The organism is Mycobacterium sp. E3247, assembly GCF_001667785.1.
Taxonomy (GTDB): Bacteria; Actinomycetota; Actinomycetes; order Mycobacteriales; family Mycobacteriaceae; genus Mycobacterium.
Genome location: NZ_LZJG01000002.1, coordinates 1 through 47,870, shown reverse-complemented (window position 1 = coordinate 47,870; position 47,870 = coordinate 1). Strand labels below are relative to the sequence as shown.

Here is a 47,870-nt window from a genome sequence, read left to right as displayed (position 1 = left end):
CGCCGACCACACCGGTGTCACGGCCACCTTCTCCGAGCCGCTGGCGCCCGGCCTCACCACCGTGCCCGACGCGCTCGACGCGGAAATCGACCTCGTCACCGGGACGCACCATGCCCAGGAAACGCGCGGTCCAGCCGACCAGCCGGGCCGGGGGCCGGGCCTGGCCGTCGGTCGCCGTCACCGCGTGCTGCGCGGCGGCCGACAGCCACATGCCGTGAACGATGGGCGATTCCAGGCCGGCGAGCAGGGCGGCCGCCCGGTCGGTGTGAATCGGGTTGTGGTCACCGGACACCACGGCGAACGGCCGCATGTCGACCGGGGCGGTCAGCCGGACGTCACGTCGACGACGACGCGGGGTGTCCGTCGCGTTCTCCGACACCGCGCCGCCGGCCCGCACCGGCTCGGTGAGTTCGGCGGAGCCGGTGCGCCCCAGGATCGCGAACCGCTCGTCGAGATTGGCGATCGTCGCGCCGTCGCCGTCGGCGATCGTGACCGCGACGCGCACGACACGGCCCATGTCGGTGTCGATCGCCGCCGAAGCCGTTGCGGTGACTGCCAATTCGGCCGGGACCTTGGGCAGCGCGCCGACCACGTGGGCGGCGTGGTCGAGGTGCACCAGACTGAGCAGGCCCTCGACGACGGGGACGCCGGTGTCGGTAACCGCCGAGCCGATCGCCGCGAAGACCGCGGGCCAGCACAGACCAACGAGCGCGTCGGGCACGGTGGTGAGGCCGGGCGCCAGCGGCTCGGAGAAGGTGGCCGTGACACCGGTGTGGTCGGCGACGCGCTCGGGATCCCAGTCCACCGTCACGGTGGCCGTCCCGTCGACGACCGCCGGCAGGAATTCCGGCCCGTCGACGCCGGCGGCGATCGCCAGCACCGCCCGCATGGCCGTGGCGGCGTCCTCGGTGGACACCACCGGGGTGCCGCCGTCAATGGTGTTGGCGGGCAGGGCGAACGGGATGTCGATCCAGGTCCCCGATACCGGAACGCTCAGCACCACCCGGTTACCGTCGACCCCGAGCCGCGCTCCGGTGGACGAGTGTGTGGCGCGGCGACTTTCGGGCCCTTCAGAGCCCTCGTGCACGAGCCAATCGGCGGGGTCGGCGATCCGGTGGACCGGGTTGATCGCGGTGCGGCCGGCCCACTGCACATCCGGGGCGTCGAGTACGACAGCCAGCGGTCCGGTCACGTCGGGGCGACCCATCCGGCGCGACGCGACGGCGCGGGGCTGCCCGCTGGACGACAGCACCTCGTCGATGGCGGCCTGCTCGAAGCGGTCCAGCAGTTCACCGACGGGTTCGTCCATCCGGGTGATGCCGGCGACCGCAGCGGTACCCGGGATGATGCACACCTGGTCGGCGTCATAGCGGGCGTCGTGGGCCTGCCACAGCGAGTCGCTTCGCCACCAGCGCCGCACGTCCTTGTCGATGACCGGTACGAAGTTGACCGGCTTGCCTGGCGTCTTGCACAGCGTGACGAAGAAGGGGACGTCGGCCGGGTGCAGTTGCACCGCTTGCGCGTCCGGGTATTCGGCGAGCAGCGTGGCGATGGCCTGCTGCGGACTCTCCAGCAGCGCCGCGTCGTCGAACAGCGTCGCGATCGGGCCGGAATCGCTTGCGTGCAAACGGGCTTCGGCGCGCTGCAGCATCTGCTGGAAGCGGTCACGCCAGGTGTCGGCGAGCCACGGGCTGCCGGGCGCGGCGGTGTCGGCGGTGGAGTTGCCCTCCCCGATGGCCAGCTCCACGTAGCGCTGCAACCACTGCAGGTAGGTCATGTCGGCGACGTCGCCGAAGTATGGCTTGGCGGTGTTCGCCATCGCCGCGATGATCTCGTCGCGACGCTCGGCGACGGCGTCCGCGTCGCCGGCGACCTCGTCGAGGAGGCGGCCGCAGCGCGACGCGCTGTTGTCGATCTCGTGGATGTCGGCGCCGAGCTGGCTGCGGCTGGAAGCCATGCCGTTCAAGGCTTTTCCGGCGCCGACCCACTGGTCGGTGCCTTGGGTCTCGACCAGCATCCGCTTGACCGACGGCGAGGTGGTGGCCTCCTTGGTCGCCATCGCAGCGGTGCCGACCAGGATGCCGTCGATCGGCATCAGCGGGAAGCCGTATGCCTGCGCCCACCGCCCGGACAGATACTCTGTCGCGCGCTCGGGGGTGCCGATACCACCGCCGACGCAGACCGTGACATTCGGGCGCGACCGCAGCTCCGAATACGTTGCCAGCAACAGGTCGTCGAGGTCTTCCCACGAATGGTGGCCACCGGCGCGCCCACCCTCGATGTGCATGATCACCGGCTTGGTGGGCGCCTCGGTGGCGATGCGGATGACCGAGCGGATCTGCTCGACCGTGCCGGGCTTGAACACGACGTGACTGATGCCGACGTCGTTCAGCTCCTCGATCAGGTCGACGGCCTCCTCGAGATCGGGGATGCCGGCACTGATCACCAGGCCGTCGATCGCCGCACCCGACTGACGCGCCTTCTGCACCAACCGCTTTCCGCCGACCTGCAGCTTCCACAGGTACGGGTCGAGGAACAGCGCGTTGAACTGATAGGTGCGGCCCGGCTCGAGCAGCGTCGCGAGCTCCTCGACGCGGCCGGCGAAGATCTCCTCGGTGACCTGCCCGCCGCCGGCCAGCTCGGCCCAGTGCCCGGCGTTGGCCGCGGCGGCGACGATCTTGGCGTCGACAGTGGTCGGGGTCATGCCGGCGAGCAGGATCGGCGAGCGGCCCGTCAACCGGGTGAACTTCGTCGAAAGCTTGACCCTGCCGTCGGGCAGGCGAACGACGGTCGGGGCGTAGGTCGACCACGCCCGCGCCACCTCGGGGACGGCCCCTACGGTGAAGAGGTTGCGCTGCCCGCCGCGGGTCGCGGCGGGAACGATGCCGACACCCAGTCCGCGGATGACCGGCGCGGTCAGCCGGGTCAGGATGTCACCGGGACCGAGGTCGAGAATCCAGCGCGCGCCGGCCTCGTGCACACGGCTGATCTCCTCGACCCAGTCGACCCGTCGCACCAGGATCGCTTCGGTCAGCTCGCGGGCCAGGGCGACATCCAGGCCCACCTTCTCGGCCCAGCCGGCGACGATGTCGATGCCGTCGGCCAGCCGCGGCGTGTGGAAGCCGACCTCCACCTGGACCGGATCGAAGACCGGCGAGAAGACGTCCCCACCGCGCAGCTTGTTCTTGCGATCGGCCTCTTCCTTCTCCGAGATCTGCTGGCAGTAGAGCTCGAACCGGGATAGCTGTTCGGGCGTGCCAGTGATGACGACCGAGCGCCGGCCGTTGCGGATGGACAGCACCGGCGGCAGCACGGTGCGGACGTCCTGCGCGAACTCGTCGAGCAGCCGGCTGATGCGCTCGGGGTCGGCGTTGGTCACCGACACCATGGGCGGGCGGTCGCCGAGCACGGAGATGCCGCGCCGGCGGGCGACCAGCGTCCCGGCCGCGCCGATCAGCTGGGCCATCGCCAGCAGCTCGGCGTCGCGGGCGCCCGCCGCCTTGAGGGCCTCGACGGCGAGCACCCCTTGGGAGTGCCCGGCGATCGCGACAGGCGGGGTGGCCTTGAGGTCCATGCCCTGGCGCGCCAAAGCGCGGACCGCCGCGATCTGAGTGAGCAGCACGCCGGGGATCGACACCGCGGCCGACGTCAGGTGCTTGTCCGACGGGACCGGGTCCTCGGCCGCCAGCGCGCGCACCCATGCGAGCGGCTCGAAACCGATCGGGCGCACCACGACCAGTTCCTTGGCCACCGGCTCGAGCAGCAGCTCGACCTCACCCACGAGCGTTGCCAGGTCCGATTCGATCCCGGCCGACGAGACCAGATCCTCGAGGGTTTCCAGCCAGGCGCTGCCCTGGCCGCCGAACGCAACGGCGTACGGCTCGCCGGCCGTCAGACGGTCGACCAGAGCGTGGGTCTCCCCGGCTGACGCATGAGGGCCATTTCCATCGCGATCAGCAGACACCCGGTCGTGCTCATGGATCGTCACCTTCTATGTCTCCCTGTATGCGTCTTTACGTGTCGGTTCGTTCGGCCGGTCATCACCGGCGGGCGGGTTCGGCGATTCCGCGTCGAATCAATGCCGGGAAACGGCTGACCGGTGTGTTGTCGGCGGACCGCCCGTGTGGGTTGAGCGGCGCGGGGACTGCATCGGCTGTACTAAGAGTGTCATAAGGATCGACCCCCGTTTTTCGTGGTGATTGGTTACTGATGAGTTCTACGCACGGGTAACCGTGTCGTGGGTAACACGGGGTTTAATCGGCGGCGCGGGCGCGGCGAACAAACCTGCTGCATGCAGGTGGTTACGGTCGAGTAGCTATAACTGCGCTGATCAAAGCAGTTTTGTTATGTAATCGTTATGTAAAAATTTCGAGCCGCGAAGCCACGTCGGGCTCTCCTGCGTCGCGTCGTCCGGTCCGCGATCGCGGCCGCCGGGCCGAAAAATGAGCGAACGAGTGTTTGCTGGGATCATTAAGAGACGCGGGCCACCGAGACGCGGCGAGGCACCCGGAGCGCTAGACCCACTGCCCGAATTGCGGTTTGAGGATCTCGTTGATGTCCACCCCGACCCCGCCGACACTGCGTTTGTCGATCTCGACCTGATGCAGATGGGCGGCCGGGTGGGTGAACCCCTTGGGCGAGCCCCAGTTGTGCTGCCAGAAGTAAGAGCCCAGACCGTCGTGCAGCGCCCAGTCGATGGTCTTCGAATTGGCGTACACACCTGTGCGCTGATGCCCGATCACCGACTCCCACGATCGCAGGTAGGGCGCGATCAGCTGTTTGTACTGGTCATAGGACGGGTCGTCGTCGATCGAGGCGTAGATCGGCGCGCTGGCCGGGCCACCCGCGGCGGCGTGCAGTTGCATCCCCCGCTGCGCGTGCTGGAGCCCGGCATTGGCCCCGCCCAGCCAGTCGGCGGTGTCGCCCTTGCCGAACTGGTAGCAGGAGACGATCTTCAGCCCGTTGCTGTTGAGGTCACGTGCCTCGGCGACCTGGATCGGCTTGCCCAGCATCCAGTTGCCCCCCGGACGCCGGTCGGACACATACCTGATCGAGCCCACGGCGCCGGCGGCCCTGATCTGGCTGGCCGGGATGACCCCGGCGGCGTAGTCCAGCAGGGTGCCGAGCGAGGCCGACGCGGGCGCCGGGCGCAGCGACGCAACCGCGACACCCAGGCCCGCCAAGGCCGGGCCCGCGGCCGCCCATTTCAGTAGGTCGCGTCGCGAAACCGATGACACAAGCGACAGAGTACGACAGGAACACCACCAGACACATTGACCACACTGGTCACATCTGCATCACGATGTCACATCTCGGGTTTGAGCCCGCGTCGCCGCGGGCAGCACGATCACGCTCACGGCCACCAGGCCCCGGTGAGCGGTCTGACGGGCGATCTCGTCGAGGAAGTCGGCGGCCGCCGGGTTGATGGATCCGGCCCAGGCCCGGAATCCCTGCACGATCACCGGGTCATGTTCCAATGACGGCTGCACCGCGCGAAGCACACCGACCACGTCGTCGGGCAGTGGGTCGGCCAGCTGCCGGTCGACCCAGCTGCGGGCCAGCTCCGTCGCCGCCACCCGATCGTCACCCAACCGGATCACGTCGCCGGCGAGGTTGCGCAACCGGTCGAACAGCACCTGACGTCCCGACAGCTCGGCCAGTTGTGCCAGCAGAGTGGTGGCCGCCGGCGGCAGGACCATCTGCCCGAACAGCGCCGGAACCGGCAGATCCCACTCGTCGAACAGGTCGGCGTACATCGTCGCGACGGGCGCGGACAGCGGCGCGCTGAGCCTCCCCATGACGCCGATGCTGTCGCGGTGCGTCGTCGCCAGGGTGCGCAGAATGTCGTCGTTGACGTCGGCGTCCGGGCAGTCGGCGGCGGCGCGGGACGCGACCCGGGATCGGTCGATGGCCGCGATCAACTCATCCAGCCGGTCGCGCTGACGCAGCAACAGCGCCCGGTGCTCGTCGAGCACGTCCGCCAGCGAGGTGCGCCCGTCGGCGACCAGACGCTGGATGTCGTTGATGCTGATGCCGAGACTTCTCATCAGATCGATGCGCAGCAGGTCGAGCACCTGCTCCACACCGAACACCCGGTAGCCGTTGGACAGGTGCTCGGCGCGCAGCAAGCCGACCTTTTCATAGTGGCGGATGCGGCCGGAAGCGATCCCGGTCAGGGCCGTGACGTCGCCGATCAGCAACTGGTCAGGCACGCCTTGACCTTACAACTGTCGCAAGGTCTGTACTGGGCAGGTGGAACGCGACCAACTCATCGACCTCACCCGCCGCGCCTTGAAGCTGGCGCGCGACAGGACCACCGATCTCGCCCCGGCCGAGCACCGGGTCGAGGCGCACGCCTACACGTCGGCCGAGCGCCACGACCGGGAGCGGGCCATGGTGATGGCCAGTCCGCACTTGGTCGGGTACGTCTCGGAGCTGCCCGGCCCGGGAACCTACTGCACGAAGACGGTGATGGGGCGGTCGATCCTGTTGACCCGGACGGCCGATGGATCGGTCAAAGCGTTCGACAACGTCTGCCTGCACCGGCAGTCGCAGGTGGCCACGGGTTGCGGCAGCGCGACGCGGTTCACTTGCCCGTATCACGCGTGGACGTACGACAACGACGGACGGTTGGTCGGCCTGCCCGGCCGCGAGGGATTCAGCGGCGTGACCGTCAAGGTGGACGGTCTGACCGAACTTCCGGCCGCCGAGTTCGCCGGGTTCCTCTGGGTCGCATTGCATCCCGGCGCACCCCTGGACGTTGCCGCGCACCTCGGGCCCCTGGCCGACGAGCTCGATTCGTGGGGCATCGGGCGGTGGTCGCCGCTGGGCGAGAAGGTGCTCGACTGTCCGATCAATTGGAAGCTCGCGGTCGACACCTTCTCGGAGAACTACCATTTCGCCACCGTGCACCAGCAGACCTTCGCCACCATCGCCCGCAGCAACTGCACGGTGTTCGACGCGTTCGGACCGCACCACCGGTTGATCTTCCCGCTCAACACGATCCTGGAGCTGGACGGTGTCCCCGAAGAGCAGTGGAATCCGTTCCAGAACTTGGTCGTGATCTATGCGCTGTTCCCCAACATTGTGCTGTCGGTGACCACCGCCAACGGCGAACTGTTCCGGATCTACCCCGGGGACCGGCCGGGAAGATCGATCACCGTGCACCAGAACTCCACCCCGCTGGACCTTTCCGACGAATCCGTTTCCGCTGGCGCGCACGCCGTCTTCGACTACGCGCACGCCACGGTGCGCGACGAGGATTACCGGCTGGTCGAGAACCTGCAGACCAACCTCGAGTCGGGCGCCAGGGACCACCTGCTGTTCGGCCGCAACGAACCCGGGCTGCAGCATCGCCACAACGCCTGGGCGGAGGCGCTTGCCGGATCAGCTGCCCTGGGTTGACCCCTCGGCGGACAACACCGCCACGAGGTCATCCAACAGCGTTGCCAGCGCGTCGGTTTGAGCCGGGCGCACCGTGCTCAACAGCCTGACCGCTTCGCTACGGCGGCCACGGGCCAGCAGCTGCACCAGCAGGGTCGCGGCCATCTGCAGGTCCCGGTCGGCCGGCTCCATGTTCGCGACGCTGGTGGCGAGCACCTCGACCAGCTCCCAGTCGCGGTACAGGGCCAGCGAGCGTTCGTTGAAGGCGAAGCCGGTCACGGGTTCACCCCATAGTGTTCCGTGGTAGCGGTACGGGCCCTCCATGTATTCGATGGGCAGGCCGTGCGCGGGAGCGGGCACCAGCGGCTCCCCGACGATGTCGAGCTGCATGGTGCGGCAGGTGATCCTGTGGCGGTCCGGCATGTAGCGGGCGGCGGCGTTCGGCCGCACCAGCGGTTGCACCGCGTCCGGCCATCGCACGTAGCTGCTGACCTCCACCTCTACGTCCTCGGCGCATTCCGGCGGCACGGCCGGATCGGGATGACTCATCGTCACTCCCGTAAACGGTTGCAGCGCATTGCGGTTGGTCCGGTCGAACTGCCGCCAGATGCTCAGGTCCACGCCGTTGTCGAAGTTGATGGTGCGCCATTCGTGGGACCGGGCCCGCGGGTCTCCCCCGGTCCCACCACCGCCGGCGTACTTCGGGAACCACTGCCGGTCGATATGCCCGCTGCTCCCGGAAACCTGGTGGACCAGGCCGCCCCAGCGCAGGGTGCCCGTCATCGCCATGCCGGTCTGGAAATACGAATAGGTGTCGGTCTGGCCGAAGCAGCAGATCTTCCCCTTGTACGTGGACGCACCCACCGGTGTCGGTGCGCGCGTTGGGGTTACCGCCAGGTCGAGGCGCATGGGCCGCCCCGCCTGGTCCTCGCCGACCAGGCTGACGCGGTAGGTGTAGGGCAGCAGTTCACCTTCGTTGTCGCGGCAGGTGATCCAGGACGCGGTGCCTGCGCCGCTGGCGTAATGGATGTCCAGAAAACCCGGCGCCAACGTCAGCTTGCGCTGCGCCCCAGGTTCCATGTTGGCCGGCGGCATGTCGTAATCCGTGTAGGTGCCGTAATCACCGGAATCCAGATCGAAGAGCGCCATCGTGTAGAAGTCGGCGACCACGGTGCCACCGGGCCGGTTCTTGTTGAAGATGGTCAGGAAGGCAAAAGACCGGTCGGTCTCGGCGGCCTCCAGCTGCCCGGCGATGAACCAGGTGTCCGACTCCTGATCCGGATGCTCGCCCTCGGCGGCCGGGAAGTCCAGCTGGCTGTCGCCAGGTACCAACTGGAAGGGGTAACTGCGCCAATCGCTGGTCATATGAGCCTCGCTGCTTTTTTCGCTATGTTAGCGTCAATAGCGAAATCCCGGTCCCTGTCGCATTGCGCCCGACCCTCGAGGAGGTGCCGGATGACAGAATCCGCCGGCCACCGGTCCTACGACGAACTCTTCATCGGGGGGCAGTGGCGCAAGCCCGCCAACCCGCAACAGCTCGCCGTCATCTCGCCGCACTCGGAAGAACCGGTCGGCCATGTTCAGTTAGCTGGGCCCGAGGACGTCGACGCCGCCGTCGCCTCGGCGCGACACGCCTTCGATCACGGGCCCTGGCCGCGGATGACCCACGCCGAGCGGATGGCCAAGGTCGAGCAGTTGGCCGCGATCTATGCCGGCCACATCGAGGAGATGGCCGACCTGATCACCGACGAGATGGGCTCCCCGCGCAGCTTCAGCCGGATGGGACAAGGGGCGGCCGCGGCGACGCTCATCCATCTGGCGCTGGCCGCCGCACGCGACTTCCCGTGGGAAGAACGGCGCCAGGGTGTCCTCGGCGAAGTGCACCTGCGCAGGGCACCGGTCGGGGTGGTCGGCGCGATCGTGCCGTGGAACGTTCCGCAATTTTTGATCATGCCGAAACTGATCCCGGCGTTGATCGCGGGGTGCACGGTCATCATCAAGCCCGCACCCGAAACCCCTTTGGACGCTTTGTGGTTGGCGGAGATGATCGAGCAGCTGGACCTTCCCGAGGGGGTGGTCTCGGTGCTGCCCGGCGGACCCGAGATCGGCGAGGCGCTGGTGCGCCACCGGGGTGTGGACAAGATCGCGTTCACCGGCTCGAGCGCCGTCGGGCGCCGCATCGCCGCCCTGTGCGGCGAGCAGCTCAAGCGGGTGAGCCTGGAACTGGGCGGCAAGTCGGCGGCGATCATCCTCGACGACGCCGAGATCGGCAAGACGGTAGCCGGGTTGAAAACCGCCGGCCTGATGAACAACGGCCAGGCGTGCGTCGCGCAGACCCGGATCCTGGTCAGCGACCGGCGCCACGACGAGGTCGTCGACGCGCTGGCAGACATGATGTCGTCCCTCAACGTCGGAGATCCGGCCGACGACGCCACCGACATCGGACCCCTTGTCGCACAACGCCAACAACGCCGTGTCCAGGACTACATCAAGTCCGGTCAAGCCGAGGGCGCCCGCGTGGTGCTCGGCGGGCTGGACAGCCCGTCGGACCGCGGCTGGTATGTGCAGCCGACGCTGTTCGCCGACGCCACCAACGACATGCGCATCGCCCGGGAGGAGATCTTCGGTCCGGTCCTGACCGTGCTGCGTTATCACGACGAGGACGACGCAATCCGGATCGCCAACGAGAGCGACTACGGTTTGGCCGGTTCGGTGTGGACCTCCGACATCGCACACGGGTTGGAGATCGCGGCGGGGGTGCGCACCGGCACGTACGGCATCAACATGTACACACTCGACATCGGCGCGCCCTTCGGCGGCTTCAAGCAGTCGGGTATCGGACGCGAATTCGGCCCGGAAGGCCTCCACGAATACGTCGAACTCCAGACGCTGGTATGCAAAGGGCAGCTGCCGCCGCTATCCGGCTGACGCTCGACCACTTTCGGGCACCTGCAAAGTGAGCTCGACCGGGCAGCACAGCGCACCGTGCTGATTGGTCACCTGGATCTCGATGTCCACGAGGCAGCGCGGCGGGTCGACCGACGCGTCCCGACGTTTGGCGACCGCGCGGCCCCGGCCGATCATGGTGTCGCCGGCATATATCGAGCCCGCCAGCCGTAGGGAGCGGCGCACCACGCGGCTGCCCGGTCCCGCCCAGTCGGTCGCGACGCGGTCGGCGAACCCGGCGAGGTGCATCGTGTTGACGTAGATGGTCGGATTGCCTTGGCGCTGCGCGTATTCGGGATCGAAGTGCCCCGGAAAGTAATCCCACGTCGCGCCCGCGTTCTCGACCACACGCTGGTAGCTGATGTGGTCGACAACCTCGGGCAGGTCGACGGGAACGGCGATCTCGTCGAAGCTCAGCTCGCCTGCGATCACGAAGACGCCGCGGGGGTGAAGCGGAACAGGGTGTTCCGGCACGTGGCGACCACCGTCGCGTCCTGGCGCTGATAGGTCTCCAGCGTCTCGACGAAATGACCGACGCCCAGGCGGGTCCGCTTCTCCGGCGACACCGACAGCAATTCCTCGACGACGGTGAGCAGATCGCCTTCGACGATGGGCTGCAGGAACTCGACATCGTTGGCCGCGTTGATGAACGTGGTGCCCGGCAGCGGCACCCACAGCACCAGGGATGCCGCCGGCGGTCGGCCCTGCGGCTCCCACGGCGGAGGGATCAACCAGCCCATCAGCAGGGCCGGGGGCGCTAGTAGGCCTCCCCATTTGCGGCGGGCGAACTCGGCGTCCCAGTAGGAGCGATTGCCGTCGTGGACCATTGCGGCGAACAACTGGATGCGCGCCCCGCTGACGGCCGTGGCCGCGATGCGTGGCTCGCTCGTCGCGCCGACCATCCGCAGCGCATCTTCATAGGTGCCGAAGGCCAGCTGGTAACTGAGATCCGGGTCCACGCCGCTCACATAACGAGCGGGTGCCTACTGGGCACCGAGTCCCATTGCAGCTTGCGGGAGGTGAAGTACCAGCCGCCGCGCTCGTAGATCAGCGTGTCCTTGAACACCCCGGTCGCGCGCAGGGTGGTGTCGCCGTACATGCTGGCGAATAGCACGACAACACAACGCTGTACGGCGTTCACCCCGTCGATGCGGATCTCGTGGTCGACCGTCACCAGGCGCTGCCCGTCGCCGCCGTCGAAGGCGGCGCGCAGGTCGTCGAACGTATCGCCGTCACGGGTGTAGGTGGCGCCGGAATGACGGAACGTGGCAATCCAGCGGTCCCGGTCGCCCTTGGAATATGCCCGGTTGTGCCGGGCGTTCAGGTCCAGGATGGCAGCGCGGCCGGCGGCGGCCAGGAGCATTTGCTGTTCCTGATAGGACATCGTCATTTTGGTCTCCAGCCTCTTCCGGGAAACGACTGCCAACGAGCGGTTGGATGTAACGGTAAAGTAACTTGCCGACGATTACGTAACATTAACGTAACTTACCGGCTAACGATATAGCCCTGAGCTTCACGATCCCACGCCTCCCGAGTCACCCCCCGCGCGCGCAACAGGTCTTTGCGCATTCGTCCGATGACATTCTTCGGAAGTTCGCTGACGATCTCCACGAATCGGGGCACGCAGAAGTACGGCATCCGGGCCGCGCAGAAATCCAGCAGCTCGGTGTAATCCAATGTGGCCCCTGGCCGCAACGTCACGACGGCCAGGATGTCGTCTTCGCCCAATGGGCTGGGCACCCCGACGGCGGCGGCTTCGGCCACGGCGGGATGGCGCATGACCACGGTTTCCACCTCCACCGAGGAGACGTTCTCCCCGCGTCGGCGCAGCGAATCCTTCCTGCGGTCGACGTAGGTCAGGTTGCCCCCGCCGTCGAACCGGCCGAGATCGCCGGTGCGAAACCATTCCGCGTGGGGAATCACCCGCAACCCCGGGCCGACATAGCCCTCGCTCATCACGTGCGGGCGGCGCGGTCGGCAGGCGATCTCCCCCACCGTGCCGGCGGGCACCGGTTCGCCGTTCTCGTCGACGAGGCGCACGTCGAAATGGGGATTCGGCCGGCCCGACGTTCCGGGCACCCCGTCGTCGGCCAGGGCCTTGACGGCGATCGGAAAGGCCTCGGTCATCCCGTACATCGTGACAATGCGGCAGCCATAACGCTTTTCGATGTCCCGGTAGTGCTTGGCGTCGATCGGAGCCGCGGAGATGAACCGCAACGGCAGCTGGGCATCGCGCGGATCCGCGGGCAGGTTGCGCAGCATCGAGACCATGGCGCCGGCGCCGGCGAAACCGACGGCGCCGCGGGCGCGCACCTCGTCCCACACCTGACCGGGATGAAAAGCCCCGGCCAGCACGGTCGTCGCGCCGAGCAGCATCGGGGCCAGCACGCTGGGCGCCGCGCTGAGGTGATACAGCGGCATCGCCGTCCACAGCACGTCCCCCGCACGCAATTCCCAGGCCGACGCGACCGTCGCGGCCACCGTGAACAGGTAATGCCAGGTCGTGGCAACCGCTTTCGAGGGCCCGGTGGTACCCGAGGTGTAGAAGAGGCAGCCCACGTCCGTCGACGCGCCGGCGGCGCCCGCAGGCGGTGTGCCGGCGTCTCGGCTCAACGCCGATGCGAGTGAATCGCCCTGCGCCAGCACGGTTGGCGCGTGATCCAACGCGCCGGCCACCTCGTCGAGCCGGGGCCGGCGCTCGGCATCGGTCAGGACGACCTTCGCCCGCGACAGCCGTAGGGCGTCCAGCAGGAAGTCCCCCTTGTTCGCGGCATTGACGGCGGCGGTCACGGCGCCAAGGCGCGCCGCGCCCAACCAGAAGTAAACCCATTCGGGGCAGGTGCCAGCGAATATGGCCACGCCGTCTCCACGGTGGACTCCCAACTCCGCCAGCATGTTCGCCGCGGCGCACGACCGCTGCCGCATCTGCTCGAAGGTCACGTCGACGCCGGCGATCGACATCATCACCCGGTCGGGATGCTGTTCGGCGCGCCGATCGAGCACGGCCGCGACGGTGAAGCTTTCGACGCCGAAGTCGGCGGGTCCGGGCATCAGGCTTTCGCGGCCGCCGGGTCGGGCTGACCGTCGGCGGTGTAGCCGAAGTCGGACGGCGACGGCTGCGTGCCCGGGTAGAAGCGGTGCGCCCAGCGGCGCAGGGCGGCATAGTCGTGGGCCTCTTCGGGAGCCAGGTTCGGCTTCTCCAGATACTTCATGTTCTCCCAGGTGAAGAAGTCTTGTTTGATGACTTCCTGCTGCAGTCCCAGGAATTTGGCCGCGCGACCGGTCGGCACGTCGCCCGTATCGCCGGGCTCGCGGACGGAAGCCTGCGTGTAGAAGTAATCGGTGTAGTCCTCGTCGACCGGCGTCTGCCCGGTGACCTGGACCGTGGCCACCAGTTCGCTGGGGAAGCGGACGACCCCCAGGCCCAGCGAGTAGTTGTCGTAGATGATCTTGGCGTCGACCGGTCCGTTGGGGGTCAGCCAGGTCGACGCGCGGCCACCGCCGAAATGGGCGTTGACGGTCGCGTGCAGGTGGTAACCGGACACCTCGAACGACGCGGTGGTCGCGGGATTGGCGGCCTTGTGCACGTACTGCACGTGGTACGGGTCGGCGGCGTTCTCGATGATCATCTGCGGGTGCACCTTGACCCGGTTGATCATCTGCGTGTGCGGGTGCAGTGGGTAGTACTCGTTCGTTTCCAGTTCGGGGAGCACCGGGGGCTGCCAGTACGGCGCCCGGCCGTGCCGCTCGTGCCACGCGAGCACGAAGCCGTACCACTCCATGCTGGGGTAGGTGCGGATGCGGACGTTGTTCTTGCACCCGATCTTGCTGTACGGGATCAGCGCGTTGCTGCCGTCGCCACGCCAGCGCCAGCCGTGCCACGGGCAGACGATGTTCTCGCCTTCCACCGTGCCGCCGACGGCGAGGTTGGCGCCGAGGTGCTGGCAGTAGGCGTCCATCACGTGCACCCGGCCGGACTCGGTGCGGAAGATGACGAGCTCCTCACCGAAGTAGTGCGCCCGCTTGACGTCGCCGGCGGCCAGGTCCGAGCCGAAGGCGACGATGAACCAGCCGGTCGGGAACCGATAGGTCGACAGCGCGATGCCGGCCTGCCCGAACTCGCGTTCCGAGGGATCGCCGGCCGAATCCGGTGCCGGGTCCGAAATTGCATGCGTCACGAGTTCTCCATATCCCGCCCAGGCCAAGCGTGCCCAGCGCAACCGGGCTTCACTCACCGCGGTTCGACGACAACGTCTATTTTTACTATTTTAAGCATTGAACGTCAACGCGGCGCGGATGCGCCCCGGCAGAGCGGGATATCACATGGCGGCTGCGGTGGTGGACCTTTCCGACTTCGCCCTGTGGCGCAATGGTTTTCCGGATGAACTGTTCGCGGAGTTGCGACGCAGCCGGCCGATCTTCCGCCATGAACTGACCCCGGGCGTGGCGCAGACCGTGCACCGTGATTTCTGGGTGGCGACCAAACACCGGCACGCCGTCCGCCTGCACCGCGACACCGACTCGTTCACCGCGGCCGACGGCCCGCTCATCCAACCGGTCGCCCTGTTCTCGGCGTCCCCGACGATCATCACGCTGGACCCGCCGGAATTGAACAAGCGCCGCAAACTCATCTCCAACGCCTTCAATCCCCGGGCGATCGCCAAGCTGGAGGACGGCATCCGGGCGCGTGCGGCACGGATGATCGATGCGTTGCTCGCCAAGGGCGGCGGGGACTGGATCGAGGACGTCGCCGACGCCCTGCCGATGACGGTGATCGGCGACATCATCGGCATCCCGGACGAGGACCGTCCGCGGATATTCGACATCTTCGACCGCATCCTGAAGGTCCTTGCGCCCGAGGCGGGCCCAAGCGGTCGGGTCGAGCTCGACCTCTTCGCATCGGTGTTCGCTTACGCGACGGAGTTGACCGCGCAGAAGCGGCGCAACCCCACCGATGACATCTGGAGCACGCTGGCGACCGCGGTGATCACCGGCGAAGACGGCGAGGAATTCAGCCTGCCCGCCAACGAACTGGAGTTCTTCTTCTTCGTCCTGGCCTTCGCCGGCAGCGACACCACAAAGAACGCGCTGGCCATCGGGCTGCAGGCCTTCATGGCGAATCCGGAGCAGATCGAGCGCTATCGCGAGCACGAAACGCTGCGGCCGAGCGCCGTCGAGGAGGTGCTGCGCTGGGCCTCACCAGTCGCGTACTGGACGCGCACCGCCAAGGTCGACGTCGACATGGACGGTCAGCACATCGCGAAGGGTGAACGCGTCGTGTCGATGCTGCGCTCGGCGAACCGCGACGAGGAGGTCTTCTCCTCACCGTTCGCGTTCGACATCGGCCGTCAGCCCAACCCGCACGTCGCTTTCGGGGGCGGCGGACCACATCATTGTCTGGGCGCCATGCTGGCCCGGGCCGAGCTGCGGGCGGTGTTCGACGAACTATTGTTGCGCTGCGACGACATCGAAATCGGCCCAGCCAAGGTGACTTACCCGAACCTCACCACCAACATGTCGATCTACGACGCGATGCCGATATCGCTGACCGAGCGCTAATCGATCAGCCGCAGCGCGGCCTTGGGGCACTGATCCACCGCGGCGCGCACGTCGATCTCGAGCCGCGGCGGCACGGGGCCGTCCGCGATCTGCACCACATCCTCGTCCCCGAGTTCGAACACCTCCGGCGCCAGCGATTCGCAGAAACCGTTGGCCTCACACAGGTTTTCGTCCACTGTCACGCGCATCAGATGCCCTCCACTTCTCTAGAGGCCCTTGGGTCGGGTCCCGATCACCCCACTGGTTGCGAGGCGCGTCAGTTCGTCGTCGCTCAGCCCGCACCGATCGCGAAGTATGTCTTCATTGTGCTCACCCAATCGCGGCGGTGGCCGCCGCAGCCAATGGTCCTGGCCGGCCAGCCGGGCGAACGGGGGGCAGGGATAAAGCCCCGCACCGGTGCTGGGATGGTGCAGGGTCTCCAGGAATCCGCGGTGCCGAAGCTGCGGGTTTTCGGTGACCAACGACGGCGAGACCACCGGCGCGGCGGGGATGCCGGCGGCGGCTAACCGCTCCACCGTCGCGTCGAGGGGTTGGCGGGCGAACCACTCCGCCAGCCGGCGATCGACGTCATCCGCCCGCTGCGACCGCCCGGCGACGGTCGCCAACCCCTCGTCGCACCAGGCCGGTCGACCCATCAGCTCGACCAGCGCACGCCACTGCCCGTCGTCGCGCACGGTGACCGCGATCCAGTCGTCGTCGCCGGCGCACCGATAGATGTTCTGGATGGCGTCGCCGAAACCGCGGTTGCCCCGCCGGGTCAGCGTCGTCCCGAAGACCTCCGATTCGATCGCCTGGATCGCGGTGGCGTTCAGCACCGTTTCGAGCATCGGCAGCTCGACCAGCTGCCCCGATCCGGTGCGTTCGGCGAAGTTGAGCGCCGCCAGTACGGCGAACGCGGCGTGCACGCCGGCCAGCGGGTCGCAGGCCCCCCTTGGGGTGACCGGCGGCTCGTCGGGCAGCCCCGTCACCCAGGCCAGGCCGGCGATCTGCTCCATGGTGGGAGCGAATCCGACCCGATCCCGCCACGGCCCCTCCAGCCCGAAAGCGGGCATGCGGGCAACGACGAGTTCGGGATTGACCTTCAGCAGCACGTCGGCGGTCAGGCCGAAGTGGTCCACCACCCGTGGGGAGAAGTTCTCGATGACCACGTCGGCGCCGGCGGCCAGCTCGGTGAACAGGCGGCGCCCGTCTTCGGAGCCCAAATCCAGCGTGACGGAGCGCTTATTGGTGTTCATGGCGTGGAAGACCCAGCCGTACTCCCACCAATCGTCGACGTCGGTGCGCATGCCACCCGAATAGCGGATGCCGTCGGGTCGCTGGATGGATTCCACCTTGACGACATCGGCGCCGAAGGCGGCCAGCAGGTGGGTTGCCGCGGGACCGGCCCAGAACGCGGTCAGGTCGACGATGCGCACACCGGCCAGTGGTAACGTGCGCGGAGCCGAGTCCGCCCCGGGTTCCCTTGGGGACCAAGGCTTCTCATCATCGGCCTCGCCGGGAACGGGTGCGGCCCCCGGCGGTGCGGGCGCGCATGCCGACATCAGCCATGGCGGCCGGGGCTGGTGAAAGCCGGCGGGATTGGCAACGAACGCGCCGCGCTGGGTCACATACTCCATATCCCGGATCGTGGAGCCGTTGCCGAGCGCCGCGATGGGCAGCCGGAACAGCTGGCCGAGCTCGACGATCTCCTCGACGGTCCGTTCGGCCAGCCAGGGGCGGATCTGTTCGCGGATCAGGTCGCGGTAGGCCCACCGGCCGATCTGGAAGCGGAGCTGCTCGATCTCCTCGAGCTGCGGACACTCGACCATCGCGACGAAGTCGAGCCATTGCTGGCCCGTGACCATGGTGATCCCGACGTAGCCGTCTTTGGCGGGCTCGATGGAGGGCACCTCGAGGGTGCGGCGGATCGGCGGCACCTGCAGCAGCTGGGAGTGCAGCCATTCGCTGCTCTGCATTGCGGTGAGCGCTTCCAGCATGGACAGGTCGAGGTGCTCACCGGGGCCGCCCCGCTCGACGCGGCGGCGCACGGCCAGCGCACCGAAGGCGGCATACACGCCGCCCATGTACTCCCCGAGGTCGCCACCGATGGAGATGGGCGGCCCGGCGGGATCGCCGCGGAAGCCGGGCGAGCCCGCCCACGCCTGCAGGGTGAATTCGCTGGCGGCCCGGTCGGCGTACGGTCCGGCCCAGCCGAAGTCGGAGATCGTGACGATGATCGCGCGCGGGGAGGCCGCCAGCAACCGCTGCGGGTCGACACCCAGGGCCGCCGCCCGCTCCCGGCCGGCCGTGATGACGACGACGTCCGCGGTGGCCAGCAACGCGCGCATGCCCTCCGCATCCGGCGGGTAGGTCGCGCTGCGCTTGCCGGCGTTGAGGTAGGCGAACAGCGGCGAACTCCGCCCCTCCGGCACCGGCGACCGAGTGGCGGAATACCGGCGGAGCCAATCGCCTTGCGGTGGTTCGATTTTGCGCACCTGAGCGCCCGCGTCGGTCAGCAGCTTCCCGCAGTAGCTGCCCGCTATCCGGTCGCTGATCTCTACGACGCGCAGGTCATGCAGCGGCGTGGGCCGGCTGTCGGACCGCTCGCTCACTTACTACCCGCCCTCCCGATCGACACGCGACCGAAGAAGCTATTTATACCATTACTGCTAAAATAGCTAAGCCAGCGAGTTGCTTTGCATCGAGGATCGGATGACCGCCTTGGGAATTGGGCAGGACGCCCGGCGCCGATTATCGGCGCCGCGGATCGCAGAGATCGTAGCCGACGAGCTGCGCCGCCAGATCATCAACGGCGAGCTCGCCGACGGCGATCTCTTGCCGCGTCAAGAGGTGCTCGTCGAACAGTTCAACGTGAGCCTGGTTTCCCTGCGCGAAGCGCTGCGGATCCTGGAAACCGAGGGGCTCGTTTCGGTCCGGCGGGGCAACCGCGGCGGGGCCGTCGTGCACGCCCCGGCGAAGACGAGCGCCGCCTACATGCTGGGGTTGTTGCTGCAGAGCGAGTCCGTGGCCGTCGCCGACCTGGGCATGGCGTTGCAAGAACTCGAACCCGCGTGCGCCGCCCTGGCCGCCCGGCGGCCGGACCGGGCGGACACCTTGGTGCCCGAACTCAACCGGGTCAACGACTCCATGGCCGAAAACATCGAAGACGGTGGGCTGTTTACTGAAATCGGCCGTGAATTCCACGATCTCGTGGTCCGCGGCTGCGGTAACCACACCATCATCGCGGTGGTCGGCAGCTTGGAGACGCTGTGGACCAGCCACGAACAACAGTGGGCGGACGAGAGCGCGGCGCGTGGCACCTATCCCTCGTTGGCGCAACGCCGGGCGGTGCTCAGCACACACGTCAAGCTGACCGAGACCATCGCGGAGGGCGACGTCGACCGGGCGCGCCGCATCGCCGGTCGCCATCTCGCCGACACCCAGACCTATGTGCTCTCCGGTGGGCCTGATCAACGAATTCACGCGCTGTCGCCGCAAGCCTTGTCGCGGACGCGGGATTTCCGGCAATCGTAAGCGGCGGCCGTTGAGAACCGCGTTGGTGACCGGCGGCAGCGGCGGGATCGGCAAGGGCTGCGGCCGCAAGTTGGTCGAGCTCGGTTACGACGTGGTGCTGGCAGCGCGGCGCGAAGCGCCGTTGCGCGCGGCCGCCGAGGAGATCGGTGCTCGCCACGTCGTGGCCGACGCGTCGGACCCGGACGGATTCGCAGCTGCGGTAAGCGCATTGGAAACGATCGACCTCGTCGTCCACGCGGCGGGCACGTTGGGCGGGACGTACGCGCGCAAGCAGACGTTCGAGCAGTGGCGGACCATCATCTCGGCCAATCTGGATTCGTGCTTCGTGGTGACCGCCGCCGCACTGCCGAGGATGCGCGCCGGTTCGCGATTCGTGTTCATCTCCTCGTCGGCGGCGCACGAACCGATGATGGCGCGGACGGCCTACTCGGCATCGAAGGCCGGCATGAAACGCATTCGCGCGGGCCCTGGCGCTGGAGGTCGACCGCGACGGCATCAGCGTCCACATCGTCACACCCGGCCCGGTGGAAACCGAGATGCTGCAGGACGTTCCCTTCGAGATGTACGCGATTCGGGTCTCGGATGTGGCCGACGCGGTCGCCTGGCTGGACACCGTCGACCCGTCGGTCGACCTCCCGGAGATTCGGCTGAGCGCGGTGCAACGCGGGCCGTACGCCCGGCCGCCGGTGGTGCCTACGGAGGCCCGCCGCCGGAGGCAGCGAACGCCTTGATCACCGTTTCCCCGAATTCGTCCAGGGAATCGGGCACGGCGAAGTCGGCGAACCACACATAGAACCGCTCGACCCGCTGGGTGGTCAGTCCGGTGAAGTGTGCGATCAATTCGTCGGCGTCGCCGCAGACCAGCCCCGACCCCAGGTTGCCGAATCGCCGCTGGCTGACCTCGCGCACTGTGTTCGGGTCGCCGCCCGTTCGGACGAACCCCACCATCTGCTGGACCGAGACCCGGGCCGTTCCTGCGGAGGTCGCCAGCTTGGGCAACTTGTCGAGGTGGTTGGCCGGCACGTTCCACCAATCCGCGTGTCTGCGAACCAGTTCCATCATCCTGGGGCCGGTGCCACCCAGGACGAGCGGTATCGGATACGACCTTCGCGGGGCCTGCGGAGCCGCGCCGTGCGGATCGTCGCCCCAGTACCGCCTGATCAAGTCGAGGTGGCGCCCGAGTTGCTCCACCCTGGCCACCGGATCCTGCTGGCCGACATCGAATCTGGTGAACTCCGCGGGCCAGGACCCCGAGCCGAGACCCAGCTCGAACCTGCCCCCCGACGCGTCCGACAGGGTAACGGCTTGCTTGGCCAGCACCGCGGGGTGGCGAAACGCGTCGCACAGCACCAGGTGTCCGATCCGCAGCCGCTCGGTCTTGGCCGCCACCCAGCCGGCAATGCCCATTGCCTCCCAGATGCTTTCATCGGGTAGGCCGGGGGCCTCGAGGTGATCGATGAACGCCATGCCGTCGAAGCCACTGGCCTCGGCGTGGCGCGCCCGCTCCACGATGTCGGCCGCCGACAGCCGCACCTGCGGCAGGAACAAATACCACTGGACCATGCATCCACCTATGCATATATCGCCGTGCGATTGCGAACCGGGGCGCTAGTTTACTATTTTTATTATGTTAGGGGTCTTATGGATGTCGGGCTGAATGCGGACCAGCTGTCGCTGCGCGACACGGTGCGCGACATCCTGCGCACGGAGTGCCCGGCCGACGCGGCCCGGCAAGCGATCACCGATCCGGAGCGCTGGCGCGCGCTGTGGAAGACGGTTGTCGACCTCGGTTGGACGGAGCTCGCCGAGGCGGGCGACTACGGGCCGGTCGAGCTCGCGGTCGTGCTCGAGGAATGCGGTGCCGCCCTCGCGCCGATTCCGTTGCTGAGCAGTGTCGGTCTGGCCGCGGGCGCGCTGCGGCACACCGGGCTCGAGGCGGTTGTCGACGACATCGCGGGCGGAGCCATCGCCACCCTGGCCGTGCATGCCAGAGGTTCCCGGCTGGCGGGTGCGCCGATGACGCTGCACGGCGGACGGCTCCGGGGCCGGGCGGTCGCGGTCCCCAACCTGTCCCGCGCCGATCTGCTCGTCACGCTGGCGCAGGCCGACACCGTCTCCAGCGGCACAGTGGTGGCGGCCGTTCGCTGCGGTGACGGGGTGACCGTGATCGCCGGCGAGTCGACCGACCCAGCGCAACCGCTCGTGGACGTCGAGGTCGACGCGGAGCCGGTGGCCACCGCACCCGTCGATGTGGACGCGGCGTTGACGCCGCCATTGGTGGCCGCGGCCGCCGATTTGGTCGGCGTGGCCCGCGCCGCCCTGCATCGCGCCGTCGAGCACGCGAAGACGCGCCGCCAGTTCGGCACGCCGATCGGCGCCTTCCAAGCCATCAAACATGCGCTCGCTGACAATTACGTCGGCTTGGAGCGCGCGCGAAGCCTCACCTATGCCGCGGCCGCGCGGCTGGCCGGTCCGACCGCGTCCCCAACAGCCGCGTGGACCGGCGCGGCACTCGCCAAGGCGGCGGCCGGCGAAGCGGCCGTCAATTGCGCGAGGACCGCAGTCCAGGTGCACGGTGCGCTCGGGCAGACCTGGGAGCACGACGCTCACCTCTACGTGCGGCACGCCTGGCAGACCGCCGCGATGCTGGGCGATAGCCGGGCGCTCTACCACGAGGTGGGCCGCCGCTTCGCAGGAAGCGCGAAATGACCTCGCCGACCGGGGAATTCGGCGATTGGCTGAGCGACTTCCTGCCGAAGGACTACTACGCGAACTATCGGCAATACCGCTGGGACCTGACACTGCGGCGGGCGTACCAGCGGGCCGCGTTCGAGGCCGGATGGATACAGCCGACCTGGCCGCGGGAGCACGGCGGCCGGTCCCTGGGTTTGCGGGATGCGATGGAGGTCAGGATCGAGGCGGCGCTGCGGTCGGCGCCCAAGCTGCCCAACATCGCCGGCCCCAACGTCGCCGCACCCGGGATCCGGCAATTCGGGACGACCGCCCAGATCGACCGCCTTCTCGTACCGCTGCTGCGCGGTGACGAATGGTGGGCGCTGGGCATGTCCGAGCCGGAGGCCGGATCGGATTTCGCCGGCCTGCGCACGCGGGCCGAGCGTGACGGGGACGTCTTCCGGGTGAACGGGCACAAGATCTGGACCACCCAAGCGCACGAGTCACGGTGGTGCACCCTGTATGCCCGCACCGATCCGGAGGCACCCAAACACCGGGGTATTTCCTGCCTCATCCTCGACCTGCACTCGCCGGGAGTGCGCATCGAGCCCATCCGGATGGCATCGATCTCCGACGAGACGTTTTGCGAGGTCTTCCTCGACGACGTCGAGGTGCCCGCCGACAACCTCCTGGGGCCGCTGCACGGTGGGTGGAACGTCGCGTTGTCCTCGCTGCACCACGAACGCCAGATGATCTGGATCATGAACTGGGTCGAGATCAAGCGCGGACTCGACGCGGTACGCCGCGCGCAGCCGACGGCGGATTTCTGCGCCGAGCTCGGTTCCCTGCTCGCCGACGCGGAAGCGTTGCGGGCCACCGGATACCGCGCCCTGGCCAACGAACTGGCGGGGCGACCCAGCCCCGAAGCCGACACCATGAAACTGCTCGGATCGGTGACCCTGCAGCGGGTTTGGGACCTGGCCGCCGCAACCGAGGGAATGCAGGCCCTCAGCGACCCAGACCTGCTCTTCGAACGCCAGGACGCGCTGGCCGCGACGATCTACGGGGGAACATCGGAAGTGCAGCGCAACATCATCGCCGAGCGGCTGCTCGGGCTGCCGAAGGGATGACGACGATGGATTATGACCTCGGCGACGACGCTGCAGAGTTGCGGAAACACCTGCGAGAGCTGATATCCGACCACATTTCCGCCGACTTCCTCGGGGCCTGCACCGAGAACCCGCGCGATCTCGCCACCACCGAGACGTTTTGCAAGCTCCTGGCCGCGGAGGGCCTGCTGGCGCTGGCCTGGCCGAAAGAACATGGCGGCGGCGGGGGTTCGGTGTGGCAGCAGACCGTGCTGCGCGAGGAGATGTGGGCTCAGCACGAGCCACGCGGTCCCCAGTACATGGGCATCAACTGGGTGGGCCCGGCGCTGATGCGCTACGGAACGGCCGAGCAGAAGGCCAAGCACCTGGCGGCCATCGCCGCCGGCGACGTGATCTGGTGTCAGGGGTTTTCCGAGCCGGAGGCCGGAACCGACCTCGCCTCGCTACGCACCCGCGCCGTCCCGGACGGGGACGGGTGGCGCATCACCGGCCAGAAGGTGTGGACGTCCTACGCGTTGATGGCATCGTGGTGCGTGCTGGCGGCGTGCACCGATCCCGAGGCCCCGAAGCCCAAGCGGCTCACCCTCTTTCTGATTCCGATGGACCGGCCCGGCTTTACCGTCCGGCCCATCGGATCGATGCTGGGGCCGCACCACCTCAACGAGATGTTCTTGGACGGCGTAGCGGCGTCTCCCGGCGACGTCCTCGGCGAGGTCGGTGACGGCTGGCGGGTGATGCGTGAGGCGCTGGCGTTCGAGCGCGTCGGCATCGCCCGTTACGCGCGGTGTGAGTCGTTGCTCGAACGCATGCGCGCACTACTCGGCGACGACTGGGACACGCTGCCCGAGTCTCTTCGATCGCGGTGGGTGCGGGCGCTCGTCGACCTCCGGGTGGCGCGGCTGCTGGCCTACCGGGCGGTGTCGCTGCAGGATGACCCGGCGGCGGGCGCGGCGGCCAGCGCAGCCCGCATCGCCACCACCACCTGCGACCAGCAGGTCGCCGAGCTGCTCTTCGACGTGCTGGGCCCGATCGCGCTGGACAGCGGTTCCGGCGCGGCGCTGCACGGGGCCATCGAGGACCATTGGCGCTACGCCCAGGCGGCCACTGTGGCATCGGGCACGATCGAAGTGCAGAAGATGCTGGTGGCCCGGGACGTTTTGGGAGAACACCGATGAACACCGAACTGCCCCAGGACATCAGCGACTTCGCCGCGGTCGCGGCCAAGCGATTCACCCGGCTCGGCGGCCCGCAGGCGGCGTTGCGCGCCGAGACCGACGACGGCGTCCGGGACGCCGCGCGTACCGCCCTGGGCGAGGTCGGCGCGTTCGACCTCGATGTCCGCTCGGAGGCGGACGACCTGCTCGCGGGGGCCGTGCTGTGCCGGGCCGCCGGCGCGGCAGCGTTGCCCTATCCGGTGGCCGAGGAGCTGTTGGCGATCGACGGCGCCCGCCTTGCCCTGGTCAACCCCGAGGCGCCACGCATCGACCACGGCGACCTGCCCGGCGATTGGCTTGCCGCCGACCTCGACGGCAACCGCTACCGCCCGCGCCCGGCGTCGCGGACCGCCGCCAAACTCGGGCCGTTCCTCGTGCCCGCTTCCCTCGGCGAACCCGACGGAACCATTCCGGCCAGTGACGTCAACCTTCATCTCGTGCTGGGATCATGGCGGATTCTGGGGTCGGTGGAGCAGGCGCTGCACATCGTCACCGACCACGTGCGCGCCCGCATTCAGTTCGGTAAACCGCTGGCGGATTTCCAGGGCGTCAGGTTCGCCGTCGCGGAGGCCGCCGTCGCCGTGCGCGGACTGTACGAATTGGCGAAATTCACCGCCTGCCGGCCGGAATCGCTACCCATAGAGATCCATTCGGCGGACGCACTCGTTCTTCGGCTCAAGGCATCCGACACCGCGCGGCAAGTGCTACGCACCGCCCACCAGCTGCTAGGCGCGTTGGGTTTCTGCGACGAGTCCGACGTCAGCGTGCTCGACCGGCACACCCAACCGTTGATCCGCCTGCCGCTGGGCGCCGAGGCGCTGGCGTTGCGCCTGATCCCGGACGTCCGCGACGGCTCGCTGGAAACTCTGTTCAGCGGGCCGGTATCGGCGTGACCGAATCGCCGGCGGCCGAAGCGACGGCCAACCCGCTCGCCGACGGAGTCCCGTTCGGCGTCAAGCTCCACGAGCTCGCCGAGCAGCGCCCGAATGACCCTGGGGTCACCATCGTCGCCCTCGACGGCACCGCGCAGTCGCTGTCTTTCGGTGAACTCGACGCCCGCGCCAACCAGTGGGGCCGGGCGCTGGCCGCCAACGGCGCTGACACCGGTTCCCTCGTCGCCCTGGCGATTCCCAACTCCGAGCACCTGGTGCTGGCCACGCTGGGGTGCTGGAAGGTCGGCGCCGTTCCCGTGCCCATGCACTGGGACCTGCCCGAGTGGGAGCGCGACAGGGTGCGCGAGGTGATCAACCCCGCCGTGGTCGTGGACGAGGCGAGCCGGTGGCGCCTGGAGGCCCAAGCGGACGCTGAGGCCGCCGGCGCCCTGCCCGTGGCCGTCTCCCCCAACGTCAACGGCATCTGCAGCAGTGGTTCGACCGGCGTGCCGAAGGTGATCCTCAGCCTGGCTCCCTCGCTGTGGACTCCGCAGCACGGCGAGCCGTTCCTGTCGAACTGGACGCCGGTGGCCCAGCCCCAGACCATCATGGTGCCCGCGCCGATGTACCACACCAACGGCTTCGCCACCTTCTTCTTCCTGCTGGCCGGCGATCACCTCGTGATACTCGAAAAGTTCGATGCCGCTTTGGTTCTGGACGTAATCGAACGCTTCCGGATCACCAACTTCACCGCCACGCCGACCATGCTGGCGCGCATCGCGGCCCGGCCGGACGTCAGGCAGCGAGACCTGTCCAGCATCGTGTTCGTCCTGCAGGGCGCCGCCGTGATGCCTCCCTCGCTGATGCACACCTGGTTCGATCTGCTGAGCCCTCAGCAGATCGTGTCGGCCTACGGCATGACCGAGAATCTCGGGCTCACCGCGCTGCGCGGCGACGAGTGGCTGGCTCATCCGGGCAGCGTCGGCCGCGGTTTCCGCGACACCGAGATCCGGATCCTCGACGCAGGAACCAGACAGCTGGGTCCCGGTGAGCACGGCGAAATCTATCTCCGCGCACCGATGAGCGCGGGCTCGCGCTATGTCGGCGGCGCGCCGCCGCTGCCGTCGACCGAAGACGGCTTCCGCTCGGCCGGCGACATCGGCTATTTGGACGAGGACGGCTACCTCTACATCGTCGACCGCCGCGTCGACATGATCATCACCGGCGGGGCGAATGTGTTTCCGGCGGAGGTGGAGTCGGCGTTGGCCGGCCATGCCGGCATCGCCGACATCGTCGTCATCGGCCTCGCGGATGCGCGATGGGGACGCCGGGTGCACGCGGTCGTTCAGCTCGCCGACGGCGCGGCGCTCACCGAGGAACAGGTGATCGAGTACGCGAAGAGCCGGCTTGCCCATTACAAGGCGCCCAAGACGGTCGAGTTCGTCGACGCGATTCCCCGGACCGCGGCGACCAAGGTCAATCGCTCGGCGATGATCGAGGCGCGCGGCGGCTGAGGGCGGCGCCGAAGTACCAGGATAGATGGCGTTAACCAGTTGACGGAAAAGCCTCGGCGCGAGGAAGATTGGGAGTTTCGACGGTGACCGCGGCATGATCGGCGCGGTAGCCCGCTATCATGAGGCAGACGCCGACAGCGATCCCGGCGGCTAGGGGAACGATCAGCAACCACATGGGATTGAGCCGGCGGGCGTAGGCCACGACGACCACCGCAAACATGACGACAGTGACCATGGTGACCGCGGTTGCCGCGAAGTGGAATCCTACCTTTTGTGCGACGTACCACCCTTGCGCGGAAACGAGGGTGTGTTGAGATCGAAACCCGAGCTTTGTGTTCGGCGCGATGCCGTGGCTGGTTGACCGCACAGCCAAATACCACAGGCCACTGCAGGCCGCGATAATCAGCACCGCGTGGAATGCCACGTAGGCGTGAATGATCTTGGGATAACCGGCGTTTGGCTTCTGATGGATCTGCACGATGAATCCCCTGCGACTTAGCCGGTTCTCGGCATTGGTGGGTTGTTCTCGACTGGTTGGCGCGTGCTGGGTAACCTATGCTGCGGCGGAGACGAGGACGGCTCGCTGGGCGTGGCGATGAGGGCTGCGACTGCTGCCATCACCAGTGAAAAGCTGAACAGACCCATGCTCAGGAAGATCAGTGCGTGCAGAACCACTGCGAGCCAGAACGCGACCAGTCGCCATCGGGCGTCGAGGAGCACAAAGACGGCGATCGCCAGTTCCACCGCTATCGCACCCCATGTAAACGTCAATGTGATAAGGCTCTGATCCGATAACCACATCCATAGGGGCTTGAGAGGACCTGCTGCCCCGAACATCTTGTCCCGGATGAAGTAGTAAAACCCAGAGCCGTTCTGCCAGTCACCGACTCCCATTTTGGCAATCGCACTGTCTGCATACAGATAAGAGATTTGCATTCGAAGTGCCCAGAAGCTGAGGTACGCGATCGTACGACCATTGCGACTCATGCGGTTTCGAGGAGGAGCCCATTGCCATCGCCGCTGGTCGGCGAGACACATAGGGGTGGTAAGCAACACCACGATCAGTGCTATGGAATCACCTCCGTCGGGCAATGTGACTGACGTGGTGACCGAGAAGACGACCCAGAGGTGCGCAATACTCGTAAACCTCGGCCGGTATCCGGATGCCACAACTATCAACAAAACGATTGCGAGCCACACCCGGGCTTCAATGAATTCATGCTGATTACCGAGACAGAAAAGTGACACCTTGGGTTGAGCAGTACAAAGCGGCCCGAAGGCGGGGCCGACCCGGGTAAATAACGCGCCAGACCGGGTGAATAGCAATTCGGATACGGTAGCCAACGCCAATGCGGCCCTTCCGAAGGCAAACCACCGGCTGCGGTAGTCAAATCGGAGAGCACGACCAATGGTGGCGTGCAGAATGCTAGGGATGGTCTCGGCCTAATGTGCGTGCGTGCAGTCGACGTCGGCTTGGGCGACACGTTCGATGGTGTAACCATCTTCAGTGAGTCGACGATACGCCCATTTCACGATGCTTTCGATGGTGAGTGCAACCTGGCCGCACACCGTTGGAACCAGACTGTCGTTGCTAAGGGACGCCTTCTGACGCGGAATTGCGTCCATGCACATTGCACGGTCGAGCCCGGTGCAGTCAGCCCACGCATCGCCAGGGACGGCCCGCACGAGATTCGCGAGCTCGGGTCCTTGTGCGCGTTGGGTGCGCGACAGACCGAAGAAGTTCGTTACCTTGGTTTGCGGTGTTACCAACAGGCTAACTCCAAGGGTGCCGTCAGAGTTGAGTCGATAAGCGTCAATCTGGTCTGCCTCGGGCGATCGGGTAAAGAACGCAAAGTCCTGTGCCGCAATCGTGTTGAGTGCAGCTCGGACTGTGGGCAGCTGCGTGCGCTCCCACACGACGTTCGACGGTAGGGTCGCCGAAAGGCTCGCAAGCGCGGACGCAGTAAGGATCAGTGCGTAGACAATTCCGACCGTGACGGTCTGCTGGATACTGCGACGACGCCAAAAGCATCGCGGTAGGTCAAGCCAACGAATGCGCTGGGTCATGATCGCAGCGCTTGCACGATTTTGGCGACCGCAATCTGGCGATCTAGGTCCTTAGGTGCCGCTTCGAACTCGTAGGTGATCAACACCGGAAAAATCCAAGCTACGAGCACGGCAGTGGCGGCCACTACCAGAGTGGCCATCGCTGCGACGAGCACGTTGAACACCGCCCCTACGGTGGCAGAGACACCGGCCGCCGCAACGAGCCAGCCGGCGACCAGATAAGCCCCGTAGACGTCGGCCTTCATCTTCCAGACTCCGTCCCCTGAACCGCTATCGGGCGGCACCGAGGGGGGAGGGGGCGGAGGCGGACACGGGCTTTCCGCTTTATGGGGCGTGCTCAACCAACGATTGGCTGCGGCGTTAAACCGCCGCAGTGCACCATCAAGTCGCTCAGGATCAGCAGCGTTGAACGCCGCAGTCATAGAAGAACCGGCGCTTGCATCGACGCTGCGGATACATTCGGTGAGCGACTCGGCCGCGATATGAAGCTGCGTGGCCGAAGGAACAGCCACGCTCTTCTGGTCGGTTCTCTGCAAAACCGGAAAGTCGACAACAACACGTCCCGCTGAGAATACGAGGTACTCGACCACGTCTGCTGTCGTGTACGGCAGGTGGAGAACACGCAATTTGGGTCGGGATGCATAGGTGGTGTAGTACGCGACGCTCGCTGAGACCGCAATGGCTAGTAGACAAACCACCACGCGGATCCTCAACGCCGTTGCCGATCCTCGGGATCGTCACCAACCGATTGCGCGGCTCTTCCCGCAATGATCGCGCTGTAAAGAGCGACCGGCACCGACAGGAGAAGGCCGCCGACTCCCACGAGCATGACGATGCCAAACGGGGCCGACAGGGCCGCGACCAGAAGCGCGATCAGCGTTATCGCAGTGGTGAACGCATATAGCGGCGTCAGGCGCAATGCGGCGCGGTGACCGGCCACCCAAGCCTGGTCGCTGCGCATTGTCGACCGGGTACGAATCCCAGTCCACTGGTTGCGCTTTAGCCGACCGCTAGCAGCTCGCCTGTTTACGGTGACCATGATGACCACTGCAGCAATCTGGCAAACTGCCCAGAAAGCTGACATAATCAAGCGCTCACTTTCCAATGGTCCTCCCCTTGCAGTCCTTATTTCCGGCAAGCGTACAGATGGTGAAATGCCGTACGGAGTGGGCGATTCCGCCTTCGCGGCAGTAGGAAACGTCAACCGCGCCGATGACGGCCATGTCGGGACGTATCGCAGCGCGGTCGGCGCATGGCACCTTCGCCACCGAGTCCTCAGTGAGCCGCAGGCACTGATTGGCGGCCCAGTCATAGTCGAGGCACACCGCACCCCCGGACGAGGAGTAGGTGAGGTCGGCGTCGGGCACGCATTGAGTTTCGTTACTCACGCGAGCAAGGACTCGGTACGTGCTCGCTGGCGATCCGCAGGCTTCGTCGACAAGTTGCGGTGTGTCTTTGACGCGCTGTATCGACACGCAGGATTGCGGTGTCTCGGGGACGGCGGAGGTCGTCGGCAAGCGTGCGTAGTCGGTCGTGGGATACACGACGACTTGCGGTCCGAATGCGGGAACCCACGGTAAGACAAGGGCCGCCGCACCAAGAAGGACAAATGCGACAGGCCAGCGCCAGTGGTACCAGAACCCGCGGCGTCTGTTCATGACCGATGGGACACCAGGCATAGTCGACCGATCACATGTCCGAGGGTGACAAGCACGGTGCCGGCGTCACTTGCGCGGGTTTACCGACATGCGTAGTCATCGGTTGGGGGTGGGCTGGAGGCGGAGGCGCGGGAGGACTGGGAGCAGCCGGCGGCTGAGCGGCGTGCGCCGCCGGTGGCGGCTCGGATTGAACGGGGGGCGCGTCATGCGGCGGTGGCGGAGCCACCTCTGGTGGAGGCGGCGCCGAATGAACGGGCGCCGCTGGCGGAGGCGGCTGTGATGGCATCGCTTCAGTTGGAAGCGGCGCGGGCTGGACAGGGGCCGCGTGTGGCGGGGACGGTGGTGTCATGTCCGGCAGAGGCATCACCGGATGGCCCAAGGACGGGCCGCCGCCTGGCTGTATCGAAGGTAGTGCGGGCATCGACGGTGCACCGATGCCTGTCCCTCCCAGGCTGGGTCCGCCGATCCCTGGCATGTTCGGCCCGGCTTGCGAATGAGACGGGGGCAAGGGAGCGGCGGGCGGGGGAACTTGATGAACCTGCGGAACTTTTACTGGATGTGGAACGTCATGCGGATGCGGAGGATGGTGCACCGGGTGAATGTCGGCAGGGGGCGGGGGTGGCGGCACATCCATATGCTTGGCCTCCCCTGGGTCTGGCAAATGTGTGCGTTCGGAGGGCTGCGGCGGGTTGGGACGAGGGGGATGCACGACGACGGCAGCGGCCTGGACAATTTGCGCCCCTTGGCCCATAGATGCGCCGAGCGTACTGGTGCCCGACGAGACTGCAGCCGCGCCGGCCTTGGTGGGGAGTTCGGTCAGTGCTGCCCCAAACCCAGCTCCACTTGTCACAAGTCCGGGATCGGCAGCGCCAGTCCTCGGGCCGTCAGCGGATACCGGCGCAGGCGCCCCGTCCGAGGCAGGCTTGGCAGCAGTTGGGGTTTCCGGGAAGGTCGTGGTGCCGACACCAGCGGCGGCGGCCGTAATCTTGTGGGCCACTGTCTGCTCGGCAAGGACCAGTTGGGCGGCGCGCTGACGAATGTCGGCGGCCAACGTTTCGCCCTGGGCCTGGCGAGCTGCCCGCTCTGCGGCGGTCCTATTGGTTCGAGTGTCGGTGACCGATAGGTCTTCTCCGACATTGAAGCCGGCGTTGTGGGCATCCTCGACGGCGTACATGACTCTGTGTTGAGCCGCCGAGATGGTCCCAGCGCCATCGCGGGCAGCGGCCGTAGCATCACGCAACTGATCAGCTGTGCTACTGACGACGGGCTGGTCGGCGCGGGTCCGTTGTCGCAAGCCCTCGCCACCGGCGCCTTGCCACACGATGGAGTGGGATTGGTTGCGCATCGTCAAGAAGGCGTCTTCCCACTGATCGGCCGTCTGCGACCAGTGGTTCGCCGCCAGGATGAGATGCTCAGTGTCCCATGCTCGGATCTGCGACAGGGTCGGCAACATCTACTCAACCATTCTGAAGCACGGCCGCCATTTCGGCTGCCGCCGTCGCCTCGTTAGCGACGTACCCACCCGCGCCCGCCTCGACGGCGCTCGCAGTCTCGTGCGCACGGGCCGAAAGTGTAGCTGCCGCAATACAAATGGCTGCGTGCACACCACCCACAGCCGCAGAAGTGGGTTGGAACGGCCGTCCTGGGGAAGGCACTCCGACAACGCCGAGTTCAGCACCAACGGCATGCCATTGGCTGGCTGCAGCAATTAACTGCTCGACATCGACCTGAATTCCAGTTGGTCCCACCTTCAGGAGTTTAATGACAGAAGCGAGACCCGGTAAAGTCACCGCGCCCCGAGCCGCCCGGGCAGTACGGCAGGATCGCACCCGTTGACGTCAACGGACGTATGCGACAAGAAATTCGCGGTACCCGCCCAGCAGGCCTCAACGCGTCGCGCGCAGCGTGGCGGCCTGATCGCCACCTCATCGAGTAGAAGGCACACGATCCCACTGCCAAGCCTCAACACATCTCGATGTGACGACCGCCGAAACCGTCAACCGATGGCGGCGATTCCGGAACTCGAGATGATGAAGCCGCGACCCGACGTGACCGTGCACGTCACCCCGTCGGTCTCCGAACGGCACATGAACGGGCCGGTTCCCTTCGCCTGCCCATAGCCGAGGGTCGGCGTGCCCTCCGGCGGGTTGGCCAGACAGCTTTCGCCGGTGCAGCGCGAGAGTGCCCCCGTGGGATCCATCGTCACCGACTGCGGCGGGGAGATGCTGAAGCAGAACGCCGAGTCGGGGATTCCCCGGCGCTGATAGTCGATCTCGCAGCTGATGTTGCGTGACGGGGACAGGAAGGCCACGTAGTTGTCCTGATCCGCGGCAGCCCGCGGGACGAACAGAATGGCGGCGGCGCCGCCCAGGACGGTTGCCGCGAGGGTCAGCGCGTATCTCAACACCCGCCAACCGTGCCATAGCGGGGGCACGCGACGCACCGATTCGGTGCATCTCGTTACCGACGTTCGCGTTCGACAGCGAAAGTGTTCGCGGCCATCGTCAGCACAGCGCGTCCCGCGTCATAATCATATACCCCGTATGGGTACATGTATCAGGCCGGTGTATCACCGCCGTTGCGGGATGCACTTGAAGATCGGTTTTGGACAGCATGATTCGTTAATTGTCGACTCGTCGTCAAGGGTCCGTGCGGGCTACCTGACATATACCCCAGGGGGGTGATAGCATTTCCCCTGCCATGCACCTGCAGATCACCCACACCAACCAGTGGCTGCGCTACACCACCGCAGTCCTGGCCCTTTTCTGGGCAGTGGGTGTCGCCGCGGGGTGCCATCTGCCGCACGTGCCCACAGCGATTCCGCGGACGTCATCCCATGCGGCGACTGCGGGCGGCCCCGAAGTCGCTACGCCGGCCCACCTTGCACCAGCCGGCGGCGATTCGTGCTCGCCGCTGGACCAGGCCTGCAAGCATGTGGCGCAGGCATGCTCCACAAGCGATCTGGTGGCGCTTGACGTCGTCATCGCAGCGATCGCGTTGGCCGGTTCACTGGCCGGCCCGGTGGTGTGGGCGCGGCGAGGCCCACCGCGAACCGCTCGATTCGTCTTTCATTGTTCGGGTCGAAATCTCTTGACCCGCTTCTGTATCGCTCGTATCTGATCGGTCAGCGTCAGGCCGCCGTGGGTTCGCCCGTCGGCCGGCCGCCGCTGTCCATGTTCATCGCCGCAGGCGAATCGCCAACGGCATTCATTGTGAGAAACGAGAGATAGATGAGTCTTGCCCTGTCTGCATGTCGAAATCATTCCGGCAGTACCACTTTGGAGATCCGACGGGAGGCGCGGTCATGACGGCGCGCCCGGACCGGCCAGGCGCGCTGGTGATCGGGGCCGGGGTGAGCGGGTGGACCACCGCGCTGGTGCTGGCCCGCCGAGGCTGGCGCGTCGTCGTAGCCGCGGACCGGTTCGGCGTCGACACGGTGTCGACGGTGGCCGGCGCCCTGTGGGAATGGCCACCGTCGGTGTGCGGCCGCCACCACGACCAATCCGTATTGGGCCGTTCCGCGGAGTGGGCGCGCTACTCCTACATTCGCTTCGCGCGGCTCGCCGCCGATCCGCGAACCGGGGTCAGCCTGCGTCCGGCGGTGTTCTATTTCTCCCGGCCGGTCGATGAGGATCCGGCTGAGCTGACCAAGATGATTGAGGTCGAACGGTTCGTGCCCGGGTTCATGCGCGATCCCGACCTGATCGCCGCCCACGGTGTCAGCCCCGACGCCGGGGTGGTGGACGCCTATTCCTACCTGGCACCCACCATCGACACAGACTGGTACCTGGCGTGGCTGGGCCGCCAGTCAGAGGCCGCTGGAGTCACCGTCAGCCGGCGCAGCGTCCGCGGCCCGCTCGCGGACCAGGAGGACGAGCTGCTGGCCGAGTACGGGGTCGAGCTGATCATCAACTGCTCGGGGCTGGGGGCGCGCGAGCTGGCCGGTGACCCGACCGTGGTGCCGCACCGAGGCGCGCTCCTGCGGGTGGTCAACGACGGCAACTACATGCCGCGTGTGACCGCGGCCCACGCGGTGGCCAACGACACGAGCACCGACAACCAGGACATGGTCTTCATCGTGCCCCGTGGCGCCAACCGGCTATTGCTGGGCGGCCTGGTCGAGACCGGTGAGTACAGCACCGACCTCGCCTTGGACAGTTATGCGCCCCTGCGGGAGATGCTCGACCGCTGCACAAGGTTCCTGCCGATTCTGCGGGACGCCCGACTGGACCCTGTCGACCCTGTCCGGGTCGGGCTGCGGCCGTTCCGCGAAGGCGGCGTGCGGCTGCAACACGAACCCGGCACCCGCGTCGTGCACAACTACGGGCACGGCGGTGCGGGCGTGACCCTGTCGTGGGGCTGCGCTGACGAGGCTGCCCAACTGGCCGACGCCGTGCTCGCCCAGCAGGGTGTCGCATGAACCGCTGCTGCGAGCGACCAAGGGCGAATTAGTCAGCACTTCAAGGGGCTTCAGCTCCTCTCGACATAGAAAGGATCAAATTCATGATGTCCATGCCTGCACCCGAGTGGGTGACGCTCTAAGCCTGGATTGTGACCGGCCTCGGCGCGCTCCTTGCCGCAGCCATCCTCGCGGATATCTACGTGAGTGGTCATCGGCAGCCACTACGCGCGATGGAGCTAGTCTGGCCGATCACCGCGATCTATGCCGGTCCGCTGGTGTGGTGGGCCTACTATCGCTGGGGCCGGCCGGCGACTCCACGCTGGCAGCGCCAACACGGGCGCGCGCCCAGGCCGGGACTGGCCGCGACGGCGGCGGTGCAGACGATTCCCGGCGGCGCCGTCTCGTTCGTCGGCCACATGATCGCCATGCCGTTGGTGATGTTGACCGGGGTGACCATTGCCGGTCAGGGCGTGTGGCCGATGATGTTGCTGATTGCGGCTTTTGCGCTTCCGTTGCTGATCGCCTTCGAGTATCACTCGCTAGCCCTGACCGGCCGGAACCAGTCCGTGGGCCAGCGACTGTGGGCGGCGTCGCGAATCTCGGTTCTCGCGATCGTCGCGTTCGACGTGGGCATGGGAGCCTCCATGCTGCTCGTCGCGTTCGTCTTCGCTTACTCCCCGGCCTCCATGGCGTTCTGGCTCGTCATGTGGGGCGGCATGTGGCTCGGGTTCGCCACCGCCTATCCGATGGTGTGGTGGCTGCTTTCCAAGGAGGCGACCGAAGCGGAGGGCACGTCCGCGGTCACCCGCACCTCGCGGGTAGAGACGGCACACTAACTACCCGCAACCTCGAAAGACGTTGTCGCCGTCGTCATTTACACAATCCGAGAACAGGCACCGGCGCCCCGGCCGATCGTCAACCCGCCGGCGGCGCCGAGGCCTGCTCCATTCGCCGAGCGCTCCTGAGCACTCCTTTGGCCGCTCGCATCGACAGCGCCGGCGAGAGCCGCTCAAGGTACCAAAATGCCTTCCACCACGCAGGCACCACGATGATCGCGTCCCCACGCAACACGGCATGTAGCGCGCGCTCGGCAAATTTGTCGGGCGCCATCGGGTGCAGCCGCTCCCACATCTTGAGGATCTGCTCGTCGCTGATGCCTGCCAGGCCGGTCCGTCCGTACTTGCCGCCGGTGAGAATCGGAGTCCGGATCACGCCGGGGCAAAGCACCGAGACCTGCACCCCGTGGCGCTCTCCCTCCAGACGCAACGTCTTCGAGAGCGCGACGACGGCGTGTTTGGCGGCGGTATAGCTGGCCTGGCCGGCGGTCGTCATCAGGCCGGCCATGGAGGCGGTGTTCACGATATGCCCGGAGTGCTGCCTGATCATGATCGGATACACCGCTTGGATACCGTGCACGACACCGCGCAGGTTCACATCGAACACGTCGTTCCAGTCGTCGAGCGTGTATTTGTCGACCTCACCGGCAACTCCGATGCCCGCATTGTTGAACAGGTAGTCGATCCGCCCGGAGTGCTGCACCGCCTCGGCGACGGCGCGCTCAAACGCCGGATAGTCGCGCACGTCCAGCTCGATCGCGTGCGCCTTGCCGCCGCGGCTGTTGAGACGTTGTGCAAACTCCTGCGCGGGGCCGATCTGCCGATCGGCGATCCATACCTCGGCGCCCCCGTCGACCAGCGCGGCGGCCAACGCCGCGCCGATGCCTGACGCGCCGCCGGTGACAAATGCGACTTTCCCGGACACGCTCGCCGCCATTGCAGCAGCCTAAGCGCGGTAACCTCATTCTCATAGCGCGCGCCGCGCGCCGAGGAAGGGGACCACGCGCTCATGACCGACCTGGGCGACGACGTCGAAGTGACGCGCGGCGACCGCTTCATCAAGACGGCCGTCGCGATCCTGGGCGAAACCGGGCGCACCGACTTCACCGTGCAGGAGGTCGTCGCCCGCTCCAAGACGTCGCTGCGCGCCTTTTACCAGCACTTCAGCAGCAAGGACGAATTGCTGTTGGCGCTGTTCGACCGGACCATCGCCCAGTCGGTGCAGACCTGGCGCGCCGAAACCCAGGGGCTGGACAGCACCGCCGCGTTGAAACTCGTCATCGACCGCATCAGCCAGCAACCGGAATCGAGCACCCAGGACAGCCTCAATCGCGCATTGACCCTCTACAACCAGCACCTGGCCGAGACCCGCCCCCGCGACTACGCGCGCGTGCTCTCCCCCTTGCATCAGCTCCTGCGCGACATCGTCGGGCAGGGCATCACCGAGGGGGTCTTCAACCCGGGACTCGACGTCGGCGCGGCGGCCGCCATCGTCATGCAGACGGTGATGGGTGCGCAGCGATTGCATTGGCTGGGAACGGAATTGAACGGAGCACCCGTCGACGCGGGCCAATTGTACGACTTCTGCAGCCGCGCCCTCGGCATCCGAGAGAGCGACGAGGAAGCGCCCACGCCGTCGCTGACCGAGCTGTTCGCCCAGATCGGCATGCGGCCGGGCACCCGCGCCGGCGAGTTCGCGATGACGATGCCCGTCAGCCCGGCCGTCGTCAACACGTCCGGCGCGCTGCAGGGCGGCCTGATCGCGACCCTTGTCGACGTGGCGGGCGGACAGTTCGGGCTCGAACATCTCCGGCCGGGCACCACGATGACGACCGCCGACCTGTTCATCCGTTACCTGCGCCCCATCCGGCAGGGCTCCGCGTATGCGGTGCCCCGGATGCTGCGGTCCGGGCGGCGGGCGATGGTGATGCAGGTCGACATCTACGGCGACGGCGACGACGACCTGCTTGCCACGGCGACCGTCAACTTCGCGATCATCAGCGGGCCGACGCCGACGTCCGGCCTGAGCGCGGACGGCTAACACCCTCTTGCGCACAAGTGGTAACGTCATTACCACCTACAGAGAATTCAAGACTTCTCCCGAGGAGATCGCCATGCCGTCTCGCGAACTTTCCTTCCCCGTGTTCGACGCGGACAACCACATGTACGAGCCGCAGGAGGCGCTGACCAAGTTCCTGCCGGAGAACCGCAAGCGCGTCATCGACTACGTGCAGGTTCGCGGTCGCACCAAGATCGTCGTGCGGGGCCACATCAGCGAGTACATCCCCAACCCGACGTTCGAGGTGGTGGCACGCCCGGGCGCTCAGGAGGAGTACTTCCGACACGGTGCGCAGGGCAAGTCCTACCGCGAGATCCTGGGCGAGCCGATGAAGGCCATCCCCGCCTTCCGCGAACCGGGTGCCCGGCTGGAGGTGATGGACGAGCTCGGCATCGACTATGCCCTGATGTTCCCGACCCTGGCGAGCCTGGTCGAGGAGCGCATGAAGGACGACCCGGAGATGACCCACGACGTCATCCACGCGCTCAACCAATGGATGCACGAGCAGTGGTCGTTCAACTACAAGGACCGCATCTTCGCCACCCCGGTCATCACCCTTCCCATCGTCGAGCGCGCGCTCGAGGAACTCGAATGGTGCCTGGAGCGCGGTGCCCGCACGGTGCTGGTCCGCCCGGCGCCGGTGCCCGGCTACAAGGGCAGCCGGTCGTTCGGACTCGAGGAGTTCGACCCGTTCTGGCAGGCCTGCATCAAGGCCGAGATCCCGGTCTCGATGCACGCCTCCGACAGCGGCTACTCCGAATTCGCGAACGTGTGGGAACCCGGTGACGAGTTCCTGCCGTTCAAACCGACCGCCTTCCGCAGCTTCGCGATGGGCCACCGGCCGATCCTGGACGCAATGGGTGCGCTGGTCTGCCATGGTGCGTTGTCCCGCAACCCTGAGTTGCGGATCCTGTCGATCGAAAACGGCGCCGACTGGGTGCCGGACCTGTTCAAGGGCCTCAAGGGCGTCTACAAGAAGATGCCGCAGTCGTTCAGCGAGGACCCGATCGAGGCGTTCAAGCGCTGCGTCTACATCACCCCGTTCTGGGAGGACAGGTTCACCGAGATCGTCAAGATGGTCGGCACCGACCGGGTGCTCTTCGGCTCCGACTGGCCGCACCCCGAAGGCCTCAAGGACCCCATCTCGTTCGTGGACGAGCTCACCGACTTCGACGAGGCCGACATCGCAAAGATCATGGGCGGCAACCTGATGAAGCTGATGAAGGTTTCCGCGCCGGCCAAGAAGCCCGTCTCAGCCTGACCGGTCGTCGTCGGGCGGTTGCGCACCGGCGAGACGGAAACCACGCCATCGAGTGCCCCTCGAGTTGCCCTGCAGCGCTTCAGGTTCACGTCGTCGACTTCGCCGTCGCTGATCAGCACCCGCTCGGCAGATCGTCGGGCCGTAACCAAGTACCGCTCAAGGAAATTGGCCAGCCCGTCTTCCTCGCGCAGGCGTTGGACGATCCTGTCCGGGTCTCCGATGACCGGCAGGTGCCCGCCGGGGCGGCGTGTAAACGGACGCGCCCGGGTATACGGCACAGTGGGGTCGCGGCCAGAACGACGGGAGGACACATGAGCGTGGCATCGGACGGGCGGGTGCCGGTCGCGATCGACGCCGACGTCGAGATGTTGACCCGGCAAGTCGAGGCCCTTCAAGCCTTGGGGCGCAAGGGGTCGGTCGAGGACGGCGAGGTATACGACGTCAGCGTTCGTTGGGGCGCGGCACTGGCCGGACGACTGCCGAGGTTGGTGCACTACAGTTCGCTCGGTCTGCTCGATGAAGCGGACCGGCGGCGCTTCGAGTCCTTGTGCGAGCAACTCCGCGAAGTTTCCGGTCTCGCCGAGAAGTTGGGCTTGCCGCGCCCGGTGCTACCCGGCGAGGCGACCGCGGCGGCGAAAAGACGTCACCGCCTCAGGATGCGGTCGCGTTCTGCGGAGCGGACGTCCCCAGGCTGAGAAAGTCCCTCTCCGGCAACACGATCCCGGTGCGCGGCTTCGGACATTCCGGATTGCGACACGTCAGCGCCACCATGTAGGCGTCCTCCTCCTCGTTGAGGAAGAGGAATCCCAAGTACAAGGCGTGTCCCACCTCGAAGTCGGTTCCGCCACACGCCTCGCAGTGGCCACCCTTGGCGGAGACGTTCTCCATAACACGGTGCCGCGCAGCGGAATTCAGGTCGATGAGCTCGGGCCGCACCATCGGTTCGGTCATGTCAAATCTCCACGTCTTTGTCGTAGTGCACATGGTCCTCACGCCAGCCGCCCAACCCTTTACCGATGTGGGAGTAGTCGTCGACGAATTCGATTCCGTTGATCCACTTGACCATCTTGAAGCCAACCTGCGTCTCCACCCGCAGCCGCAGCGGGGCGCCATGCTTGATGGGCAACGGGCGGCCGTTCATCTCATACGCCAGCAACGTCTGCGGTTTGTAGGCCAGTTCGAGGTCCATCACCTCGTAGAACTGGCCCCCTGGAGTCTCCGCCGCGGGTTCGTCGCGCCCGGTGTCCTGCATGCTCAGGAAGCAGATGTACTTGGCTTGCGGCAAAGGCCGCACCACATCCGCCAGCTGGGCCAGCGGAATGCCGCTCCACTCACCGATGCTGGTCCAGCCCTGCACGCAGTTGTGCAGCGTCCGCTGCGTCTGCCGCTCGGCGAGTGCCCGAAGCGCGGCCAGATCCAACGTCACCGGGTTTTCGACGAGGCCGCCGACCGGCAGCCGCCAGTCGACGAAGTTGTGGACCGCCATGACCTTGTATTCGGTGCTGGCGGGCGGCTTTCCGTTCACCCGGTGATCTTTGGTCACCTTGCGGACGGGGTAGTCCTGCCGCGAGTTCAGCGGGCGCAACAGGAGCAGCCGGGCGCCGGTGACCACGGCGCCGAGGATGCGGTGCACCTGGACGGGATGGCGCAGGCTCCATTTGGTGGCCGCGACGTGGACGGCGATGATCGCCCCGATGATGATCAGCGACAGTGCCGTCGCCCAATTGATGTTCCGGACGGAGCCGAAGATCATGGACGCCGTCAGCTGGCCCCAGCCCCAGAAGAAGATCATCGACAGGTGAACCAGGATGAAGACGACGAAGGCCAGCAGCCCCAGGAAATGCAGGCTCCGCGCCCATTGCCGGCCGCCCCACATCCGCACGTACCACGGGAACCGGGCTTCGATCGCCGGGGACTGCGCGGCTCCCGTCAGGATCTGGAATGGCGCGAGGATGAAAACGACGCCGGCATAGGTTAGCTTCTGGATTGCGTCCAAGGGCTCACCGGGCAGCAGCGGCGGCAGGTTGAACGACATGTAGGTGACGATGTCATTGGCGGCCTCGGGAAAGATCGACCACGAATAGGGCCAATAGCGGTGCCATTGACCGGTCGCGAAAAGCAGGACGTAGTAGGACAGGCCGAGCAGAATCCAGCAGATCACCGAGAAGAAGTGCCAATGGCGCCCCATGCCCAATTTCTTGTGACCGGGCAGCGCCACCAACGAGCTGTAGGACTCTTCTTCGTCGAGCGTGTCGTAGAGGCGATGGCGCGGCATGACCTTGCGGGTGAAGCGCGCCCATTCGCTGCCGGGTTTGCTGTCGTCGTGCCAGTACAACTTGGGGTGGGTGCCCAGGATCTCGATGCCGCTCCGGATGATCAGGGTTACGAAGAGGACGTTGAGCCAGTGGTCCACTCGTAGCCACACCGGGTAGTCAAGCGTCGTCATGCAGGGCTCCAGTCAGTCGTACCACTGCTGCCGTTGCGGGTAGGCCACGTTGATGCCGGACAGCACGGTCGCGTGCACCGCGATGAAGCCCGCGGCGAACGCGAAAGCGAAGGTGCCCGGCGCCACGTCCCAACGGCCGGTCAGCGCTTCCAGCCCAGGCAGGGTGCCCCACCGGCTGGCCAGGTAAACCGCGAGGAAGGCCAGGCAGACCACGCTGCCGAAGTACCAGCCCGCCTCGGGGACGCGCGGTTTGAGGGCGAACGTCATCGCCGCCCCGGCCGCCAGGCAACAGATCGCCAGCAAAGCTGCGTAGACCACGAAGTACCCGGGCACCGCCGGTTCGGTCATGACGACATAAGCGTGGACGGCCACCAGGCCCCCCAGCAGCGATACGCCCAATGCGGTCACCGTTCGCGGCAGGTTGAAGGCGACCCAGCCGTTCAGGGTGAAGACCGGTGCAGACATGACGCTTCGCCACGTCAAGATCAACCGCCGCGGCACGACATCGACCATGAGCGCGTGATACCCGCGCTGAGTAATTACAAACCGTACTGATTTAATTGCCGGACGGAATCCGGGCCGCGGCGCCGCCGCGCGCCACGCGCGAAACTGCTGCATCGAGCATCCGGACGCCATTGATACTCTTAATGCCTGCGCCTGGCGCGTGCACAGCGCTTTATGACCAGCTTGCGGAACTCGGTCCGAGAAAGGGTCCGTAGGAGGGACAGCCAAATGGCGGTCGAAAGGAACTGGAATGCGACCGTCGGTGCCGCCGACGACGTCCGCCGCGTTTTCGATCACGTTCCCGCCCTGTTGGTTGGCCTCGAAGGCCCCGACCACCGCTTCATCGCCGTCAACGCCGCCTACCGCGCCCTCAGTCCGCCGATCGACACCATCGGCCTGCTCGTGCGCGAGGTGTATCCCGAGCTGGAGAGCCAGCAGATCCTGCCGATGTTCGATCGGGTGTACGAGACGGGCGAGCCACAGTCGGGGACCGAGTGGCGGGTGCAGGCCGACTTCGAGGGCTCGGGGACGGCGCAGGAACACTTCTTCGATTTCATCGTCACGGCGCGACGCGGCGACGACGGCACGATCGAGGGTGTGCAGCTCGCCTTCATCGATGTGACCGACCGGGTGCGGGCCCGGCTGGCCGCCGAGTCGCGGATGCAGGAGTTGTCCGAGCGGTATCGCAACGTCCGCGACTCGGCCATCGTCATGCAGCAGGCATTGCTGGCACCCTCGGTACCCGTGGTTCCCGGCGCCGATGTCGCGGCCGAGTACCTCGTCGCCGCGGAGGACACGGCCGCCGGTGGCGACTGGTTCGATGCGATCCCTCTCGGGGACCGACTGGTTCTCGTCGTCGGCGACGTCGTGGGCCATGGCGTCGAGGCGGCCGCGGTGATGTCGCAACTGCGCACCGCGCTGCGGATGCAGATTTTGGCGGGTTACCCGGTCGCCGAGGCGCTCGCGGCGGTCGACCGCTTCCACGAACATGTGCCGGGGTCGAGATCGGCCACCGTGTGCGTGGGCTCGCTCGACTTCGTCACGGGCGAATTCCAGTACTGCACCGCCGGTCACCCACCGCCACTGCTGGTCGGGGCGGACGCCGACACGCGCTACCTCGTGCCGTCCGGAGCCGGCCCGTTGGGGAGCGGCACGGGTTTTCCGGTGCGCACCGAATTCCTCGACGTGGGCGACGCGGTCATGCTGTACACCGACGGCCTGATCGAACGCCCCGGCCGGCCGCCGGCGGCCAGCACCGCCGAATTCGCCGACTTGGCCGCGACCATCGCCGGCGGTCAGGGCGGGTTCGTCATCGAGTCCTCGGCGCGTCCCATCGACCGTATCTGCTCGGAGACATTGGAATTGCTGCTGCGGCCGACCGGTTACAACGACGACATCACGCTGCTGGCAGCGCAGCGGCGCACGCCTCCACCACCGCTTCACATGACGGTGGATGCCACCATTCAGGCCGCGCGCGCGGTGCGCGGCCGCCTGCGTCAATGGCTCTCCGACGTCGGCGCCGCCTCCGACGACATTTCCGACATCGTGCACGCGATCTCGGAATTCGTCGAGAACGCGGTCGAACACGGTTACGCCACAGAGGTTTCCGACGGCATCGTCGTCGAGGCGTCGCTGGCCGGTGACGGCAATCTGTACGCATCGGTCGTCGACCATGGGCAGTGGAAGGATCACCGCGAAGGCGAGCAGGGTCGCGGCCGCGGCCTTGCCATGGCTGAGGCCCTGGTGTCCAGCGCACACGTCGCCCATGGGCCCGATGGGACAACCGCCAGGTTGACGCACTGCCTGTCGCGGCCGGCCAATTTCGTCACCGACACGCTCCTCAACCGGGTGGATCAGCACCGCTCGATCAACTCCGAATTCGAGTCGGTGGTCGCCGAACCCGGCCGCATCGTCGTCAGCGGCGACGTCGACTCCTCCAGCGCGTCCACGCTGGACCGGCAGATCGCCGTCGAAAGCCGTTCCGGTGTCGCGCCGCTGACGATCGACCTCAGCAACGTCACCCAGCTCGGCTCGGCGGGCGTCAGCGCGCTGGCCGCCGGCCGCGAACGAGCACAACGACACGGCAGTGAGTACGCGCTGATCGCCCCGCCCGGGAGTCCGGCGCACCATGTTCTGTCGCTGGTACAACTCCCGGTCGTCGGGGGTCTCACCGAGAATCTGGTCGCGGAAGGCTAGGGGCGGTCAGACCGCTGGCCGTGCCGCACCTGCTTGAACGGCACCCCCCGGTCGGCCGCGTATTCCCTCGGGAAGCCCAGCACCCGCTCACCGATGACGTTGCGCGCCATCTCCGTTGTGCCGCCGCCCATCGCGACAGTCTGGCGGGACAGGTAGCGCAGCCCGGTTTCCAGGCCGTCACCGGGTTCCCCGACCACGCCGGCACTTCCCGCGATCGCCATGGCGGTGTCGACATCCACGAACACGGTCTCGGCGTGGAACAACCGGATCAGCGTCCCTGCGGCCGGCGGCAGCGTGCCGTCTCGGACGCTGCGGTACACGTGACCGATCAGCTGCTCGGCCACCGCGCGCTGAACCAGTGCGCGGCCGGCCAGCTGCCGCACGCGTTCGTTACCGGCCTGTCCGGTCTTCTCGATAAGGCTCACATAGTCAACGGGATTCGCGTTGCCGCCCTCGCTGCCGCTACCACTGGCGAACTCCGACCCCTGCCCCACCGCCCGCCGCTCGTGGTATAGCTGCCGCGACGCGACCGCCCAGCCGTCGTTCACCTCACCCACGACGGCGTCATCGCCGACGTCCACCCCGTCCAGAAACTCCTCGCAGAACTCGGTGGAACCGCTCAGCATGGTGATGCGCCGCAAGGTGATTCCCGGATGAGCGATGGGCACCAGGAACATGGTCAGGCCCTCGTGCTTGGGCACATCCCAGTCAGTCCGCGCCAGACACAATCCGTAGTCGGCGGCGAACGCGCTGGTGCTCCACGTCTTGGCCCCGTTGAGCACCCAGCGATCGCCACGCCGCTCGGCACGGGTGATGACACCGGCCAGGTCGGATCCGCCGCTCGGCTCGGAGAGCAACTGCACCAGCACCTCGTCGCCGCGCAGGGCCGCACCGATGTGCTGCCTTTTCTGCTCCTCGCTGCCGGTATCGAGCAGGGTGGCGCAGCAGATGGTGAAGGTCGGGGTGTTGAGGATCAGCGGCATTTCGTAAGCCAGGGACTCGGCGTCGAAAGCCTTCTGGTACTCGTAGTCCAGGCCGAGGCCACCGTACTCGCGCGGGAAACAGATCCCGGCGAATCCGCCTTCGTAGAGCCGCTTTTGCAGTTCTCGGGCCCTCCGCCAGGATCGTTCGTCGTCGCGCGGGGCGGGCGGCGGCGACTCTGGGTCGATGGAGGGCATGTTGTCCGCGAGCCATGCCCTGGCCCGGGCCGCGAACTCGGCGACGGATTCGGTCGGCGTCATCTGTTCGAACGTCCGGCCTTCTCGTATTCGTAGACGCGCAGATTGTGTTCCTCGGGCGTCCCGAACATTGAGCGGTACAACGTGATTCGGCGCAGGTACAGGTGCAGGTCGTGCTCCCAGGTGACGCCGATGCCCCCGTGCATCTGCACGCAGTCCTGCACGATCCGGCCGGCCATCTCACCCACGTAGGACTTGGCGACACTCGCGGCCAGGCCCGCCCCCGGCGAGTTCGCGGCAACGTCGGCGATCGCGGCGGCCGTGGTCGCGCGGCAGGCTTCCAGCCACAGCTTCATGTCGGCGAACCTGTGCTTGAGGGCCTGGTAGGAGGCGAGCGGCCGCCCGAAGGTGTGCCGGTCCAGGGCCCACCGGACGGTCAGGTCGAACACCGTCTGCAGGATGCCGACCACCTCTGCGCACTGCAGGATCTGGGCGATGTGGCCCAGACGGTCGACCAGCGCGGAGGTGTCGGCGGGCGCGCCGACGGCCGCCGACGACTCCACCACGACACCGTCGAAACGCACCCGGGCGTAGTGCTTGACCAGGTCGACCGACTGCTGGGGTTCGATGGTGACTCCCGGCGCATCCGTGGGGACCAGGAACTGGCAGATCTCGTCCTCGCAGCGTGCCACCACCAGCAGCACCGCGCTCTGCGCGCCGGCCTCGACCCGGTCCTTGGTGCCGTCGATGCGGAAGCCCGATTCGGTCGGAGTGGCCGTGGCCGTCGGGCTCAGCGGTGCCCAGCCCCGGCCCGGTTCCGAAACCGCCCACGACGCCACCGTTTCACCGGACATCAGCGCCTCGATGGTGCCGGTGTGCGGTTGCCAGTCCCCGCACTCGACGAGTGCGGCCAGCACGACGCTGACCGGATACAAGGGCCCGGGCGCCACCGTCTTTCCCAGTTGTTCGGCGACCATGGCCAGGTCCGCCAGGCCACTGTCCGAGACACTGCCGCCGCCCAGTTCCTCTGGCACCAACAGCGCGGTCCAGCCGAGCTCCGCGGCGCGCCGCCACCAAGCCGGATCGAACGACACTCCCGCGGCGTGCAACTCCCGCACGCGGCGCAGCGGCGCTTCCTTTTCCAGGAACGCTTGGGTCGTCGAGGCGAACAGCGTCTTCTCGGGAGACTCGAGTGTCGTCATGCTGCCTCTCGTGGAGAATTCGCCGGCGTTTCCGATCGTAGCAACGAGCGCTACGGTAAGAGATACCGGAGTTCCCTCGATAGCGCTGTTCGTCGCTACATGGCGAACACGCGGCGCAGCGAACGCGCGTGTAGGGCCCGGTTCTCCTGAGAAACAACCCAATCGGGAACGAGCGAGTCGAATCCGTTGAATGCGGCTGCGATCACGTGCAATTCGGTGTGCACGTAGGCGTGCAACAGCCGGTTCGCGTAGTCGATGGCTTCGTCGCGGCACGGATCGATCTCCGCGCAGCTGACGAACGTGGGCGGCAGGCCCTCGAGGTTCGCCCGGTGCGCGGGGACGTGTTGACCGCTGGCGCTCGCGTGCCCGAGGTAATGGCCCCACGCCCGGCTCACGGCCGGCCCGTTGAGGCCCGGCGTGCGCTGGAATTCGCGCCGTGACTGGGTGGCGTCGGAGTCGAGCATCGGCTGGTGCAGGATCTGCATCAGGATCTGTGGGCCCTCGTCGTCGAACATGCGCTGACTGAGGCCCGCGACCAGCGCCGCACCAGCGTCCCGGCCCATCACCGCGATGCGGTTGACGTCGACGTTCAGCTCGGCGCAGTTGCGGATGGCGTAGTAGAAACCGGCCTCGACGTCGTCCAACGCCGCCGGGCAGGGATGTTCGGGCGCGAGCCGGTAGTCGACCGACACCAGCAGGCAGCCGGCCTCCCTGGCGAGCTCTGCGCATTGCGCGTGGTCGGTGTCCGGGTTGCCGGTGACGAAGCCACCGCCGTGGGCGTACAGGACAAGGGGGGAACCCAATCCCGCGCGATCGAGATCGGGACCGCGGTAGATGCGGAGGTTCAGCTGATGCCCGCCGGGCCCGGCGATGGTGCGCGTGTCGATGGCCACGCCGTCGGTGTTGGCCGCCGCGGCGCGTTCGGCGGCGAGCCGGTTGGCGTGTTCACGTTCGGCGGGCAGGGTTTCGGCGCGGAATTCGACGACGCCGAGCGCGGTGGCAGCCTCCCGGAGCACGGGGTCGATGCGAGTAAGGCCCTGCGGCCGCGTCAGATTCGTCTGTGTCATACCTTCTGGTCTTCCGGGCGCGTGATTGGGGGTTCGCCGGCCCCGGCGCGGGCGGCGCCGGAACCCCCTTCAAGGTAGACCCGCGATTCCGTGTGGTGAAGGACGAGATGCTTGCGCACGAGCGCGGGCCGAATTCACCGTTCCCCGGGTAGCGCCCTGACCGTCGCCGGCAGGCCATAGAGCGCGGTCGCGTTGCCGCGCATGATCCGCT

43 protein-coding genes and 2 pseudogenes are annotated in these 47,870 nt (G+C 67.0%); 17 read left to right on the top strand and 28 right to left on the bottom strand.

Annotated features, from left to right (window positions below):
- The 3 genes from A9X04_RS00225 to A9X04_RS00215 all read right to left on the bottom strand — a co-directional run.
- A partial coding sequence (locus A9X04_RS00225) for a fatty acid synthase subunit beta domain-containing protein (RefSeq protein WP_231985623.1) occupies positions 1–3,988 on the bottom strand: 3,988 nt, incomplete at its 3' end.
- Between the two features lie 526 nt (positions 3,989–4,514).
- Positions 4,515–5,237, bottom strand: coding sequence for a DUF1906 domain-containing protein (locus tag A9X04_RS00220; RefSeq protein ID WP_067916610.1), 723 nt, complete (start codon positions 5,235–5,237; stop codon positions 4,515–4,517).
- A gap of 60 nt (positions 5,238–5,297) precedes the next feature.
- Positions 5,298–6,212 (bottom strand): MerR family transcriptional regulator, encoded by a 915-nt coding sequence (locus tag A9X04_RS00215; RefSeq protein ID WP_067916608.1) that lies wholly within the window; start codon positions 6,210–6,212, stop codon positions 5,298–5,300.
- A gap of 40 nt (positions 6,213–6,252) precedes the next feature.
- Between A9X04_RS00215 and A9X04_RS00210 the strand changes: the two genes are divergently transcribed.
- The gene (locus tag A9X04_RS00210) at positions 6,253–7,404 is read left to right on the top strand and encodes an aromatic ring-hydroxylating dioxygenase subunit alpha (protein WP_067916607.1); all 1,152 of its coding nucleotides are present in this window, start codon (positions 6,253–6,255) and stop codon (positions 7,402–7,404) included.
- Here the strand turns inward: A9X04_RS00210 and A9X04_RS00205 are convergent.
- Positions 7,387–8,748, bottom strand: coding sequence for a secreted hydrolase (locus tag A9X04_RS00205; protein ID WP_067916606.1), 1,362 nt, complete (start codon positions 8,746–8,748; stop codon positions 7,387–7,389). The two genes, A9X04_RS00210 and A9X04_RS00205, sit on opposite strands and share 18 nt — an antisense overlap.
- Positions 8,749–8,838: 90 nt before the next feature.
- On the opposite strand from A9X04_RS00205, the gene A9X04_RS00200 reads away from it, so the two are divergent.
- On the top strand, positions 8,839–10,311 hold the full coding sequence (locus tag A9X04_RS00200; protein ID WP_067916602.1) for an aldehyde dehydrogenase: 1,473 nt from the start codon (positions 8,839–8,841) through the stop codon (positions 10,309–10,311).
- Here A9X04_RS00200 and A9X04_RS00195 read toward each other — a convergent pair.
- The 5 genes from A9X04_RS00195 to A9X04_RS00175 all read right to left on the bottom strand — a co-directional run bounded on the left by A9X04_RS00195 (position 10,300) and on the right by A9X04_RS00175 (position 14,507).
- Positions 10,300–10,761: a MaoC family dehydratase gene (locus tag A9X04_RS00195; RefSeq protein ID WP_369828902.1), complete on the bottom strand. Its 462-nt coding sequence runs from the start codon at positions 10,759–10,761 to the stop codon at positions 10,300–10,302. The two genes, A9X04_RS00200 and A9X04_RS00195, sit on opposite strands and share 12 nt — an antisense overlap.
- Entirely contained in the window at positions 10,758–11,231 is a 474-nt protein-coding gene (locus A9X04_RS00190; RefSeq protein WP_197508951.1) for a MaoC family dehydratase N-terminal domain-containing protein, read from the bottom strand. Before A9X04_RS00190 ends, A9X04_RS00195 begins: the two co-directional genes overlap by 4 nt.
- A gap of 62 nt (positions 11,232–11,293) precedes the next feature.
- On the bottom strand, positions 11,294–11,719 hold the full coding sequence (locus A9X04_RS00185; protein ID WP_067916601.1) for a nuclear transport factor 2 family protein: 426 nt from the start codon (positions 11,717–11,719) through the stop codon (positions 11,294–11,296).
- Positions 11,720–11,814: 95 nt separating this feature from the next.
- Positions 11,815–13,380, bottom strand: a complete 1,566-nt coding sequence (locus A9X04_RS00180) for an AMP-binding protein (RefSeq protein ID WP_067916598.1) — start codon at positions 13,378–13,380, stop codon at positions 11,815–11,817.
- Positions 13,380–14,507, bottom strand: coding sequence for a Rieske 2Fe-2S domain-containing protein (locus A9X04_RS00175; protein ID WP_156764152.1), 1,128 nt, complete (start codon positions 14,505–14,507; stop codon positions 13,380–13,382). Before A9X04_RS00175 ends, A9X04_RS00180 begins: the two co-directional genes overlap by 1 nt.
- Before the next feature lie 97 nt (positions 14,508–14,604).
- On the opposite strand from A9X04_RS00175, the gene A9X04_RS00170 reads away from it, so the two are divergent.
- Positions 14,605–15,888, top strand: a complete 1,284-nt coding sequence (locus tag A9X04_RS00170; RefSeq protein WP_369828901.1) for a cytochrome P450 — start codon at positions 14,605–14,607, stop codon at positions 15,886–15,888.
- Here the strand turns inward: A9X04_RS00170 and A9X04_RS00165 are convergent.
- The gene (locus tag A9X04_RS00165; RefSeq protein ID WP_046185638.1) at positions 15,885–16,076 is read right to left on the bottom strand and encodes a ferredoxin; all 192 of its coding nucleotides are present in this window, start codon (positions 16,074–16,076) and stop codon (positions 15,885–15,887) included. The genes A9X04_RS00170 and A9X04_RS00165 overlap by 4 nt on opposite strands.
- 18 nt (positions 16,077–16,094) lie before the next feature.
- On the bottom strand, positions 16,095–18,479 hold the full coding sequence (locus tag A9X04_RS00160; protein ID WP_067916596.1) for a CoA transferase: 2,385 nt from the start codon (positions 18,477–18,479) through the stop codon (positions 16,095–16,097).
- A 100-nt stretch (positions 18,480–18,579) separates the two neighbouring features.
- Between A9X04_RS00160 and A9X04_RS00155 the strand changes: the two genes are divergently transcribed.
- Positions 18,580–19,401, top strand: a complete 822-nt coding sequence (locus A9X04_RS00155; protein ID WP_067916594.1) for a FadR/GntR family transcriptional regulator — start codon at positions 18,580–18,582, stop codon at positions 19,399–19,401.
- A gap of 10 nt (positions 19,402–19,411) precedes the next feature.
- Positions 19,412–20,132, top strand: a pseudogene (locus A9X04_RS00150) (SDR family oxidoreductase).
- Here the strand turns inward: A9X04_RS00150 and A9X04_RS00145 are convergent.
- Positions 20,095–20,964 carry an LLM class flavin-dependent oxidoreductase gene (locus A9X04_RS00145; RefSeq protein WP_067916588.1) on the bottom strand — a complete coding sequence of 290 codons (870 nt, stop codon included), beginning with the start codon at positions 20,962–20,964 and terminating at the stop codon, positions 20,095–20,097. The pseudogene A9X04_RS00150 and the gene A9X04_RS00145 sit on opposite strands and share 38 nt — an antisense overlap.
- A 78-nt stretch (positions 20,965–21,042) precedes the next feature.
- Here A9X04_RS00145 and A9X04_RS00140 point away from each other — a divergent pair, with 78 nt between their 5' ends.
- Genes A9X04_RS00140 through A9X04_RS00120 form a run of 5 tightly spaced genes read left to right on the top strand, consistent with a single transcriptional unit; the run spans position 21,043 to position 26,783 of the window.
- The gene (locus A9X04_RS00140) at positions 21,043–22,110 is read left to right on the top strand and encodes an acyl-CoA dehydrogenase family protein (protein ID WP_067916586.1); all 1,068 of its coding nucleotides are present in this window, start codon (positions 21,043–21,045) and stop codon (positions 22,108–22,110) included.
- A complete protein-coding gene (locus tag A9X04_RS00135) occupies positions 22,107–23,204 on the top strand; it encodes an acyl-CoA dehydrogenase family protein (protein WP_067916584.1) in 1,098 nt (365 codons plus the stop codon). Before A9X04_RS00140 ends, A9X04_RS00135 begins: the two co-directional genes overlap by 4 nt.
- The gene (locus A9X04_RS00130) at positions 23,201–24,358 is read left to right on the top strand and encodes an acyl-CoA dehydrogenase family protein (protein WP_197508948.1); all 1,158 of its coding nucleotides are present in this window, start codon (positions 23,201–23,203) and stop codon (positions 24,356–24,358) included. The genes A9X04_RS00135 and A9X04_RS00130 overlap by 4 nt, the downstream gene beginning before the upstream one ends.
- A complete protein-coding gene (locus tag A9X04_RS00125; RefSeq protein ID WP_067916582.1) occupies positions 24,355–25,290 on the top strand; it encodes an acyl-CoA dehydrogenase family protein in 936 nt (311 codons plus the stop codon). The genes A9X04_RS00130 and A9X04_RS00125 overlap by 4 nt, the downstream gene beginning before the upstream one ends.
- The gene (locus tag A9X04_RS00120) at positions 25,287–26,783 is read left to right on the top strand and encodes a class I adenylate-forming enzyme family protein (protein WP_067916580.1); all 1,497 of its coding nucleotides are present in this window, start codon (positions 25,287–25,289) and stop codon (positions 26,781–26,783) included. Before A9X04_RS00125 ends, A9X04_RS00120 begins: the two co-directional genes overlap by 4 nt.
- A 31-nt stretch (positions 26,784–26,814) precedes the next feature.
- On the opposite strand, the gene A9X04_RS00115 is transcribed toward A9X04_RS00120, so the two are convergent.
- The 9 genes and pseudogenes from A9X04_RS00115 to A9X04_RS00090 all read right to left on the bottom strand — a co-directional run bounded on the left by A9X04_RS00115 (position 26,815) and on the right by A9X04_RS00090 (position 32,915).
- Positions 26,815–27,261: a hypothetical protein gene (locus A9X04_RS00115; protein ID WP_067916579.1), complete on the bottom strand. Its 447-nt coding sequence runs from the start codon at positions 27,259–27,261 to the stop codon at positions 26,815–26,817.
- Between the two features lie 17 nt (positions 27,262–27,278).
- Positions 27,279–28,193, bottom strand: a complete 915-nt coding sequence (locus tag A9X04_RS29295) for a sporulation-delaying protein SdpB family protein (RefSeq protein WP_255396467.1) — start codon at positions 28,191–28,193, stop codon at positions 27,279–27,281.
- Positions 28,194–28,226: 33 nt separating this feature from the next.
- Complete coding sequence (locus tag A9X04_RS29290; RefSeq protein ID WP_082974715.1) at positions 28,227–28,850, bottom strand: SdpA family antimicrobial peptide system protein; 624 nt, start codon at positions 28,848–28,850, stop codon at positions 28,227–28,229.
- The gene (locus A9X04_RS30155; protein ID WP_156764151.1) at positions 28,847–29,563 is read right to left on the bottom strand and encodes a hypothetical protein; all 717 of its coding nucleotides are present in this window, start codon (positions 29,561–29,563) and stop codon (positions 28,847–28,849) included. The genes A9X04_RS29290 and A9X04_RS30155 overlap by 4 nt, the downstream gene beginning before the upstream one ends.
- Positions 29,560–29,889, bottom strand: coding sequence for an SdpI family protein (locus A9X04_RS00100; RefSeq protein ID WP_255396466.1), 330 nt, complete (start codon positions 29,887–29,889; stop codon positions 29,560–29,562). The genes A9X04_RS30155 and A9X04_RS00100 overlap by 4 nt, the downstream gene beginning before the upstream one ends.
- A 55-nt stretch (positions 29,890–29,944) precedes the next feature.
- The gene (locus tag A9X04_RS00095) at positions 29,945–30,217 is read right to left on the bottom strand and encodes a hypothetical protein (protein WP_156764150.1); all 273 of its coding nucleotides are present in this window, start codon (positions 30,215–30,217) and stop codon (positions 29,945–29,947) included.
- 1,147 nt (positions 30,218–31,364) lie between these two features.
- Positions 31,365–31,961, bottom strand: a pseudogene (locus tag A9X04_RS31210) (hypothetical protein); the annotation flags it as partial.
- 4 nt (positions 31,962–31,965) lie between these two features.
- Entirely contained in the window at positions 31,966–32,262 is a 297-nt protein-coding gene (locus tag A9X04_RS31205) for a hypothetical protein (protein WP_082974718.1), read from the bottom strand.
- A gap of 242 nt (positions 32,263–32,504) precedes the next feature.
- Complete coding sequence (locus A9X04_RS00090) at positions 32,505–32,915, bottom strand: hypothetical protein (RefSeq protein WP_231980472.1); 411 nt, start codon at positions 32,913–32,915, stop codon at positions 32,505–32,507.
- A 293-nt stretch (positions 32,916–33,208) separates the two neighbouring features.
- Here A9X04_RS00090 and A9X04_RS30150 point away from each other — a divergent pair, with 293 nt between their 5' ends.
- From A9X04_RS30150 to A9X04_RS00080, 3 genes are all read left to right on the top strand, one after another.
- Positions 33,209–33,628 (top strand): hypothetical protein, encoded by a 420-nt coding sequence (locus A9X04_RS30150; protein WP_156764149.1) that lies wholly within the window; start codon positions 33,209–33,211, stop codon positions 33,626–33,628.
- 184 nt (positions 33,629–33,812) lie between these two features.
- Positions 33,813–34,928 carry an FAD-dependent oxidoreductase gene (locus A9X04_RS00085; RefSeq protein WP_067916569.1) on the top strand — a complete coding sequence of 372 codons (1,116 nt, stop codon included), beginning with the start codon at positions 33,813–33,815 and terminating at the stop codon, positions 34,926–34,928.
- A 131-nt stretch (positions 34,929–35,059) separates the two neighbouring features.
- On the top strand, positions 35,060–35,746 hold the full coding sequence (locus A9X04_RS00080; protein ID WP_197508944.1) for a DUF4396 domain-containing protein: 687 nt from the start codon (positions 35,060–35,062) through the stop codon (positions 35,744–35,746).
- A gap of 79 nt (positions 35,747–35,825) precedes the next feature.
- Here the strand turns inward: A9X04_RS00080 and A9X04_RS00075 are convergent, their stop codons facing one another.
- A complete protein-coding gene (locus tag A9X04_RS00075; protein WP_067916567.1) occupies positions 35,826–36,683 on the bottom strand; it encodes an SDR family oxidoreductase in 858 nt (285 codons plus the stop codon).
- Positions 36,684–36,755: 72 nt separating this feature from the next.
- Here A9X04_RS00075 and A9X04_RS00070 point away from each other — a divergent pair, with 72 nt between their 5' ends.
- The 3 genes from A9X04_RS00070 to A9X04_RS00060 all read left to right on the top strand — a co-directional run bounded on the left by A9X04_RS00070 (position 36,756) and on the right by A9X04_RS00060 (position 39,761).
- Positions 36,756–37,787 carry a hotdog fold thioesterase gene (locus A9X04_RS00070; protein ID WP_067916565.1) on the top strand — a complete coding sequence of 344 codons (1,032 nt, stop codon included), beginning with the start codon at positions 36,756–36,758 and terminating at the stop codon, positions 37,785–37,787.
- Between the two features lie 73 nt (positions 37,788–37,860).
- A complete protein-coding gene (locus A9X04_RS00065; RefSeq protein ID WP_067916563.1) occupies positions 37,861–39,066 on the top strand; it encodes an amidohydrolase family protein in 1,206 nt (401 codons plus the stop codon).
- Positions 39,067–39,377: 311 nt separating this feature from the next.
- On the top strand, positions 39,378–39,761 hold the full coding sequence (locus A9X04_RS00060) for a hypothetical protein (protein ID WP_082974713.1): 384 nt from the start codon (positions 39,378–39,380) through the stop codon (positions 39,759–39,761).
- Here A9X04_RS00060 and A9X04_RS00055 read toward each other — a convergent pair.
- Genes A9X04_RS00055 through A9X04_RS00045 form a run of 3 tightly spaced genes read right to left on the bottom strand, consistent with a single transcriptional unit; the run spans position 39,718 to position 42,025 of the window.
- Complete coding sequence (locus A9X04_RS00055) at positions 39,718–40,017, bottom strand: hypothetical protein (protein ID WP_067916562.1); 300 nt, start codon at positions 40,015–40,017, stop codon at positions 39,718–39,720. The two genes, A9X04_RS00060 and A9X04_RS00055, sit on opposite strands and share 44 nt — an antisense overlap.
- 1 nt (position 40,018) lies before the next feature.
- Complete coding sequence (locus A9X04_RS00050) at positions 40,019–41,512, bottom strand: molybdopterin-dependent oxidoreductase (protein WP_067916560.1); 1,494 nt, start codon at positions 41,510–41,512, stop codon at positions 40,019–40,021.
- A 12-nt stretch (positions 41,513–41,524) separates the two neighbouring features.
- Positions 41,525–42,025: an oxidoreductase gene (locus A9X04_RS00045; RefSeq protein WP_067916558.1), complete on the bottom strand. Its 501-nt coding sequence runs from the start codon at positions 42,023–42,025 to the stop codon at positions 41,525–41,527.
- 219 nt (positions 42,026–42,244) lie between these two features.
- Here A9X04_RS00045 and A9X04_RS00040 point away from each other — a divergent pair, with 219 nt between their 5' ends.
- On the top strand, positions 42,245–44,212 hold the full coding sequence (locus tag A9X04_RS00040) for a SpoIIE family protein phosphatase (protein ID WP_067916556.1): 1,968 nt from the start codon (positions 42,245–42,247) through the stop codon (positions 44,210–44,212).
- Here A9X04_RS00040 and A9X04_RS00035 read toward each other — a convergent pair.
- The 3 genes from A9X04_RS00035 to A9X04_RS00025 all read right to left on the bottom strand — a co-directional run bounded on the left by A9X04_RS00035 (position 44,209) and on the right by A9X04_RS00025 (position 47,659).
- Positions 44,209–45,453: an acyl-CoA dehydrogenase family protein gene (locus A9X04_RS00035; protein WP_067916554.1), complete on the bottom strand. Its 1,245-nt coding sequence runs from the start codon at positions 45,451–45,453 to the stop codon at positions 44,209–44,211. The two genes, A9X04_RS00040 and A9X04_RS00035, sit on opposite strands and share 4 nt — an antisense overlap.
- Positions 45,450–46,592 carry an acyl-CoA dehydrogenase family protein gene (locus A9X04_RS00030; protein ID WP_067916552.1) on the bottom strand — a complete coding sequence of 381 codons (1,143 nt, stop codon included), beginning with the start codon at positions 46,590–46,592 and terminating at the stop codon, positions 45,450–45,452. The genes A9X04_RS00035 and A9X04_RS00030 overlap by 4 nt, the downstream gene beginning before the upstream one ends.
- A gap of 95 nt (positions 46,593–46,687) precedes the next feature.
- The gene (locus A9X04_RS00025; protein WP_067916550.1) at positions 46,688–47,659 is read right to left on the bottom strand and encodes an alpha/beta hydrolase; all 972 of its coding nucleotides are present in this window, start codon (positions 47,657–47,659) and stop codon (positions 46,688–46,690) included.
- Positions 47,660–47,870: the final 211 nt, after the last annotated feature.

Excerpts from the sequence above, each read along its gene's own strand:
- A9X04_RS00205 (WP_067916606.1), bottom strand. The coding sequence starts at position 8,748 with ATGACCAGCGATTGGCGCAGTTACCCCTTCCAGTTGGTACCTGGCGAC.
- A9X04_RS00200 (WP_067916602.1), top strand. The coding sequence starts at position 8,839 with ATGACAGAATCCGCCGGCCACCGGTCCTACGACGAACTCTTCATCGGG.
- A9X04_RS00190 (WP_197508951.1), bottom strand. The coding sequence starts at position 11,231 with ATGGTCGGCGCGACGAGCGAGCCACGCATCGCGGCCACGGCCGTCAGC.
- A9X04_RS00185 (WP_067916601.1), bottom strand. The coding sequence starts at position 11,719 with ATGACGATGTCCTATCAGGAACAGCAAATGCTCCTGGCCGCCGCCGGC.
- A9X04_RS00180 (WP_067916598.1), bottom strand. The coding sequence starts at position 13,380 with ATGCCCGGACCCGCCGACTTCGGCGTCGAAAGCTTCACCGTCGCGGCC.
- A9X04_RS00165 (WP_046185638.1), bottom strand. The coding sequence starts at position 16,076 with ATGCGCGTGACAGTGGACGAAAACCTGTGTGAGGCCAACGGTTTCTGC.
- A9X04_RS00155 (WP_067916594.1), top strand. The coding sequence starts at position 18,580 with ATGACCGCCTTGGGAATTGGGCAGGACGCCCGGCGCCGATTATCGGCG.
- A9X04_RS00145 (WP_067916588.1), bottom strand. The coding sequence starts at position 20,964 with ATGGTCCAGTGGTATTTGTTCCTGCCGCAGGTGCGGCTGTCGGCGGCC.
- A9X04_RS00140 (WP_067916586.1), top strand. The coding sequence starts at position 21,043 with ATGGATGTCGGGCTGAATGCGGACCAGCTGTCGCTGCGCGACACGGTG.
- A9X04_RS00135 (WP_067916584.1), top strand. The coding sequence starts at position 22,107 with ATGACCTCGCCGACCGGGGAATTCGGCGATTGGCTGAGCGACTTCCTG.
- A9X04_RS00130 (WP_197508948.1), top strand. The coding sequence starts at position 23,201 with ATGACGACGATGGATTATGACCTCGGCGACGACGCTGCAGAGTTGCGG.
- A9X04_RS00125 (WP_067916582.1), top strand. The coding sequence starts at position 24,355 with ATGAACACCGAACTGCCCCAGGACATCAGCGACTTCGCCGCGGTCGCG.
- A9X04_RS29290 (WP_082974715.1), bottom strand. The coding sequence starts at position 28,850 with ATGACCCAGCGCATTCGTTGGCTTGACCTACCGCGATGCTTTTGGCGT.
- A9X04_RS00100 (WP_255396466.1), bottom strand. The coding sequence starts at position 29,889 with ATGGTCACCGTAAACAGGCGAGCTGCTAGCGGTCGGCTAAAGCGCAAC.
- A9X04_RS30150 (WP_156764149.1), top strand. The coding sequence starts at position 33,209 with ATGCACCTGCAGATCACCCACACCAACCAGTGGCTGCGCTACACCACC.
- A9X04_RS00085 (WP_067916569.1), top strand. The coding sequence starts at position 33,813 with ATGACGGCGCGCCCGGACCGGCCAGGCGCGCTGGTGATCGGGGCCGGG.
- A9X04_RS00075 (WP_067916567.1), bottom strand. The coding sequence starts at position 36,683 with ATGGCGGCGAGCGTGTCCGGGAAAGTCGCATTTGTCACCGGCGGCGCG.
- A9X04_RS00070 (WP_067916565.1), top strand. The coding sequence starts at position 36,756 with ATGACCGACCTGGGCGACGACGTCGAAGTGACGCGCGGCGACCGCTTC.
- A9X04_RS00065 (WP_067916563.1), top strand. The coding sequence starts at position 37,861 with ATGCCGTCTCGCGAACTTTCCTTCCCCGTGTTCGACGCGGACAACCAC.
- A9X04_RS00060 (WP_082974713.1), top strand. The coding sequence starts at position 39,378 with ATGAGCGTGGCATCGGACGGGCGGGTGCCGGTCGCGATCGACGCCGAC.
- A9X04_RS00055 (WP_067916562.1), bottom strand. The coding sequence starts at position 40,017 with ATGACCGAACCGATGGTGCGGCCCGAGCTCATCGACCTGAATTCCGCT.
- A9X04_RS00050 (WP_067916560.1), bottom strand. The coding sequence starts at position 41,512 with ATGACGACGCTTGACTACCCGGTGTGGCTACGAGTGGACCACTGGCTC.
- A9X04_RS00045 (WP_067916558.1), bottom strand. The coding sequence starts at position 42,025 with ATGGTCGATGTCGTGCCGCGGCGGTTGATCTTGACGTGGCGAAGCGTC.
- A9X04_RS00040 (WP_067916556.1), top strand. The coding sequence starts at position 42,245 with ATGGCGGTCGAAAGGAACTGGAATGCGACCGTCGGTGCCGCCGACGAC.
- A9X04_RS00035 (WP_067916554.1), bottom strand. The coding sequence starts at position 45,453 with ATGACGCCGACCGAATCCGTCGCCGAGTTCGCGGCCCGGGCCAGGGCA.
- A9X04_RS00030 (WP_067916552.1), bottom strand. The coding sequence starts at position 46,592 with ATGACGACACTCGAGTCTCCCGAGAAGACGCTGTTCGCCTCGACGACC.
- A9X04_RS00025 (WP_067916550.1), bottom strand. The coding sequence starts at position 47,659 with ATGACACAGACGAATCTGACGCGGCCGCAGGGCCTTACTCGCATCGAC.